The 57,037-nt window shown below is 67.6% G+C and carries 55 protein-coding genes and 1 pseudogene (2 of these 56 cut by a window edge); 29 read left to right on the top strand and 27 right to left on the bottom strand.

The genetic code is table 11. From position 1 onward, the window contains the following. The 3 genes in view from GO592_RS26165 to GO592_RS26175 are tightly spaced (at most 14 nt apart) and all read left to right on the top strand, a layout consistent with a single transcriptional unit that may run on beyond the window. Positions 1-93, top strand: the 3' portion of a protein-coding gene (locus GO592_RS26165) for a thiolase domain-containing protein (protein ID WP_007300924.1). Its footprint begins 1,083 nt before the window's first position; 93 of the gene's 1,176 nt are visible here — the last part of the coding sequence; its start codon lies beyond the left edge, outside the window; its stop codon occupies positions 91-93. Positions 94-107: 14 nt separating this feature from the next. Continuing rightward, positions 108-971, top strand: a complete 864-nt coding sequence (locus GO592_RS26170; RefSeq protein ID WP_005262910.1) for a TIGR03619 family F420-dependent LLM class oxidoreductase — start codon at positions 108-110, stop codon at positions 969-971. Between the two features lie 10 nt (positions 972-981). Further along, complete coding sequence (locus GO592_RS26175; protein ID WP_039952948.1) at positions 982-1,395, top strand: nuclear transport factor 2 family protein; 414 nt, start codon at positions 982-984, stop codon at positions 1,393-1,395. Positions 1,396-1,404: 9 nt separating this feature from the next. On the opposite strand, the gene GO592_RS26180 is transcribed toward GO592_RS26175, so the two are convergent. Both GO592_RS26180 and GO592_RS26185 read right to left on the bottom strand, forming a co-directional pair. Then, positions 1,405-2,661, bottom strand: coding sequence for an erythromycin esterase family protein (locus GO592_RS26180; protein ID WP_007300923.1), 1,257 nt, complete (start codon positions 2,659-2,661; stop codon positions 1,405-1,407). Positions 2,662-2,757: 96 nt separating this feature from the next. Next, positions 2,758-4,014 (bottom strand): cytochrome P450, encoded by a 1,257-nt coding sequence (locus tag GO592_RS26185; protein WP_007300922.1) that lies wholly within the window; start codon positions 4,012-4,014, stop codon positions 2,758-2,760. 160 nt (positions 4,015-4,174) lie between these two features. Between GO592_RS26185 and GO592_RS26190 the strand changes: the two genes are divergently transcribed. The 3 genes from GO592_RS26190 (at position 4,175) to GO592_RS26200 (ending at position 6,601) form a co-directional block, all read left to right on the top strand. After that, on the top strand, positions 4,175-5,338 hold the full coding sequence (locus GO592_RS26190; protein WP_007300921.1) for a steroid 3-ketoacyl-CoA thiolase: 1,164 nt from the start codon (positions 4,175-4,177) through the stop codon (positions 5,336-5,338). Positions 5,339-5,347: 9 nt separating this feature from the next. Next, complete coding sequence (locus GO592_RS26195) at positions 5,348-5,833, top strand: nitroreductase family deazaflavin-dependent oxidoreductase (protein ID WP_005262917.1); 486 nt, start codon at positions 5,348-5,350, stop codon at positions 5,831-5,833. Positions 5,834-5,935: 102 nt separating this feature from the next. Then, positions 5,936-6,601 carry a GNAT family N-acetyltransferase gene (locus GO592_RS26200; protein ID WP_005563770.1) on the top strand — a complete coding sequence of 222 codons (666 nt, stop codon included), beginning with the start codon at positions 5,936-5,938 and terminating at the stop codon, positions 6,599-6,601. A 43-nt stretch (positions 6,602-6,644) separates the two neighbouring features. Here the strand turns inward: GO592_RS26200 and GO592_RS26205 are convergent, their stop codons facing one another. From GO592_RS26205 to GO592_RS26245, 9 genes are all read right to left on the bottom strand, one after another. After that, positions 6,645-8,255 (bottom strand): acyl-CoA synthetase, encoded by a 1,611-nt coding sequence (locus tag GO592_RS26205; protein WP_007300920.1) that lies wholly within the window; start codon positions 8,253-8,255, stop codon positions 6,645-6,647. A 14-nt stretch (positions 8,256-8,269) separates the two neighbouring features. Further along, positions 8,270-9,526 carry a hypothetical protein gene (locus tag GO592_RS26210; RefSeq protein WP_039952898.1) on the bottom strand — a complete coding sequence of 419 codons (1,257 nt, stop codon included), beginning with the start codon at positions 9,524-9,526 and terminating at the stop codon, positions 8,270-8,272. After that, on the bottom strand, positions 9,520-10,098 hold the full coding sequence (locus tag GO592_RS26215; RefSeq protein ID WP_007300918.1) for a nuclear transport factor 2 family protein: 579 nt from the start codon (positions 10,096-10,098) through the stop codon (positions 9,520-9,522). Before GO592_RS26215 ends, GO592_RS26210 begins: the two co-directional genes overlap by 7 nt. Then, entirely contained in the window at positions 10,095-10,313 is a 219-nt protein-coding gene (locus tag GO592_RS26220; RefSeq protein ID WP_005262923.1) for a ferredoxin, read from the bottom strand. Before GO592_RS26220 ends, GO592_RS26215 begins: the two co-directional genes overlap by 4 nt. After that, the gene (locus GO592_RS26225) at positions 10,310-11,665 is read right to left on the bottom strand and encodes a cytochrome P450 (protein ID WP_007300917.1); all 1,356 of its coding nucleotides are present in this window, start codon (positions 11,663-11,665) and stop codon (positions 10,310-10,312) included. The genes GO592_RS26220 and GO592_RS26225 overlap by 4 nt, the downstream gene beginning before the upstream one ends. Then, positions 11,662-12,447 carry an SDR family oxidoreductase gene (locus tag GO592_RS26230; RefSeq protein WP_007300916.1) on the bottom strand — a complete coding sequence of 262 codons (786 nt, stop codon included), beginning with the start codon at positions 12,445-12,447 and terminating at the stop codon, positions 11,662-11,664. Before GO592_RS26230 ends, GO592_RS26225 begins: the two co-directional genes overlap by 4 nt. After that, entirely contained in the window at positions 12,440-13,666 is a 1,227-nt protein-coding gene (locus GO592_RS26235; protein ID WP_007300915.1) for a cytochrome P450, read from the bottom strand. The genes GO592_RS26230 and GO592_RS26235 overlap by 8 nt, the downstream gene beginning before the upstream one ends. A gap of 5 nt (positions 13,667-13,671) precedes the next feature. Beyond that, complete coding sequence (locus GO592_RS26240; protein WP_007300914.1) at positions 13,672-14,232, bottom strand: TetR/AcrR family transcriptional regulator; 561 nt, start codon at positions 14,230-14,232, stop codon at positions 13,672-13,674. 63 nt (positions 14,233-14,295) lie between these two features. After that, on the bottom strand, positions 14,296-15,513 hold the full coding sequence (locus GO592_RS26245) for a cytochrome P450 (RefSeq protein WP_007300913.1): 1,218 nt from the start codon (positions 15,511-15,513) through the stop codon (positions 14,296-14,298). A gap of 84 nt (positions 15,514-15,597) precedes the next feature. Between GO592_RS26245 and GO592_RS26250 the strand changes: the two genes are divergently transcribed. Beyond that, entirely contained in the window at positions 15,598-16,200 is a 603-nt protein-coding gene (locus tag GO592_RS26250) for a TetR/AcrR family transcriptional regulator (RefSeq protein ID WP_005262931.1), read from the top strand. A gap of 28 nt (positions 16,201-16,228) precedes the next feature. Here the strand turns inward: GO592_RS26250 and GO592_RS26255 are convergent, their stop codons facing one another. From GO592_RS26255 to GO592_RS26265, 3 genes are all read right to left on the bottom strand, one after another. Then, a complete protein-coding gene (locus GO592_RS26255) occupies positions 16,229-16,639 on the bottom strand; it encodes a DUF7144 family membrane protein (protein ID WP_005262932.1) in 411 nt (136 codons plus the stop codon). Positions 16,640-17,079: 440 nt separating this feature from the next. Beyond that, positions 17,080-17,544: a PAS domain-containing protein gene (locus GO592_RS26260; RefSeq protein WP_007300912.1), complete on the bottom strand. Its 465-nt coding sequence runs from the start codon at positions 17,542-17,544 to the stop codon at positions 17,080-17,082. 538 nt (positions 17,545-18,082) lie between these two features. Beyond that, positions 18,083-18,979: an SDR family NAD(P)-dependent oxidoreductase gene (locus tag GO592_RS26265; protein WP_007300911.1), complete on the bottom strand. Its 897-nt coding sequence runs from the start codon at positions 18,977-18,979 to the stop codon at positions 18,083-18,085. A gap of 114 nt (positions 18,980-19,093) precedes the next feature. On the opposite strand from GO592_RS26265, the gene GO592_RS26270 reads away from it, so the two are divergent. Genes GO592_RS26270 through GO592_RS26290 form a run of 5 tightly spaced genes read left to right on the top strand, consistent with a single transcriptional unit; the run spans position 19,094 to position 23,277 of the window. Next, the gene (locus GO592_RS26270; RefSeq protein WP_007300910.1) at positions 19,094-20,563 is read left to right on the top strand and encodes an aldehyde dehydrogenase; all 1,470 of its coding nucleotides are present in this window, start codon (positions 19,094-19,096) and stop codon (positions 20,561-20,563) included. 41 nt (positions 20,564-20,604) lie between these two features. Then, positions 20,605-21,357 carry an SDR family oxidoreductase gene (locus tag GO592_RS26275; protein WP_007300909.1) on the top strand — a complete coding sequence of 251 codons (753 nt, stop codon included), beginning with the start codon at positions 20,605-20,607 and terminating at the stop codon, positions 21,355-21,357. Further along, positions 21,354-22,229: an NAD(P)-dependent oxidoreductase gene (locus GO592_RS26280; RefSeq protein WP_007300908.1), complete on the top strand. Its 876-nt coding sequence runs from the start codon at positions 21,354-21,356 to the stop codon at positions 22,227-22,229. The genes GO592_RS26275 and GO592_RS26280 overlap by 4 nt, the downstream gene beginning before the upstream one ends. Then, on the top strand, positions 22,226-22,618 hold the full coding sequence (locus tag GO592_RS26285; protein WP_005244588.1) for a carboxymuconolactone decarboxylase family protein: 393 nt from the start codon (positions 22,226-22,228) through the stop codon (positions 22,616-22,618). Before GO592_RS26280 ends, GO592_RS26285 begins: the two co-directional genes overlap by 4 nt. Then, a complete protein-coding gene (locus GO592_RS26290; RefSeq protein ID WP_007300907.1) occupies positions 22,615-23,277 on the top strand; it encodes a class I SAM-dependent methyltransferase in 663 nt (220 codons plus the stop codon). The genes GO592_RS26285 and GO592_RS26290 overlap by 4 nt, the downstream gene beginning before the upstream one ends. Here the strand turns inward: GO592_RS26290 and GO592_RS26295 are convergent. From GO592_RS26295 to GO592_RS26320, 6 genes are all read right to left on the bottom strand, one after another. Beyond that, on the bottom strand, positions 23,253-24,341 hold the full coding sequence (locus tag GO592_RS26295) for a hypothetical protein (RefSeq protein WP_005563753.1): 1,089 nt from the start codon (positions 24,339-24,341) through the stop codon (positions 23,253-23,255). The two genes, GO592_RS26290 and GO592_RS26295, sit on opposite strands and share 25 nt — an antisense overlap. After that, positions 24,338-25,078, bottom strand: a complete 741-nt coding sequence (locus tag GO592_RS26300; protein ID WP_007300906.1) for a class I SAM-dependent methyltransferase — start codon at positions 25,076-25,078, stop codon at positions 24,338-24,340. The genes GO592_RS26295 and GO592_RS26300 overlap by 4 nt, the downstream gene beginning before the upstream one ends. Then, entirely contained in the window at positions 25,072-26,319 is a 1,248-nt protein-coding gene (locus GO592_RS26305) for a glycosyltransferase family 4 protein (protein WP_005262944.1), read from the bottom strand. The genes GO592_RS26300 and GO592_RS26305 overlap by 7 nt, the downstream gene beginning before the upstream one ends. 89 nt (positions 26,320-26,408) lie before the next feature. Further along, positions 26,409-27,272: an LLM class F420-dependent oxidoreductase gene (locus GO592_RS26310; protein ID WP_007300905.1), complete on the bottom strand. Its 864-nt coding sequence runs from the start codon at positions 27,270-27,272 to the stop codon at positions 26,409-26,411. Positions 27,273-27,473: 201 nt separating this feature from the next. Then, positions 27,474-28,388 (bottom strand): SDR family oxidoreductase, encoded by a 915-nt coding sequence (locus GO592_RS26315; protein ID WP_005244594.1) that lies wholly within the window; start codon positions 28,386-28,388, stop codon positions 27,474-27,476. After that, the gene (locus GO592_RS26320; protein ID WP_007300904.1) at positions 28,385-29,167 is read right to left on the bottom strand and encodes an SDR family oxidoreductase; all 783 of its coding nucleotides are present in this window, start codon (positions 29,165-29,167) and stop codon (positions 28,385-28,387) included. Before GO592_RS26320 ends, GO592_RS26315 begins: the two co-directional genes overlap by 4 nt. 114 nt (positions 29,168-29,281) lie before the next feature. Here GO592_RS26320 and echA20 point away from each other — a divergent pair, with 114 nt between their 5' ends. The 4 genes from echA20 to ipdC are packed head-to-tail and all read left to right on the top strand — an operon-like array spanning position 29,282 to position 32,770. Next, on the top strand, positions 29,282-30,058 hold the full coding sequence (gene echA20 / locus GO592_RS26325; protein ID WP_007300903.1) for a (7aS)-7a-methyl-1,5-dioxo-2,3,5,6,7,7a-hexahydro-1H-indene-carboxyl-CoA hydrolase: 777 nt from the start codon (positions 29,282-29,284) through the stop codon (positions 30,056-30,058). A gap of 5 nt (positions 30,059-30,063) precedes the next feature. Then, complete coding sequence (gene ipdA / locus GO592_RS26330; RefSeq protein WP_007300902.1) at positions 30,064-30,954, top strand: cholesterol ring-cleaving hydrolase subunit IpdA; 891 nt, start codon at positions 30,064-30,066, stop codon at positions 30,952-30,954. Then, the gene (gene ipdB / locus GO592_RS26335; RefSeq protein ID WP_007300901.1) at positions 30,951-31,712 is read left to right on the top strand and encodes a cholesterol ring-cleaving hydrolase subunit IpdB; all 762 of its coding nucleotides are present in this window, start codon (positions 30,951-30,953) and stop codon (positions 31,710-31,712) included. Before ipdA ends, ipdB begins: the two co-directional genes overlap by 4 nt. Then, the gene (gene ipdC / locus GO592_RS26340) at positions 31,709-32,770 is read left to right on the top strand and encodes a (3aS,4S,5R,7aS)-5-hydroxy-7a-methyl-1-oxo-octahydro-1H-indene-4-carboxyl-CoA dehydrogenase (protein WP_007300900.1); all 1,062 of its coding nucleotides are present in this window, start codon (positions 31,709-31,711) and stop codon (positions 32,768-32,770) included. Before ipdB ends, ipdC begins: the two co-directional genes overlap by 4 nt. Before the next feature lie 80 nt (positions 32,771-32,850). On the opposite strand, the gene GO592_RS26345 is transcribed toward ipdC, so the two are convergent. Continuing rightward, positions 32,851-33,132 (bottom strand): DUF2277 domain-containing protein, encoded by a 282-nt coding sequence (locus GO592_RS26345; protein WP_007300899.1) that lies wholly within the window; start codon positions 33,130-33,132, stop codon positions 32,851-32,853. A gap of 115 nt (positions 33,133-33,247) precedes the next feature. After that, on the bottom strand, positions 33,248-34,474 hold the full coding sequence (locus GO592_RS26350; RefSeq protein WP_007300898.1) for a glycosyltransferase family 87 protein: 1,227 nt from the start codon (positions 34,472-34,474) through the stop codon (positions 33,248-33,250). Positions 34,475-34,611: 137 nt separating this feature from the next. Here GO592_RS26350 and GO592_RS26355 point away from each other — a divergent pair, with 137 nt between their 5' ends. Then, complete coding sequence (locus tag GO592_RS26355) at positions 34,612-35,205, top strand: PadR family transcriptional regulator (protein ID WP_007300897.1); 594 nt, start codon at positions 34,612-34,614, stop codon at positions 35,203-35,205. Positions 35,206-35,230: 25 nt separating this feature from the next. On the opposite strand, the gene hutC is transcribed toward GO592_RS26355, so the two are convergent. After that, a complete protein-coding gene (gene hutC, locus GO592_RS26360; RefSeq protein WP_005258713.1) occupies positions 35,231-35,995 on the bottom strand; it encodes a histidine utilization repressor in 765 nt (254 codons plus the stop codon). A gap of 103 nt (positions 35,996-36,098) precedes the next feature. Continuing rightward, the gene (locus tag GO592_RS26365) at positions 36,099-40,823 is read right to left on the bottom strand and encodes an NAD-glutamate dehydrogenase (RefSeq protein ID WP_007300896.1); all 4,725 of its coding nucleotides are present in this window, start codon (positions 40,821-40,823) and stop codon (positions 36,099-36,101) included. Positions 40,824-41,053: 230 nt separating this feature from the next. On the opposite strand from GO592_RS26365, the gene GO592_RS26370 reads away from it, so the two are divergent. From GO592_RS26370 to hutG, 4 genes are read left to right on the top strand one after another with little or no spacing between them, the layout of a single operon-like run. After that, a complete protein-coding gene (locus GO592_RS26370) occupies positions 41,054-42,490 on the top strand; it encodes a purine-cytosine permease family protein (protein ID WP_005258709.1) in 1,437 nt (478 codons plus the stop codon). A 59-nt stretch (positions 42,491-42,549) separates the two neighbouring features. Continuing rightward, entirely contained in the window at positions 42,550-44,226 is a 1,677-nt protein-coding gene (hutU, locus tag GO592_RS26375) for a urocanate hydratase (RefSeq protein WP_007300895.1), read from the top strand. Between the two features lie 47 nt (positions 44,227-44,273). Continuing rightward, entirely contained in the window at positions 44,274-45,497 is a 1,224-nt protein-coding gene (hutI, locus tag GO592_RS26380; RefSeq protein WP_007300894.1) for an imidazolonepropionase, read from the top strand. Next, positions 45,494-46,456 (top strand): formimidoylglutamase, encoded by a 963-nt coding sequence (gene hutG / locus GO592_RS26385; protein ID WP_039952892.1) that lies wholly within the window; start codon positions 45,494-45,496, stop codon positions 46,454-46,456. The genes hutI and hutG overlap by 4 nt, the downstream gene beginning before the upstream one ends. 20 nt (positions 46,457-46,476) lie before the next feature. On the opposite strand, the gene GO592_RS26390 is transcribed toward hutG, so the two are convergent. Further along, on the bottom strand, positions 46,477-47,310 hold the full coding sequence (locus tag GO592_RS26390; RefSeq protein ID WP_007300892.1) for an alpha/beta fold hydrolase: 834 nt from the start codon (positions 47,308-47,310) through the stop codon (positions 46,477-46,479). 232 nt (positions 47,311-47,542) lie between these two features. Here GO592_RS26390 and cspE point away from each other — a divergent pair, with 232 nt between their 5' ends. Both cspE and GO592_RS26400 read left to right on the top strand, forming a co-directional pair. After that, positions 47,543-47,746, top strand: coding sequence for a transcription antiterminator/RNA stability regulator CspE (cspE, locus tag GO592_RS26395; RefSeq protein WP_005244612.1), 204 nt, complete (start codon positions 47,543-47,545; stop codon positions 47,744-47,746). Positions 47,747-48,615: 869 nt separating this feature from the next. Next, positions 48,616-49,960 (top strand): annotated as a pseudogene (locus tag GO592_RS26400) (zinc ribbon domain-containing protein). Positions 49,961-50,080: 120 nt separating this feature from the next. Here the strand turns inward: GO592_RS26400 and GO592_RS44690 are convergent. Beyond that, the gene (locus GO592_RS44690; protein WP_237720623.1) at positions 50,081-50,221 is read right to left on the bottom strand and encodes a hypothetical protein; all 141 of its coding nucleotides are present in this window, start codon (positions 50,219-50,221) and stop codon (positions 50,081-50,083) included. A gap of 183 nt (positions 50,222-50,404) precedes the next feature. On the opposite strand from GO592_RS44690, the gene GO592_RS26410 reads away from it, so the two are divergent. Genes GO592_RS26410 through GO592_RS26420 form a run of 3 tightly spaced genes read left to right on the top strand, consistent with a single transcriptional unit; the run spans position 50,405 to position 53,417 of the window. Next, positions 50,405-51,556, top strand: coding sequence for an acyl-CoA dehydrogenase family protein (locus GO592_RS26410; protein ID WP_007300891.1), 1,152 nt, complete (start codon positions 50,405-50,407; stop codon positions 51,554-51,556). Between the two features lie 12 nt (positions 51,557-51,568). After that, positions 51,569-52,717: a CaiB/BaiF CoA transferase family protein gene (locus tag GO592_RS26415; protein WP_007300890.1), complete on the top strand. Its 1,149-nt coding sequence runs from the start codon at positions 51,569-51,571 to the stop codon at positions 52,715-52,717. Positions 52,718-52,754: 37 nt separating this feature from the next. Next, on the top strand, positions 52,755-53,417 hold the full coding sequence (locus tag GO592_RS26420; RefSeq protein ID WP_007300889.1) for an IclR family transcriptional regulator: 663 nt from the start codon (positions 52,755-52,757) through the stop codon (positions 53,415-53,417). A 7-nt stretch (positions 53,418-53,424) separates the two neighbouring features. Here GO592_RS26420 and GO592_RS26425 read toward each other — a convergent pair whose 3' ends face one another. After that, complete coding sequence (locus GO592_RS26425; protein ID WP_005244617.1) at positions 53,425-54,315, bottom strand: LysR family transcriptional regulator; 891 nt, start codon at positions 54,313-54,315, stop codon at positions 53,425-53,427. Positions 54,316-54,520: 205 nt separating this feature from the next. On the opposite strand from GO592_RS26425, the gene GO592_RS26430 reads away from it, so the two are divergent. The 3 genes in view from GO592_RS26430 to GO592_RS26440 are tightly spaced (at most 48 nt apart) and all read left to right on the top strand, a layout consistent with a single transcriptional unit that may run on beyond the window. Beyond that, complete coding sequence (locus GO592_RS26430; RefSeq protein ID WP_007300888.1) at positions 54,521-55,996, top strand: sodium:solute symporter; 1,476 nt, start codon at positions 54,521-54,523, stop codon at positions 55,994-55,996. 48 nt (positions 55,997-56,044) lie between these two features. Continuing rightward, positions 56,045-56,674, top strand: coding sequence for a TetR/AcrR family transcriptional regulator (locus GO592_RS26435; protein ID WP_005258663.1), 630 nt, complete (start codon positions 56,045-56,047; stop codon positions 56,672-56,674). Next, positions 56,671-57,037, top strand: partial view of a C-terminal binding protein gene (locus GO592_RS26440; protein ID WP_007300887.1) — the 5' end (the start) only. Its footprint extends 593 nt past the window's final position; the window shows 367 of its 960 coding nt (coding positions 1-367); the start codon lies at positions 56,671-56,673; its stop codon lies off the right edge, out of view. Before GO592_RS26435 ends, GO592_RS26440 begins: the two co-directional genes overlap by 4 nt.

A 57,037-nucleotide genomic window follows, 5' to 3' on the forward strand; every position in this document is an offset into this window, starting at 1 on the left:
AAGGACGCACGCAAGGCACTCGGCCACGCCTACGGCGGCGGTTCGCAGTACTTCTCGATGTGGGTGGTCGGTTCCGACCGGCCGAACAACTAGGAGCGGACATCACCATGAAGTTCACCGTCGGCATCGCCATGAATCCCCTCGATCAACTGCCTGCCCTGGCGAAAACAGCCGAGGAGTGCGGGTTCTCGTCCATCGCACTTCCCGACTCACTGTTCTTCATGGAGAAGCAGAGCGCCGACTACCCGTACACACCGGACGGCTCGCGGATGTGGAACGAGGAAACCCCGTGGGTGGATCCGCTGATCGCGGCGGCCGCCATGGGCGCGGTGACATCGAAGATCGAGTTTTACACCCAGGTCCTCAAACTGGGTTCCCGCAACCCGGTCCTTCTCGCCCGCCAGGTGGGTTCGGTCGCCAACCTCATCGGCAACCGTTTCGGGTTCGGCGTCGGGATCGGCTGGGCACCGGAGGAATTCGAATGGTGCGGCGTGCCGTACAAGAAGCGCGGTGCGCGCGTCGACGAGATGATCGACGTCATCAAGCTGATCCTCGGCGGCGGCATGGTCGAGTACCACGGTGAGTTCTTCGACTTCGACCGCCTGCAGATGAGCCCGGCGCCGACCAAGCCGGTGCCGTTCTACGTCGGCGGACACACCGACGTCGCGCTACGACGCGCCGCCCGGGTGGGCGACGGCTGGACGTCCGCGATGATCAAGTTCGACGATCTCGTTCAGGTCATCGCGCGATTGCGGGAACTCCGGGAGGAATACGGCCGAGCCGATCTGCCCTACGAGATCCAGACCGTGTGCATCGACCGTTTCGGCAAGGACGGCTACGCCGAATTGGAAGATGCCGGAGTGACCGACACGATCGTCGTCCCGTGGGTTTTCGACGGCATCGGCTTCGACGGACCGCTCGACGCCAAGCAGGAATCGTTGCGCAAGTTCGCCGACCAGTACATCGGATAGGGGTGTGGACATGACGACGACGGATCATCCTGCCCGCCTCGCCGGGCAGGCTTCCCGCGAGGCGGCCAGCGGCAGGCGCAAGGACGAGTGGCTGGCCCTGTTCGCCGAGGACGCGTGCGTCGAAGACCCGGTCGGCCCTTCGGGTTTCGACCCCGAAGGCAAGGGTCACCACGGCCTCGACGCGATCTCGCGGTTCTACGACATGACGATCGCGACCACCGAATCGCTCGAGTTCCTCATCACCGATTCACTGGTGTGCGGGAACGAGAACGTGAACATCGGGACCATCCGGTCCACGGTGGCGGGATCTCGGATCGACGCCGAGGGCGTGTTCATCTACCGCGTGAACGAGGACGGCAAGATCACGTCCCTGCGGGCCTTCTGGGAGGTCGAGCGGGCGATGAAGACACTGCGCAAGGTCTGAGCGCCCGGCTCACGTGCCGGCGGCGTCGATGTGCCGGAGGAACAGGATCGCGTCGAGTTCGCCGAGGCCGGCGGGCTCCAGCGGGAAATACGTGGAGTTGTCCGACGGGTCGGCACGCTTCTCCACGTCTCCTGTCCTGCGCGCCACCGGCGCGGCCGGCACGAGACAGCTCTCTCCCACGGCGAAGAGACGGCCCTCGACGGTGTCGGGTGGCGGCTGTCCGATACCGTGGCCGGGCGCCTGCCCGACGGCGCCACCGATGACCGCGTAGGCGTCGCCGAGCCGCACACCCAGGTGGGCGCCGGCGCACCACCAGTGCAGATGCAGTCCGGCGAGATCCCAGTGGGTTTCACCTTTCAGCAGGTGGCCGTTGTGGGCGAAGACGAACGTCGGGCCTCGATCGGCCTCCCTCTGCACGAGCGCGGACAGGTTGTCCGCCATCAGAGTGTCGCGGATGCCCAGGAGCCGGGCGATGCGGCGTGGAGAGTTCTCCGCCATTCCTGCGTGATAGCTGAGCAGGCGGGTGGCGATGCGACCGTGCAGCTCGGCCTCCCACAATTCGTCCCGCGTGCCTTCGGCGAGGAGGTGAGGCGCCTGCGACGCGAGAAGCGTCATCAGGTCGTCGGCGATGAGACGCAACTCGACGGCCTCGGGGGTGGCACCGACGGCCTGGGTCGGGTCCATCGCGACGGCCGGGTTGCTCCAGCGGTCGTCGTCGCCGATCAGTGCGGAGATCCTGTCCGGAGTGCAGGGCAGGTCCTCCTCGCCGAGGCGGGTCCGCAGGTAGGTGTCGAGGAAGGTCAGGGCCTGCCTCGGGCTGTCCGCGGCCGTCATCTCGATGGGGCCGTCGAATCCGAAGAATCTCAGTTGCTCGCCCGGCTCGTGCAGACGGTTGTATTCGGCCATCCATCCGACCAGGTCGCGGTTCGCCCGGGACTCACCGAAACCGTGGCTGAAACCGTGCTGCATGACGTCGTCGAGTGGCAGGCGGTCCGCACCCCGCACGAACGAGTCGACGAGTATCCCTTTCAGGCAACTGCTTTCGATCGCGATGGAGCGATAGCCCTCGCGTTCGACGAGGAACCGGAACATCTGATTGCGGAGCTGCAGAAAACTCTCCTCCCCGTGCATGGGCTCGCCGAACCCGAGGAGGCGGGGCGCGGAGTCCAGGCGACGGAGGAATGCGCCGAGGGCAGCGGTGACGGTCGGGTCTCCCGGTGCCGAGAAGACGGCACCCGCGTCATCCACGATTGACTGCACAGTCATGGTGGCTCCCACATTCCCTCGGACACCACGTCGGCGAAAGAGAACAGCGGCGTCGGATAGGATGAGGGTGCCCTCCGACGCCGCTGAATCAGGGGGTCAGTGTCTGACCGGGCAACCGCCTGACGCAGTCTTGTAATCGACCTGAAACTCCTTGATACCGTTGAGCCAGCCCGAGCGCAACCGCCGCGGATCTCCCAGCCTGGTGATATCGGGCAGGTGGTCCGCAATCGCGTTGAAGATCAGGTCGATCTCGAGTCGCGCCAGGTTGGCGCCGAGGCAGAAGTGGGCGCCCGTTCCACCGAATCCGACGTGCGGGTTGTTCTCCCGCATGATGTCGAACTTCTCCGGGTTCTCGAACGCGTCCTCGTCGAAATTCGCCGAGCCGTAGAGCATTACGACTCGCTGCCCCTTCTTGATCTGCACTCCGCCGAGTTCGGTGTCTTCCAGTGCGGTGCGCTGGAACGAGTTGACCGGGGTCGCCCACCGGACGATCTCGTCCGCCGCCGTCTTGGGGCGCTCCTTCTTGTAGAGCTCCCACTGATCGGGATGGTCCAGGAACGCCATCATGCCGTGTGTGATGGCATTGCGCGTGGTCTCGTTGCCGGCAACCGCCAGCAGGATCACGAAGAAACCGAATTCCTCGGGAGACAGCTCATTTCCATCGATGTCCGCTTCGATCAGCGTCGTGACGATGTCGTCGGCGGGGCACTTCTTGCGCTCGTCCGCCATCTGGTACGCGTAGCCGAGGATCTCCATCGACGCGGCCTGCGGGTCGATGTCCAGTTCCGGGTCGTCGTAGCCCGTCATCTGATTCGACCAGTCGAAGACCTTCAGGCGATCCTCCTGCGGCACACCGAGCAGTTCGGCAATCGCCTGCAGCGGAAGCTCACACGCCACCTGGGTGACGAAGTCGCCGGCACCCGATTCGGCGGCCTCCTTCACGATCTTCTCGGCGCGCTCGGTGAGTTCTTCGCGCAGGCTGTTGATCGCGCGGGGTGTGAATCCCCGGGAGACGAGTTTGCGGAGCTTGGTGTGCTCGGGTGCGTCCTTGTTGATGAGGATGAAGCGCTGCATCTCGATGTTCTCGCGCGGAATGTCGTCGGCGAAGCGCACGATCGCGGTGTTCTCGTGTGTGGAGAAGACGTCGCTGCGCCGCGACACCTCCTTGACGTCCTCGAGCTTGCTGACGACCCAGTAGCCGTCGTCGTGGAAGCCACCGATCTCCGGCGGCTGCGGGTTCCACCAGATCGGGGCAGTCTTCCGCAGTTCGGCGAATTCCTGGTACGGGATGCGCTCTGCGTAGATGTCCGGGTCGGTGAAGTCGAAACCCGCTGGAAGATTGGGCTGCGCCACTGCTGTCTCCTGCCCTAAGCCATACACCACTCCGTGATGTGGAACACGTTCTACTAGCATTGAAGCACAAGCCGGGCGACTAGCAAAGGAAAGCTCATACAGACCTTGCCCGGATAGCAGAACCTGTTCTATTTTCTGAGGACAAGGAAAGGAGCCCACCGTGGGCACACCAGTAATCGTCGAGGCAGTACGCACCCCGATCGGAAAGCGCGGTGGCTGGCTGTCCGGAATGCACGCCGCCGAGATCCTCGGCGCCGCTCAGCGGGGCATCCTCGACCGCTCCGGCATCGACCCCGAACTGGTGGAGCAGGTGATCGGTGGTTGCGTCACCCAGGCCGGTGCGCAGTCGAACAACATCACCCGGACCGCGTGGCTGCACGCCGGACTGCCCTGGCAGGTCGGCGCCACCACGATCGACTGCCAGTGCGGCTCCGCCCAGCAGGCCAACCACCTCGTCGCCGGTCTGATCACCACGGACGCGATCGATGTCGGAATCGCCTGCGGCATCGAAGCGATGAGCCAGGTGCCGCTCGGCGCGAACGTCGGCGAGAACGCCGGCCCGCGCAGACCCGCCGACTGGGACATCGACATGCCCAACCAGTTCGAGGCCGCCGAGCGCATCGCCCGTCGCCGCGGAATCACCCGCGCCGACGTCGAGGCACTCGGAGTGCGTTCGCAGGCACGCGCCAAGCAGGCGTGGGACGAAGGGCGTTTCGCCCGGGAAGTGCTGCAGGTGACCGCGCCCGTGGTGGACAAGGAAGGCAACCTCACCCGGGAGACCCGGGTGGTGACCCGCGATCAGGGTCTGCGCGATACCACCGCCGAGTCGCTCGCCAAGCTGAAGCCCGTTCTCGAGGGCGGCATCCACACGGCGGGCACGTCCTCGCAGATCTCCGACGGCGCCGCCGCCGTCATGCTGATGGACGAATCCAGGGCGCGCGCCCTCGGTCTGAAGCCCCGGGCCCGCATCATCTCCCAGGCACTCGTCGGCTCCGAACCCGAGTTCCACCTCGACGGACCCGTCCAGGCCACGGCGCGCGTCCTCGAACGCAGCGGCATGAAGATGGGCGACCTCGACCTGTTCGAGGTAAACGAGGCGTTCGCGTCGGTCCTGCTGTCGTGGGCGTCGGTGCACGAGCCCGACATGGACAGGGTCAACGTCAACGGCGGTGCGCTCGCACTCGGACATCCCGTGGGCAGCACCGGGTCTCGACTCATCACCACCGCGCTGCACGAACTCGAGCGCACCGACGGGTCGACGGCACTGATCACGATGTGTGCCGGCGGCGCGCTCGCCACCGGCACCATCATCGAGCGGATCTAGGATCTGCCGATGAACGCACCCGCCGCCGCCCGACCGCCCGGCCTCGACTCGAAGTGGACGGTCTCCTTCATCAAGTGGATGTCGAAGATCAACGTCGTGCTGTACCGGCGGACGGGCGGGCGACTGGGCAGCAAGTGGCGGGTGGGTAGTGCCTTCCCCCGCGGGTTGCCCGTCTGCCTGCTCACCACCACCGGACGGAAGAGCGGCGAGCCGAGGATCAGCCCACTGCTCTTCCTCGAGGACGGCGACCGCATCATCCTCGTCGCCTCGCAGGGCGGCCTCCCGAAGCACCCGATGTGGTACCTCAACCTGCGCGCGAATCCGGAGGTGACCGTCCAGGTGAAGTCGCGGGTGCGGCCGATGACCGCCCACGTGGCGGATCCCGAGGAACGTGCGCGCCTGTGGCCGCGGCTCGTCGACATGTATCCGGATTTCGACAATTACCAGGCCTGGACCGACCGCACGATCCCCGTCGTGGTCTGCGACCCCCGATAGCGCGTGTATGTACCGCCGGGTAACGGGTGCCATGTCGGAGGACTTCTTGCAGTATTGACGCGTACGGACTTGTACGACGGCCGAGGGCGAGGAATTGCAGACATGAGTACACAGGTTCAAGATCGGATCCACGACCGTCGAGAGCTCACCGCGGTCCTGCTGCGTGCACTCGAGCAGCGCCACGAGGTTCTCGACGCCATCGTCGACAGTGAGGACCACGCCGAGGCCCTCACCACCGTCGCCGGACTCCTCGACACGTCCGAGGCGTACGCGGAAGCCGTCCTCAACCTGACGTTCCGCCGTCTGACCAAGGTCGAACGGCTCCGCATCCAGACGGAACTGAAGGACCTCGACGCCACGCTCGAGTGGACGTCGACGGACCGGCCGGCGAGCACCGGGCGGAACTTCCGCCTCCGTCCGTTCACCGAGACCGAGGAAGACGCCGAACTGTTCCGGCGCCGCTGCGTCGAGCAGGTCGACGACGCGGGCACGCAGTGGTCCGAGGAGCGGGTCGAGAAGGAACGCACCGAAGGCCTGACCCGTGTCGACGACGAGTCCGCCGCGTGGTTCGTGTGTGAGGACACCGCGGAGAACACGGCCGTCGGCATGGTGTTCGGCGAGCTGTCGGGACGCGAGGTCGACGTCGCCATCTGGATCTCCCCCGACGCCCGGAAGAAGGGCTACGGCACCGCGGCCGTGAAGCACAGCCGTCAGGAACTCGCCGCGGAGTTCCCGGGAACTGTCCTGGTCGTCCGCGCTCCCGCCTGACCAACACGTGAGTGGCGAAGCGTGCGGGAGCGCGCTTCGCCACTCACGTGCGGTGGTCGGGGTCGCGCTGTGTGGTGACGCCCTGGGCCCAGCGGTAGTCGGGTTTGCCGCTCGGGGTGCGCTGGACGGTGTCTTCCACCCACACCAGGCGCGGAATCTTGTAGCCGGCCAGGCTCTGCCGCACGTGTTCCTCGAGTCCGGCGAAGTCGACGCCCCGCCCGTCGCGCGCCTGCACCACCGCGGAGACCCGGTGCCCCCACCGTTCGTCGGGGACGCCGACGACGATGGCGTCGTAGACGTCGTGGTATGCCTTCACCGCGCTCTCGACCTCTTCGGCGAACACCTTCTCGCCGCCGGTGTTGATCACCATGTTGCCGCGGCCGAGCAGAGTGATCGATCCGTCGGCCTCGATCCGCGCGCGGTCGCCGGTGACGACGACGGGTCGCCCGTCGACCTCCCGGAAGATCTCCCGGGTCTTCTCCGGGTCGTTGTAGTAGCCCACCGGGACGTACCCGCCCTTCGCGAACCAGCCGTCCTTCCCCGACCCCGGTTCGACGGGAACGTCGTTCTCGTCGATCACCAGGGCGTACCGTCCGGCAGGGACCCGGGGTCCACCCACCTGCTTCTCCCCCTTGGTCGCGAAACCGATTCCGCCGAAACCCGTCTCCGACGCGCCGATCGAATCGGACACCAGCAGTCCCGGGAATGCGTCGAGGAAGGCGTCCTTGATCACCGGTGAGAACAGCGCGGCCCCGGATGCCACCACACCCAGACTCGACGTGTCGGTGCGCGACGGCTGATGCGCCTCGATCAGCGGCCGTCCCATCGCGTCGCCGGTGATGATCAGGATCTGTACCTTGTGCCGTTCGACGAGCTCCCACGTCCGGTCGGCGTCGAACTTCGATTCCAGCAGCACGGTGTTCCCGCTGAACAGCGCGGTGAACGTCGGCATCATCGCGGCCGCGTGGATCAACGGCGGCAACGCGAACCACAAGGTCGGCTCCCCCTGCGACCCGACCCGTGACTGCTGGTACTCGTCGTCGATCGCCTCACCGGTGTAGAAGTCGAGACCGCCCGCGAGGACGCGCCAGATTGCCTCGTGCGTCCACACCACACCCTTGGGACGTCCGGTGGTGCCGCCGGTGTACATGATGAACAGGTCCTCGGAGCTGCGTTCGCCGAAGTCCCGGTCGCCACTGCCGGACAGCGCCTCCTCGTACGGCACCGAGTCGCTGGGCACACCGGCGCCGCCGAGATCGTCCTCGACGACGACGGTATGCCGGATCCGCGGCAGCGAGGGCAGGACTTCCGCGATGCGCGGCGAGTAGATCCGATGGTGGACCACGGCGTCGAGTTCCGCGTTGCCGTAGACGTAGGCGAGTTCGTCGCTGGTGTAGCGGTAGTTGATGTTGACCGGGACCGCACGAATCTTGTACGCCGCGAGCAATGTCTCCATGGTCTCGATGGAGTTGTGCAGGTGCACGCCGATGTGCGAATCGACGGTCAGCCCGACTTCCAGGAAGTGGTGGGCCAGCCTGTTGGCGCGGTCCTCCAGTTCGCGGTAGGTGACGCGACGGGCGCCGCAGATCAACGCCACCCGTTCCGGCATCGCGTCGACGGAATGCTCGAAGAGGTCCGCAAGGTTGTAGGCCACGGGGGCGTCCTCTCTCAGACGACTGTGAGTGGTAGGGGTATTCCTCGATCGGTGAACGCGAAGTCGGCTCCCGTGCTGAACCGGGTGAGCGCCACCTCGGGTGCCTCCTTCGCGGGCGGCTCACCGATCACGATTTCCACGGTCAGCGCCGCATCCGTCTCCTCGACCACCTGCACTGCGAAGCGCGGCGACACCCCGCGCACGAGCGCGTTCAACGGCCCGAGGTGCTCGGCGTCGATCATGGACGGCCACGCCCCGTCCTCCCCGGCTCCGCAGTCCCTGCCGAGGGTCAGCAGCATGCGGTCACCGACGGTGATGGTGACGTCCACGTACTGACGGGGATTGAACGCCGGATGCACGGCGAGGACGACGGCGAGGCCCTCGAGGTCCGCCGGCAGCCCGAGCGCGTTCCGGATCCGCTCCGACGTGAGGCCGGCGATGCCGGTGAGTTGCTTGCGGGCGATGTCGAGCGCGGATTCGGCATCGGTGCGGGCCCGCACCGCGAGCAGGAAACCGAGCGTCAGCAGGTGCTGCTGCACGCACACCTCCTCCGCCATCCGAGTCAGAGCCGAATGGGAGAAGTCCGGGAACCGCAGGTCGTCGAGGAGCGCGCCCGCGTAGTCGTGCTGCCCCGGCCCACCGGTGTCGATCGGCGACAACTCGACTGTCGCCGCCCGCGACTTCCCCACCGTCACCAGTCCTTCCGGAATCGGGGGTGGCACGTTGGTGTCGTCGATGGTGACCGTCCAGAGGCAGTGCGGTGTCCGGTCCGCAGGTCTGCGGGGCGGACGATGCACGGGACGCACCTGCGCATGCGGGTTGGTCGCCAATGCGGTGGCGTCGAACGTCGGGTCCTCGATGTCGTGGCACATCGCCGTGACGTACTCGTCGCCCATCGGTTCGACGTCCATCAACGCCCCACAGTGATCCAGCCAGAACTCGCCGTGGTCGTGATCGGTGACGCGGTACCGGAAGTCCATGAACTGGGGCGGCGCACCGATGTCGAGTTGCAGACCCTTGAAGATCGTCACGACGCCGTCGCCCTCGAATCCCAGCGCGCGTTGCATCCGCCGCGTGTAGAGGGGGCTCGACGCCATCCACTCCTCGATCGCGACCTGCGTCATGCCCTCACGACCGAACGCCCCGATCAGGTGCGGCATACCGGAGCGGTCGATGAGATGCCCGCACAGGAGCAGTTCCGGCACGAGAATCGCGAGATCCTCGCGGGACAGATCGGCGAACGACACCGGAACCTTCACCGTACTCACCACAGCGGAACCGGGGCCTTGCCGACCGGGTACCACCCCGGCAGCCGACCGGACGTCGCGCGCTGGATCCGCGCGTTCATGCCGTCGGACATCGCGTTGTTCGTGATCATCTCGAGGAACAGGCTCGAGACGTTGCCGAAGTCGAAGAAGTCACGCTGCCAAGACCATTGGAAGTTGCCGCCGTACCGGAACCAGCTGCCGCCGATTCCGGTGACCTGATAGTGCGTGCCGTCGTCGCGGGTGCGTTCGGACACCTGCTTCCAGAATCCGATGACGTCGCCGCTGCGATCGTCGATGACGAACTGCTGGTACGGGTACCGCCAGCCCTCGAGCCCGTCCATTTCCTGCCCGAGCGCCAGGTCGCGGATCTCGTCCCTGCCCACGGCCATGAAGTCGTCCTTCGGGCCGTAGTTCCATCCGTACGTGGCGTCCTCGGTGTACATCTCGGCGAGCGGCTTCCAGTCGCCGAGCGACTCGCAGCGCTTGTTCTCGTCCACCCAGCGCTGCACCATCTCGTCGAGCTCCGCACGATCGAACTGCACCACCGGGCCGATCCTTCGATCGAACTGTGTCATCGGGTATCTCCTTCGGAGTCGTTGTCCGCGAGGATCCGCAGGGCCTGGGTCGGGCAGAAGCGCACGGCGCTCTCGACTTCGGCGCGCAGGTTCTCGGGTGGGTCGGTGTCGAGGATCTCGACCTTGCCGTGCTTCGGGACGACGAAGACGTCGGGTGCCTCCATCTCGCACACGGCATGACCCTGACACAGGTCGAGATCGGCTTCGACTTTCATCGCGTGCTTCGCTTCCGGTACCTCACCGTGCACGGCTGCTGCAGCTGCACCACCATCTTGCTGTGATCGTTGCGGTACGTCTCGGAGGGTTGCGCCATCTCGAACTCCCAGTCCTGCAGGAGAATCGAGAAGATCGCCTTCAACTGCATCAGCGCGAACGCGGCCCCGACGCAGCGGTGCCTGCCGGCGCCGAACGGAATCCACGTCCAGCGGTTGACGATGTCTTCCTGGTTGGGGTCGATGTAGCGCTCGGGATCGAACGTGTCCGGGTTCGGGAAATCCTCCGCGATCCGGTTGGAGATCGCGGGCGTGGCCGCCACGAGGTCGTTCTCGGCGATCCGGTAGCCGCCGACCTCGAACTCGCCCCGCGCGACGCGCAGCAGGATGATCAGCGGCGGGTGCAACCGCAGCGTCTCCTTGAGCACCGCTTCGAGTTTCGGGATCTGCCTGAGCGCCCCGAAACTGATGTCGGAGCCGTCCGAATAGAGGTCGTCGAGTTCGGCGACCACCTGTTTGGCGTAGTCCGGGTGCCGCAGCAGCTCGATCAGGGTCCAGGCCGCGGTGCCGGACGTGGTGTGGTGCCCGGCGAACATCATCGAGATGAACATGCCGGTGATCTCGTCCGCCGTGAAGCGCTCGTTGCCGTCCTCGTCCTTGATCGAGACGAGCACGTCGAGCATGTCCCGATCCTCCTTGCCCTGAGGGGGGTTCTCGATGCGCCCGTTCATGATTTCCTGGACGAGGGCCACCAACTGCACCCTCGCCTCGTCCCGCCGGCGGAAGCTCTCGATCGGGGCGTAGGCGTCGACGTATGCGATGGGGTCGGTGCCCTGCTCGAGCTCGTGGTACAGGTACGCGAACCGGCCGTCGAGCTGCTCCCGGAACTTCGTACCGATCAGGCAGGCCGAGGACGTGTAGATGGTCAGCTCCGCGAAGAATTCGAGGAGGTCGATCTCCCCCTCGTCGCCCCACTGCGCCACCATGCGGTCGACCTCGTGGGCGATCGTCGCGGCATGGCCCTTCATCTGCTCGCCGCGCAGCGCCTGGTTGTGCAGCATCTCCTTGCGGCGCTCGGGGCTCGCGTCGAACACGACTCCCTCGCCGAAGATCGGCTTCATGAACGGGTAGGCGGCCTGCTGGTCGAGATCCTCGTCGGTGGAGCGGAAGAAGAATTCGTTGGCCTCGGCGCCGGACAGCAGCACCACCTTCTTGTCGGCGAGCTGGAAGACACCGACGTTGCCGCACTCCTCCCGGACGCGGCGCATCAGCGCGATCGGGTCGGTGCGCAATTCTTCGAGATGTCCGTGCTCGTGCTCACCGCCGGACACACGTTGCGGGGTAGCCAGGTTCATTCTCCATCCTTTCGCAGGGGCGCCTCGGGCTGCACTTCGATCAGCACCAGGTGTGCGCCGCGCGGCGCACTGACGGCGGCGACGACGGCGTCGGCGATCGCGGAGGCGCGCAGGAAGTACGAGTGCCGGGCGAATCCCCATTTCGCCCAGTCTTCGAGGACGGGTCCGATGACCTCCTCGGTGGTGTTCATCCCCATGGACGTCTGGGTGGGGCCTGGACGCACGACCGACGCCCGGACGCCGGTGCCTTCCAGTTCCATTCGCATCTGCCGGCCCATCATCTCGACGCCGGCCTTCGCGGCGTTGTAGGCGCCCATCCGGGGCCGGGGGGTGTCGGCGCAATCGGATCCGATCAGGACGAAATCTCCGCGCCGGCGTTCGATCATGCCGGGAAGGAGGCGGTGCGCGAGACGCTGCGCACCGACCAGGTGAACGTTGACCTGGCCCAGGAACTGGTCGGGGTCCATCTCGTGTGCGACGGAGAACTCCAGGTCGCCTGCCCCCGACAACGCGATCTCGGTGGGGCCGAGCGCTTTCTCCGCCGCGGTGACGAATTCGTCGACGGATGCGGTGTCGGTGACGTCGAGGTAGTGCGCGAACGCTTCTCCCCCGTTGCTGCGGATCTTCTCCGCGATCTCCTCGCATTCGGCCACCCGGCGGGCACCGAGCGCGACGGGGTGACCGGCCTCGGCCAGCGCGTAGGCCGTCGCCGTGCCGATTCCCGAAGAGGCCCCGGCGACGATCGACGGGCGTCGCTGCGGGTTGGGCTCGAACCTAGGCATCGCGGACCTGCACTTTCATGGGGAGGGTGGCGAAACCGCGCACGTTGGTCGAGTGGACGCGCACACTGTTCGCCTCGTCGATGTCGTAGTCGTCGATGCGGGAGACGAGTTCGGTGAGCGCGATTCGCGCTTCGAGCCTGGCCATGTGGGCGCCGAGGCAGAAGTGGGTGCCGCCGCCGAAGCTCGCGAGCTTGTTGGAGGTGTCCCTGCCGATCCGGTATTCGTCGGCGTCCTCGAACACCGCCGAGTCGCGGTTCGCGGAGCCGATGAGGATCAGCACCTTGTCGCCGGCGGGAATCGTCCGGTCGTGGAAGTCCAGGTCGACGGACGCCGTCCGGGCGACCATCTGGCTGGACGTGTCGAAACGCAGGGTCTCCTCCACCCACTCCGGCACTCGACTCGCATCCTCGAAGACCTGCCTGGCCTCGCCCGGATAGCGGAAACCCCAGTACAGCGCGTTGCCGAGGAGTTTGGTGGTGGTCTCGTTGCCTGCCACCACCATCAGGAACATGAACGCGATGATCTCGTCGTCGGTGAGCCGGTCGCCGTCGATCTCAGCCTCGAGCAGTGCGGACGTGAGGTCCTCGGTCGGCTTTCTGCGGCGCTCCGCCAGCATGTCGGCGTAGTAGCCGACGAGGTAGAGCGACGCCTCCATCGCGGCGTGGGGCACGTCGAGAACGCCTTCCTCGCGGTGCACCACGAGGTCGGCGAGCCGGCGGAGTTCCACGCGGTCGGCCTCCGGCACCCCCATCAGTTCCGAGATCACGTCCATCGGGAGCTTGCCGGCGAACTCGGCGATCCAGTCGAACTCGCCCGCCGCGAGCGCCGGGTCGAGGTACTGCCGGGTCAGATCCAGGATCCGCCCCTCGAGTTCGTTCACCCGCCTCGGCGTGAAGCCGCGGGACACCAACTGCCGCATCCGCATGTGCCGCGGATCGTCCAGCGCGAGAAAGGACATCGTCTTGTGGGCGTGCGGTCCGTACGCCGCCGGGTCGAGCGACACCCCGTTCGCGCTCGACAGGCGCTGGTTGTCGCGGAACGCCGCGACGACGTCCTCGTGCCGGGACAACGCCCAGAAGTCGAGTTCCTCGTTGTAGTAGAGGGGTGCTTCTTCCCGCAGTCTTCGATACGTGACGTACGGATCTTCGTGGAAGCCATAGTCGTACGGATTGAACGTCACCGGATTGTGTGACACCCCGGGCATCGAGGCTGCGGTCATGGCATCTACTCCAGAATCAGCTTGGCGGAAGTTTCGAGTCGATCGGCGAATTGGGCATAGGACCCGTATCCCATTCCCGCGCGAACCAGGCCGCCGGCGTACAGCAGCTCCAGTGCCTCGAGGACGTCGGGATCGTGGCCGTCGCCCAGTGCTGTGGCGAGCCGGTCGCGGATCTCCAGCCCGATGCGGGCGCGGAGGTGCTCCACGTCGGGGTCGCGGCCGAGCAGCGCGTTGGTGACGGCTCCGGCGAGTTCGGGTTCGTCCGCCACCAGGAGAGCGATGTGACGGAGCACGGCGACCACGCGTCCAGTGCGATCGAGTCCCTCGTCCACCGGCTGCGGCGAGGCGGCGAGACGCCGCCAGAAGACCTCGGCGACGAGGTGCTCCTTGGACGAGAAGTACGTGTAGGCCGTCGCGGGCGCGACCCCGGCGATGCCGGCCACCGAGCGAACGGTGAGTCCCGCGAATCCCTCTTCACGCAGTACTTCGACTGCCGCTTTGGTGAGGCGGTCGACGGTATCGGCCTGCTTCTCGGTCAGACGGCGGCGGGTGGACTCGAAATTCATACTACTGGACACGTGTCTGGACGCTACTACAGTTACCAGCGACTGGCAACGAAAATCGGACTCTCACACCGGACTGCGCGGGTGAATTCGCACGGGCATCGTCTTGATGCCGCTAATGAAATTCGACCGCAGCCGGGCGACCGGGCCAGTGGGTTCCACCCGGTCGATCCGCGCGGCGAGAGTCTCGAACAGGATCTTCAATTCGAGCCGCGCCAGGTGGGCGCCGAGGCAGAAGTGCACCCCGCTACCGCCGAACGCGATCTGCGGGTTGGGGCTCCGGCCGATGTCGAACCGGTACGGCTCGTCGAAGACGTCCTCGTCCCGGTTGGCGCTCGGGTAGTAGATCACCACCTTGTCGCCGGCCCTGACCAACTGATCGCCGATGTAGGCGTCCCGGGTGGCGGTTCGCCGGAAGTCCATCACCGGGGTCACCCACCGCAGGATCTCCTCCACCGCACTCGCAGCCAGTTCCGGCTCGGACTGCAGTCGTCGCCACTGATCGGGATGATCGATGAAGGCCTGCATCCCACCGGCGGTCGCGTTGCGCGTCGTTTCGTTCCCCGCCACCACGAGCAGGACGAAGAACATGTTGAATTCCATCTCGGTGAGCGTGTCGCCGTTCCCGTCCGCCTGCACGAGCTTGGTGACGATGTCGTCGCGTGGCTCGATGCGGCGCTGTGCTGCAAGCTCGTTGGCGTACAGGAAGATCTCCGCCGCGGCCATCTCACCGTCGGCCTGGGTGGTGCCGTACTCGGGGTCGTCGAAGCCGATCATCCGGTTGGACCAGTCGTAGAGCCTGTCGACGTCCCCGGCAGGCGCACCCAGCAGCGCCGCGATGACCTCGAGCGGCAACGGCGCTGCCGCCTCGGGAACGAAGTCGACGTCGCGTGCGTCGAGAAGCCGATCGACGATCCGCGCACAGATGTCGCGGATGTGCCCCTCGAGCACTTTGACCGTGCGCGGGGTGAATCCGCGGCTGACGAGCTGCCGGAGCCGGGTGTGGTCGGGAGGGTCGAGGTTGACGAGCATGGCGGCCTGCTTCGCGCGGGTCTGCTCGTCGAAATCGTCGATCTGGGTGGTGCCCACCGCCGACGAGAACGTCGCGCTGTCGCGGGACACGGCGACGACGTCGGCATGCTTGGTCACCGCCCAGAACCCGGTGCCGTTCTCCTCGGGCTGCCAATAGACGGGTTCGCTCGCCCGCAGATGGTCGAAGAACGCGTAGGGGACCCCTTCCGCGTAGACGTCGGGGGATTTGAGATCAATCCGAGACGCGGTCATACACTGCTCCTCGATCGATAAACGAATGGGATGCGTCTTAAACTACACACTTTCATTTATAATGGAAGCCCTTATGCTGGACCCATGGTGAAAGGGCAGAACGGACCGATCCGACGTCGCACACTCACGCGAGACAAGGTCGTGGATGCCGCGATCGAGATCATCGACGAACTCGGCTGGGAGCCACTGTCGATGACGAGTCTCTCCGCCCGGCTGAACGTCGTCACCGCGTCGCTCTACAACCACGTCCGCAACCTCGACGACATCCGCGGTGCCGTCCAGGTGCGCACCATGGCGGAACTCGGTGCCCACCTGCGCGAGATCGCCATGGGCCGAAGCGGTCCGGACGGCCTTCGTGCGCTCGTCGACGCGCACCGCGTCTGGGCGACCGAGCATCCGCATCGGTATCAGACGCTGACCACCAGCCCGGTGGACCGGGACGCCTTCATCACCGCGGCACTGGACGCGAACACAGCGCTGCGCACGATGCTGGCGTCGTGCGGACTGCCGCCCGAGGACACCCTCGACGCGGCAGTGAGCATCTTCGCCGCGATGCACGGCTTCGTGATGCTGGTGAACACCGACTTCCTCGGCGACGAACTGGACCTGGACTCGATCTACGAATCGGTGCTGCGCGGAGCACTGTCCAGCGTCGGGTGGCCGGAGCGAACGCACACCCCGTCCTGAAAGGCCACCACCCCTACTGTCGCCGTTCTCAGGCCCAGGCGTCAGAAGGGTTCGGTCGCCACGTCGAGATCGCCCAGATCACCACCACGTCGAGCGCGATGATAAGCACCGACCACCACGGGTAGTGCGGCAGCCACAGGAAATTGGCCACGATCGAGATCGCGGCGATCACGATCGCCGACACCCGGGCCCACGCGGCGCCGGTGAACAACGCGAGGCCGGTCACCGCGACCAACGCACCCAGCACGAGATGGATCCAGCCCCACACCGTGAAGTCGAACTTGTAGAGGTACTCCACCCCCACCACGAACTCCTCGTTCTCATAGACCGCGGCGAGCCCTTGGAAGAACTGCAGGAGTCCGACGGTGACCATGATGACCGCTGCACCCATCGCGGTCCCCGCCGCGACGCCCTGTTTGACCGACGAACTTTCGGACATGACGCCCCTTCCTCGCCGCAACCCACTGCCGGGTGAATTCATTGTCCGCCGATTCGGTGTGCGTTCGCGTCGGAACCGCGGGGTTTCCCACCCACCTGGAATCGGATTGCTCCGGCCGAGGAGGCCACCCGACGCAGCCTGCGAGACCGTTCGGTTGCCGCGAATCCCTCGCGCGCCCTGGTGCTCGGCACGTCGGAGGAGATGACCTTGTCCCCTAGACCGCCGTCGCATGGACAGGCGACACTGGCGGTGACCGGGAGGGGGCCCCCGGCCGCTTCGCTCGGTCCACAACTGCGCACCGAAAGTAAACGAACCGAATCGAGGCGATGTTCGCCGGTCCCGACAACCCCGGCTCGGACGGCACCGACTCGGAGTCGTCGCCCACCTGAACTCGCCACGCATGCTCATCCTCGGTGCTGCGAGGAAACCGGGCGAGCTCATCACTCGAATTCGGGGGCCCGCCCACCGCCCCACAACTGCTCTGTGAGGTCCTGGAAGCACACGAACGTGACGGGGTCATCCTTCCTGCGCAACACCGACCTGCTCACCGCTGCACGCACAACGAAACCTTCGCGATGGGCGAGTTCGATTACCTTTCCCGCAAAGTCCCGCAGCAACGCCACCGATGCGGGGCCGCCCGGCGACGACGCCGGAACGACCACGTCCGCGACCGAACACCCGGCAAACCAGTGCTCGGGATACCCCAGCATCCGCTCGAGAGCCGAGTTTGCGTGCACGATCACCCCCTCTTCATCGACAGCAAGGGCGGGAACCGGAAGGCGCTCGAGCAACCTCAGTGCCGGAAGCTGCTCCAAATAGCCCAGCGCGGTGTTCGGGTCCGACCGTCGCCTGTCCCTACCCGGCCCTGCCGACGCCCACCTCCGTCTCCCCCAGCGGACCAACACATCGAACCGTGCCAGGCCGAACAGTGGAGGCAACGTCGATCGTCGGCCAGATCGTCGAATTATCGTTGCCCGCGATCGTCCGTCACCAGCACATTCACCAGGAGGACACTGTCGAACCATTTTGGTGCAAAACAACATACATTCTCTCCGTGCGTAATTCCGATACAATGCGCTCGGCTATCCGCGGGCCTCTGCGTCAGCTTCATTGGGCCGCTTTCGCCCAGGCACAAGTCGATTCCACGAGCCGCTATCCGCCGCCAGAGCGACGTGATTACCGAGAGTCGTTGCGCTCGTCTTATTTTCGACCTTGATTCGTACGCGGCGTCGCCCGCCGTGTGCGGCGGGACGATTTCACTCGCCCGTGTGGGACGCGGGTTCTGCCGATGTAGGCGTCGAGTTCCCGCGGCGTGATGCATTCCATAGTAGCGGCACGGAATCCGAAAGACTTATCCCTACGGGACGTAGGGCTGATCTTTCCGGGACACGCCGCCGGCCGCCTACGACGAAGTCTCGGCCCCTGTGATGCCGGACAATTCAATCACCGCTCACCGTGAGCGGAACCCACCAACTTCGCGAGCTCGTCGAGCGACCACGGCGGCTCGGTCTCGTGGTCGCGGTAGGCCAGCACAGCCGGAGCCGGCCGGTCGAATCTGCCGACGAAGCACCCTGATCCGGCGAAGATCCCACCGGTGATGCCGGCGGCGAGGTCGCTGGCCAGGAACGCGTACAGCTGGGCGACGTAGTCGGCGGGTGCCGGATGCAGCGAGCCGTAGCGCGTTGCGTCGTCGAGCATCCCCCGCCTGTGCAGTTCCTCGATGTGCTGCTCGTACTCCGCTCCCACGGACAGGCGGGTCTTGGCACCGGGGCACACGACGTTGGCGCGGACGCCGGATCCGGCCAGTTCGGCCGCGATGGCGAGGGTCAGACTGTTGACCGCTCCCTTGCCGGCGGGATATCCGGTTCCGCCGTAGTCACCGAGGAACGCGAACGAACTCGTGTTCACGATCGCTCCGCGCCCCCGTTCCGCCATCAGGGGCGCCGCGGCCCGGCATGTGCGGAACGTCGCCGTCAGGTGCGCATCGACGAGTTCGCGCCACTGCTCGTCGGTGACGGTGAGGATGGACGACCCGGCGGGCTCCGCGACGCCGGCGCAGTTGATCAGCACGTCCACCTGGCCGAACGCGCGTTCCGCGGCATCGACCAGCGCCTCCGCGACGCCGTGGGCGGCGGCTGATCCAGCCACCGCGATCGCCCGGCCACCGCCGAGCACGATCTCGTCGGCCACCTTCTCCGCCGCGTCCGGATCACGGCCGTTGACCACCACGCCGGCTCCCTCCGCCGCGAGCGCGTGCGCGACGGCCCGGCCGATCCCCCGGCTCGAGCCGGTGACGACGGCGCCTCGCCCGTCCAGCCGTCTCACGTCGCGTGAATTCATCGCACCTCCGTCGAACTCGTCATTGCGGCATCCAGTTGTTCAAACTATAGTCCAGACACATGTCCAGTTTTCGGAGATCGCTGTGACACTCACCCGATTCGGAAGCGAAAATCCATGACTCTGCGCCCCACCGACAGCTCTGCTCTCCTGATCGACGGCAAACTGATTCCCGGTTCCGGCGGCACGTTCGAGGTGATCAACCCGGCCACCGAGGAGGTGCTCGGGAGAGCCGCCGACGCCACCGCGTCCGACATGGACGCCGCGATCGCCGCGGCCCGGCGGGCCTTCGACGACACCACGTGGTCCCGCGACCACGCCTTCCGCACCCGCTGCCTGCGGCAGCTGCGCGACGTGCTGCAGTCCCACATCGAGGAACTGCGCGACATCACCATCGCCGAAGTCGGCGCCCCCGCCTTCCTCACCAGTGGACCGCAACTCGAAGGCCCGGTCACCGACCTCGGGTATTTCGCGGACCTCGCCGAAAGCTATTCCTGGGAACAGGATCTGGGCATCGCCGAGCCGATGGGCATCAAGACCCGCCGACGCGTTCTCAAGGAGGCCGTCGGCGTCGTCGGGGCAATTACGCCGTGGAACTTCCCGCACCAGATCAACTTCGCCAAGATCGGCCCCGCACTCGCGGCCGGCAACACGGTGGTCCTCAAGCCCGCGCCCGACACTCCCTGGTGCGCCGCCCTCGTCGGGCACCTGATCGCCGAGGAGACCGACCTCCCGGCCGGCGTGGTCAACATCGTCACGTCGAGCGACCACTCCCTCGGCGCTCAGCTCTCCACCGACCCCCGCGTCGACCTCGTGTCGTTCACCGGTTCGACCGCCACGGGCAAGGCCGTCATGGCGGCGGCGTCCGAGTCGCTGAAGAAGGTGTTCCTCGAACTCGGCGGCAAATCGGCGTTCATCGTGCTCGACGACGCCGACCTCGCGGGTGCGTGCGGGGTCGCCGCGTTCACGGTGTCCACTCACGCGGGGCAGGGCTGCGCCATCACCACCCGGCTGCTCGTTCCCCGCGACAAGTACGACGAGGCGGTCGAGGCCACGGCCCGGACCCTCGGCGGATTGCACGCGGGCGATCCCGCGAAACCCGGCACCATCTGCGGTCCCCTCATCTCCGCACGGCAACGCGCCCGCGTCGAGGACTACCTGCGGCTTGCGCGGGAGGAAGGCGGCACGATCGTGGTCGGTGGTGGCCGACCGGCCGATCGGGACCGTGGATTCTTCGTCGAACCCACCCTGATCACCGGCCTCGACAACACCGCCCGGGTGGCTCGGGAAGAGATCTTCGGACCCGTGCTGGTGATCATTCCCCACGACGGCGACGAGGACGCGATCAGCATCGCCAACGACTCGCCGTACGGGCTGTCCGGGTCGGTGTGGGGCACAGACCCCGCACGCGTGAAGCGAGTGGTCGACGGCGTGCGCACCGGAACGCTCAGCGTCAACGGTGGCGTCTGGTATTCCGCCGACGCCCCGTTCGGCGGTTACAAGCAGTCCGGAATCGGCCGCGAGATGGGCGTGGCCGGATTCGAGGAATACCTGGAAACCAAGCTGGTCGCGGAACCGGCCCAATAGTGCGCCGGCGAGCCGGCCCGACAACACAGGAGTCAATCGATATGGGACGTTTCGACGGGAAGACGGCCATCGTCACCGGCGCCGCGCAGGGCATCGGCGAGGGCTACGCGCGTGCCCTCGCCCGCGAGGGCGCGAACGTGGTGGTGGCCGATCTCAATGCGGAGCTCGGTGAGACCGTGGCCAAGCAGATCAGCGCGGACGGCGGGACTGCAGTGTTCAAGGACGTCGACGTCGCCGACGAGGATTCGGCGAAGCAACTCGCCGAGTTCACGGTCGAGAAGTTCGGCGGCATCGACCATCTCGTGAACAACGCCGCGATCTACGGCGGTATGAAGCTCGATCTCCTCATCACCGTGCCGTGGGACTACTACAAGAAGTTCATGGCCGTGAACTTCGACGGCGCCCTCAACGTGACCCGGGCCGTGTGGCCGCACATGAACAGCGGCGGTGGCGGCTCCATCGTCAACCAGTCGTCCACGGCCGCCTGGCTGTACTCCGGCTTCTACGGCCTCGCGAAGGTCGGGATCAACGGCCTCACCCAGCAACTCGCCCACGAGGTGGGCGGCATGAACATCCGGGTCAACGCCATCGCGCCCGGACCGATCGACACCGAAGCCACCCGCACCGTCACGCCGGGAAATATGGTGGCAGACATGGTCAAGACGTTGCCGCTGAAGCGGATGGGCACCCCCGACGACCTCGTCGGCGCCTGCCTGTTCCTGCTCTCCGACGAGGCGAGCTGGATCACCGGGCAGATCTTCAACGTCGACGGCGGACAGATCTTCCGGTCATGACCACGACCGAGCAGGTATCCGTCGGCTATATCGGCCTCGGGAACATGGGTGCGCCCATGGCCAAGCGGCTGCTGGACCGGCCGGGAGGACTCATCGTGTGCGACACCCGGCCGGAGGCGCTGGAGCCGTTCGGCAAGGCGGGCGCGAGGGTGACGTCGAGTCCGCGGGAGGTGGCGGAGAACGCCGATGTCATCTCTGTGACCGTGCTGAACGACGAGCAGGTCCGCGCGGTTGTCACACAGCTCCTCGACACCGCGCGGCCGGGCACCGTCGTGGCGGTGCACTCCACCATCAGCGACGTCACCGCCGTCGAACTCGCCGACCGCTGCCGTGCGCACGGCGTCGACCTGATCGACGCGCCCGTCAGCGGTGGCGCACCCGGCGCCCACAAGGGAAAGTTGGCGGTGATGGTCGGGGCGAGCGACGACGCGTTCGAGAAAGTGCGGGAGCCGTTCGGGCACTGGGCCGAACTCGTCGTACACGCCGGAGACGTGGGCGCGGGAACGCGGATGAAGCTGGCCCGCAACCTGCTGCACTTCGTCTCGTTCACGGCCGCCGCCGAGGCGCAGCGGCTCGCCGAGGCCGCCGGTCTCGACATCACCGAACTCGGAAAGGTCGTCCGGCACACCGACGCGATCACCGGTGGCGCCGGAGCGATCATGCTCCGCGACACCACCGACGCTCTCGACGAGACCGACAGCTGGTACCCGATCATGACCCACGTCCGGGACCTCGGGGAGAAGGACCTGTCGCTGGCGATCGGGCTCGGCGAACGACTCGACGTCGCGCTGCCGCTCGCCCGACTCGCGCTCACGGGCCTGGGTCCTGGACTCGGCGTCGACAGCACCGTGGACAAGAAGGAGCAACCATGACCGACGACACCCGCACCCGTGGCCTGGCCATGATGGAGAAGGTCTACGGATTCGAGATGCAGGACGGGCCCGGCGCGCATTTCGCCGTCACCGCCGACCACCTGTTCGCCGACATCTGGTCGCGGCCCGGGCTGAGCATCCGCGACCGCCGGCTTCTCCTCCTCGGTGCGCTCACCGCGCAGGGGCTCGTCGACGTGGCCGAGATCCAGGTGGGGGCGGCCCTGCACAACGAGGAACTGGACGAGGACCAACTCCGGGAGATCGCGCTGTTCCTGTGCCACTACGTGGGCTGGCCATTGGGGACGAAACTCGACTCGATGATCGGCGGGGTGCTACACAAGCGGAAGAAAGCGGCCAGAGCGGCCGCCCCGGACGCAGAGGCCACATGAGCACCGAACACCTGACACCAGAGCTTCTCCGACTCGCCGACTCCACCCCCGGCTTCATGCCGGAGGACGAGGGGACGGCCCTGCACGACGCCGCGATGCAGTACCTGTCCCCCGGCGGGGTGGGCGTCGAGATCGGCACGTACTGCGGTCGTTCGACGATCTATCTCGGGGCGGCGGCGAGGGCGCAGGGTGCCCGCATCGTCACCATCGATCACCATCACGGTTCCGAGGAGCATCAGCCCGGCTGGGAGTACCACGAACCGGCGTTCGTCGACCCGCACACCGGTCTGCTCGACACAGTCGGCCGGTTCCGGCACACGATGGCCGATTCCGGGCTCGAGGAGTACGTCGTGGGTGTGCTGGGCCGGTCGTCGACGGTGGCGACGTTCTGGCGTACTCCCGTGAACTTCGTCTTCATCGACGGCGGCCACACGTCGGAGGCGGCGTCGGCGGATCTCGAGGGGTGGGCGCCGTGGGTGAACGTCGGCGGCGCCCTGGTGATCCACGACGTGTTCCCGGACCCGGCGGACGGCGGGCGACCACCATTCGAGATCTACGAACGGGCTTTGGGGACAGGACAATTCAAGGAGACGTCCGTCACCGGGTCGCTGCGTGTTCTCGAGCGGGTGGGCGGTCAGACGGGCGAACCGCTGGCATGACAGTAGTCGCCGCAGCGGTCGAGGCCGATCGGTAGTCCCACGGGCAGCGCCGCGTCCCGGAAGATTCCGTGTCCGGGCGTGGTGCGGGACAGCGCGTCCGCGGCGAGGATCATCGCCCCGCCCGTCCACGTGGTCTGCTCGACCGGCCACCGCTTGCCGTCGCTGTAGACGAGCCCCGTCCAGTACGAGCCGTCCGGATCCCGCAGGTGCTGCATGGCGGCGAACTGTGCGAGCGCACGAGTGTGTTCCCCCATCGCGTCGAGAGCCAGCACCAGTTCGCACGTCTCGGCGCCGGTCACCCACGGCCGGTGGTCCACGCAGCGGATACCGAGTCCCTCGACCACGAAGTCGTCCCACCGCGACGCGATGCGGTCCGACGCGACCTCACCGCGGACGGCGCCCCCGAGGATCGGGTAGTACCAGTCCATGGAGTACTCGTCCTTGATCGCGAACGCCTCCGGGTGCTGCCTGATCGCGTGGCCCAGCGTGTATTTCGCGAACTCCCATTCCGGCTGCGGGTCGTCGACCAGCCGGGCGAGGAGCAGCCCGCAGTGCAGGCTGTGATGGATGCTGGAGTTCCCGGTCAGCAGCGCCTCGGGGCAGTCCTGACCGTTCTCGCCGCGGGCCCACCAGATTTCTCCGCTCGACGACTGCATGTCGACGACGAAATCGAGACCACCCTGCACGGACGGCCACAGGGTGTCGACGAAATCCCGGTCACCGGTGATCAGGTAGTGGTGCCACACCCCCACCGCGAGGTAGGCGCAGAAGTTGCTGTCGGAATCGTGATTCTCCACGGCCCCGTCGCGGAACTTCATCGGCCACGAACCGTCCGGGCGTTGCGTCCGCCGCGACCACTCGTACGCTCCCACCGCCTCGTCGATCAGGCCGGCGGCGGTGAGGGCCATGGCGGATTCGACGTGATCCCACGGGTCGGTGTGCCCACCGGGAAACCACGGCAGCGCCCCCGACGACTCCTGCGCTGCCGCGATCGACCGTGCTGTCTGCCTGACCTGGCTCTCCGACAACACGTTCGGTACCGACGGGACGCCGGCGGCTCTCACCGCGGCGCCTTCACCACGCTCGGTTCCCTCGGCTTCTCGAGGTAGAACACGACGCTCTTGCCGACCACGGGGTTGAGGACCTTCTCGGCGGTGCGCGTGAGCCAGGGGGCTTTCATCATGTCCCACACCAGAACCTGGTGGTAGGCCTTCGCGAGGGGGTTGTCGTTGTTCTCCACCCCGACCGCGCACTTGAGCCACCAGTACGGCGAATGCAGGGCGTGGGCGTGATCCCGGCCCCGGACCTGCAGGCCGGCGGCCGTCAGCTTCTCCGCCAGCTCGTCGGCGCGGTAGATGCGGACGTGGCCACCCTCCACCTGGTGGTACGCGTCGGACAGCGCCCAGCAGATCCTCTCCGGAAGCCACCGCGGAACCGTCACCGCCGCAACACCACCCGGCTTGAGGATGCGGGTCAGCTCGGCGATGGCACGGCCGTCGCGGGGCACGTGTTCGAGGACCTCGGAGATGAGGACGACGTCGAACGTCGCATCCTCGTACGGCAGGTTCAGCGCGTCGCCGACCTCCACGCGGGCGGAGGCACCCGCCGGGACCTCACCGACCTCGGCCATCGCCACGAACATCTTCTCGACGTCCGCGAGTTCGTCGGCGTTCTGGTCGAAGGCGATGACGTCGGCGCCGCGTCGATACAGCTCGAACGAGTGCCGTCCGGCGCCCGCCCCGATGTCGATCACCTTGTCGCCGGGCTTCACACCCAGCCGGTCGAAGTCCACGGTCAGCACGGTCGGCCTCCTTCACGGGTCTGCGCTATCGCTTCGGCATACGTCTGCGCGGTTCTCGCTGCCACGGCGGCCCAGCTGTAGCGCTCGAGCACACGTCGGCGGCCACCGTCGCCGAGCCGGGCCCGGCGCTGTGGATCGTCGAGCAACGCGCCCAGCACGTCCGCGAGTTCCTGTGGGTCGCCGGGCGTCACGAGCACACACGCCTCCTCGTCCGTTCCCACCACCTCAGGAATGGCGCCGGCGCGGCTCGCCACCAGCGGGGTGCCACACGCCATCGCCTCGACGGCGGGCAATGAGAAGCCCTCGTACAGCGACGGGACGCACGCGACGTCGGCCGATGCCAGCAGCGACGCCAGTTCGGCGTCGTCGATACCCGACACCGTCCGGACGACGTCGCCGATGGCCAGCTCCTCGATGAGCTTCTCCGTCACTCCCCCGGGTGCGAGTTTGGTGACCAGCACCAGTTCGACGGCCCGCTCCGTGTGCACCTTCGCGACCGCCTCGAGGAGCGTCGACACCCCCTTGAGGGGCATGTCGGCGCTGGCGACGCACACGACGCGGCCCGGAACCCGGGCGGCGGCCGGGGGCCGGAAAACCTCCGTGTCCACGCCCAGCGGGATGGTCTGCAGGTTGTCGGCGGGAACGTCGAAGGCCGCGCTGATGTCGTCGGCGGAGGACTGCGACACCGTCAGCAGTGCGGGGATGGCACGCGCCACCCGCTTCTGCATACGCAGGAAGCCGTACCAGCGCCGGACCGTCACCTGGCGCCACCACTTCGCCGACGCCAGGTCCAGTTCGCGGTCGCGGGTGATCGGGTGGTGGATGGTCGCGACGACCGGAAGTCCGGCCTTCTGGAGCTGCAGCAGCCCGTAGCCGAGGCACTGGTTGTCGTGCACCACGTCGAACTCGTCGGCGCGCTCCTTAAGCAGTCGCGCCGCGCGCAGGCTGAACGTGAGCGGCTCCGGGAAACCAGCCGTCCACATCGTCGCGACCTCGAGCACGTCGACGGCGTCGCGGAACTCGCGTGGGTGCGGCGTTCTGAACGGATCCGGCTCGCGATACAGGTCGAGGCTGGGCACCTTCGTCAACGTCACCCGCGGGTCGACGTCCGGGTACGGCTGCCCCGAGAACACCTCGACCTGATGGCCGAGTTCGACCAGCTCACGGCTGAGATGGCGTACGTACACACCCTGCCCACCACAGTGAGGCTTGCTTCGATACGACAAGAGTGCAATGCGCACGGACTTCGGCCTCTCCTCGAGCAGTTGGCAAGCAATACTAGAACACGTTCTTACTCGAGTGTGCCCTCATCCCATCCAACCGCACTCACTCACCTCACCGCGGTCGACTCGCGCAATCCCTCGAGTTTTCCGGACAGACGCCCCAGGTACGCCAGGACGTCCTCCTCGCTCCGGTCGGGCAGTCCGTACACGACCTCGGTGACACCGAGGCCCTTCCACCGCCGCAACTTGTCCACGTCCGGCTTGCCGTCGAGCACGACGATCCGCGGTTCGCCGTCCCGGCCGGCCTCACGCCACATCCGTCGAAGCGTTACGACGCGGTCGTCGATGTCCTGCTCGATCGGAGTAGTCATCCACCCGTCGGCCGATTTCACGATCCACCGGAAATTCTTGTCGTTACCGGCGGCGCCGACGATCACCGGAGGCACCCGGGCCGGCTTGGGCCACGCCCAGCTCGGACCGAAGTTCACGAACTCGCCGTCGTAGGACGCCTCGTCCTGCGTCCACAGCGCACGCATGGCCTCGAGGTACTCGCGCAGCATCGTCCGGCGCCGTGCCGGCGGAACGTTGTGATCGGTGAGTTCGTCGAGATTCCAGCCGTACCCCACGCCGAGGGTGACCCGTCCGCCGCTGAGGTGGTCGAGGGAGGCGATCGTCTTGGCCAGCGTGATCGGGTCGTGCTCCACCGGTAGCGCGACCGACGTCCCGAGTTCGATCCGCTCCGTGACCGCCGACGCCGAGGCCAGCGCCACCCACGGGTCGAGGGTGCGCATGTAGCGGTCGTCGGGCAGCGACGCGTCACCCGTCTGAGGATGCGCCGCATCGCGTTTCACCGGAATGTGCGTGTGCTCGGGCACGTAGAACGAGTCGAATCCGTTGGCCTCTGCACCCCTCGCGGCCGAGGCCGGCCCGATCCCGCGGTCACTCGTAAACAACGTAATGCCGAATTTCACGAATTCTCCTTGGCCGAGAGCCTTTTCCTTCTTGCACACTAACTTCTGGACACCTGTTTATCAATGTGTCCAAACAACTCTCCAGTTCCCCGAGCAGCCGGACGAACGGCACGCTCGTTCGATCTGAGGCAACGGGCGTCCCGTTCGTCCGGTGCAGGTGAGTGGCAATGCGTGCCCCAGCACACTTCGCCACTCACCTGCTCAGGCACCGTAGACCGGGACCGGGGTTTCGGCCTTGGCGAGAAGGTCGGCGACGACGGGTCCGATCTCCTTCGGTTCCCAGCGCGCGCCCTTGTCCTGGGTGGGACCGTGCCGCCAGCCCTCGGCGACGGTGATCTTGCCTCCCTCCACCTCGAACACGCGTCCGGTGACGTCCTTCGACTCCGTGCTGCCCAGCCACACGACGAGCGGGGAGATGTTCTCCGGCGCCATCGCGTCGAACCCCTCCTCGGGCGCGGCCATCGCCTCCGCCATCGCGCCACCCGCGCCGACCGTCATCCGGGTGCGTGCGGCCGGGGCGATCGCGTTGACGGTGACGCCGTAGTTCTTCAATTCCGCTGCCGCCTGGATGGTCATCTCCGCGATCCCCGCCTTCGCGGCGGCGTAATTGCCCTGCCCGATCGAACCCTGCAATCCGGCACCGGAACTGGTGTTGACGATCCGGGCGTCGACCGGGTTGCCCGCCTTCGCCTCGGCGCGCCAGTACGCGGCGGCGTGGCGCAGCGTCGCGAAATGCCCCTTCAGATGCACGCGCACGACGGCGTCCCACTCCTGCTCGCTCATCCCGACGAGCATGCGGTCGCGCAGGAACCCGGCATTGTTCACCAGCACGTCCAGGCGTCCGTACGTGTCGATGGCGGTGTTGATCAGGTTCTCGGCGCCTGCCCAGTCCGCGACGTCGTCGCCGTTGACGACGGCCTCGCCGCCCGCGGCGACGATCTCCGCGACCACCTGTTCGGCGGGACTCTCCCCGGTGGCGGAACCGTCGATGCCGGCTCCGATGTCGTTGACCACGACCTTCGCGCCCTCGGCGGCGAACGCCAGCGCGTGGGCGCGTCCGATTCCGCGTCCGGCGCCCGTCACGATGACGACGCGACCGTCGACCACTCCACTCATGCCTTCTCCTCTGTAGATGCTGTAGCTGCCGCCAGGAAGGCGGGACGTTCTCCGCCGCCGTGGACGGTCAGTGTCGAACCGCTGACGTACGCCGCCAGCGGTGAAGCCAGGAACACCGCGCAGTTGCCGATGTCCTCCGGGCAGGCCATCCGGCCCAGCGGGACCGTGTCCCCGACCGCCGCGATCCCCGCCTCGTCGCCGTAGTGCAGATGCGCGAGTTCGGTGCGGACCAGGCCGACGACCACCGAGTTGACCCGCACCTTCGGCGCCCACTCGACCGCGAGACTGCTGGTGAGACTGTCGACCCCCGCCTTCGCCGCACCGTACGCCGCGGTCCCGGGCGACGGTCTCGAGCCGCTGACGCTGGAGATGTTCACGATCGCGCCACCCGAAACCTGTCTCTGCATCACCGCATTCGCGACCTGCGACACCAGCAGCGGGGCGAGCAGATTCAGCTCGACGATCTTGGAGTGGAACTTCGGACTCGCATCCGCGGCGAGCGCGAACGGGGCGCCGCCGGCATTGTTGACCAGGACGTCCAGCCGCCCGTGCCGTTCCACGATCCGATCGACGAGACCCTGCACCTGCTCCGGATCGCGGATGTCGCACGGCAGGAACTCGACGGCCCGGCCGTCCACCTCCACCGGCGCCTCCCCCGGTCGGCGGGCGCAGGCCACCACCGTCGCGCCCGCCCGCAGGAAGGTGCGGCTGATGCCCGCGCCCACCCCGCGAACACCGCCGGTCACCAGCACGATTGCCCCGTCCAGACCTGAATCCACGAATACCTCCGCTGTCACATGTTCTCGCAGGCCCAGCTCAGAGCTCTCCGGCCCGCACATGTGCTAACTTACCAAGCAATCGCTTGGTTCGGTACAAGACGTTAGGAACATGCCATGGGCATCACCTCCACCACCGACGGAGACGGCATCACCACGGTCACCGTCGACTACCCGCCCGTGAACGCCATCCCGTCCCGGGGCTGGTTCGAGTTGGCCGACGCCGTACTCGACGCGGGGCGGAATCCGGACACCCACGTGGTGATCCTGAGAGCGGAGGGACGCGGGTTCAACGCCGGCGTCGACATCAAGGAAATGCAGGCCACCGACGGCTACGGCGCACTGGTCGACGCCAACCGGGGCTGCGCGGCCGCGTTCGCCGCCGTCTACGACTGCGCCGTGCCCGTGGTGGTCGCGGTCAACGGATTCTGCGTCGGCGGCGGCATCGGCCTGGTCGGGAACGCCGACGTGATCGTCGCCTCCGACGACGCCGTCTTCGGACTGCCCGAGGTCGACCGCGGCGCACTCGGCGCCGCCACCCACCTCGCCCGGCTCGTCCCCCAGCACATGATGCGCACGCTGTACTACACGGCGCAGAACGTCACCGCCCAGCAACTCCAGCACTTCGGATCGGTGTACGAGGTGGTGCCGCGCGAGAAACTCGACGACACCGCCCGCGACATCGCCGCCAAGATCGCAGCCAAGGACACCCGGGTCATCCGCTGCGCCAAGGAAGCCATCAACGGCATCGACCCCGTCGACGTGAAGACCAGTTACCGCCTCGAGCAGGGCTACACCTTCGAACTCAACCTGGCCGGCGTCTCGGACGAGCACCGCGACGAGTTCGTCGAAACCGGTAAGCCCCGCTCCCACTCGAACAACAGGAAAGGCTGACATCCATGGCGAGCAAGCGCGACAAGAGGATGTCGCTCGACGACGCGGTCGGGGAACTGCGCAGCGGAATGACCATCGGCATCGGCGGCTGGGGTTCGCGCCGCAAGCCGATGGCGCTGGTCCGGGCGCTGCTGCGCTCGGATGTCACCGACCTCACCGTCGTCACCTACGGCGGCCCCGACCTGGGGTTGCTGTGCTCGGCGGGCAAGGTCACGAAGGCGTACTACGGTTTCGTGTCCCTCGATTCGGCCCCGTTCTACGACCCGTGGTTCGCGAAGGCGCGGACCGCGGGTGAGATCGAGGTCCGCGAAATGGACGAGGGCATGGTCAAGTGCGGCCTCGAGGCCGCCGCCGCCCGGCTGCCGTTCCTGCCGATCCGCGCCGGGCTCGGCTCCGACGTCCGGGGATTCTGGGGCGACGAACTGCGCACCGTCACCTCCCCCTACCCGGACACGTCCGGCAAGTCGGAGACGCTGATCGCGATGCCGGCCCTCAATCTCGATGCGGCACTGGTTCACCTGAACCTCGGCGACAAGCACGGCAACGCCGCCTACACCGGAGTCGACCCCTACTTCGACGACCTGTACTGCGCGGCCGCGGAGAAGCGGTTCGTCTCCGTCGAGCGGGTGGTGGAAACCGAGGAACTGGTGAAAACCGTTCCGCTGCAGAACCTCATCCTCAACCGCATGATGGTCGACGGCGTGGTGGAGGCGCCGAACGGGGCCCACTTCACCCTCGCCGGCGACAGCTACGGCCGCGACGAGAAGTTCCAGCGCCACTACGCGGAATCGGCGAAGACCCCCGAGGCGTGGCAGCAGTTCGTCGACACCTACCTGTCCGGCAGCGAGGACGACTACCAGGGCGCCGTGAAGACATTTGCAGAGGAGCAGGCATGAGCGAGACGATCACCGAAGTCACCCGCGCGGAGTACTGCGCGATCGCGTGCGCCGACATCTTCTCCGGGGCAGGCGAGATCATGGCCAGCCCGATGGCGACCCTGCCCCTGATCGGCGCCCGGCTCGCGCGACTGACCACCGAACCCGACCTGCTGATCACCGACGGCGAGGCCCTGATCTTCGCGGACACCCCCGCCGTCGGCGCGAAGGCCCCGATCGAGGGCTGGATGCCGTTCCGGAAGGTGTTCGACGTCGTCGCCTCCGGCCGCCGGCACGTCGTGATGGGCGCCAACCAGATCGACCGGCACGGCAACCAGAACCTGTCGGCGTTCGGTCCGCTGCAGCAACCGACGCGTCAGATGTTCGGCGTCCGCGGCGCGCCCGGCAACACCATCAACCACCCCACCAGCTACTGGGTGGGCAAGCACTCGTCGCGGGTGTTCTGCGACAAGGTCGACATCGTCTCGGGCGTCGGCTACGACCAGATCGACCCGGAAAACCCCGCATACCGCTTCCACCACCTGCACCGGGTGGTGAGCAACCTCGGGGTGTTCGACTTCGGCGGACCCGACCACACGTTCCGGGCGCTGTCGCTGCACCCCGGCGTCACCGCCGACCAGGTCGCCGAGAACACCTCGTTCGAGGTGGCAGGGCTCGCCGACGCCGGCGTCACCCGCGCACCCACCGACGAGGAACTGCGGCTGATCCGCGAGGTCCTCGACCCCCGCAGCCTGCGCGACCGGGAGGTGTCGGTATGAGCACGCTCCGCACCACGCTGACCGAGTTGGTCGGGGTCGAGCACCCGGTGGTCCAGACCGGGATGGGCTGGGTGGCCGGGCCGCGGCTCGTCGCCGGCACCGCCAACGCCGGCGGTCTCGGCATCCTGGCATCGGCGACGATGACCTACACCGAACTCGAATCGGCGATCGCGAAGACGAAGACCCTCACCGACAAACCATTCGGGGTCAACATCCGCGCCGACGCCTCCGACGCCCCGCAACGCATCGACCTGCTCATCCGGGAGAACGTGCGCGTCGCGTCGTTCGCGCTGGCACCGAAGCAGGAACTGATCGCGAAGCTGAAAGCCGCCGGCGTGGTGGTCATCCCGTCGATCGGCGCCGCCAAACACGCAAAGAAGGTCGCCTCGTGGGGCGCCGACGCGGTGATCGTGCAGGGCGGCGAGGGCGGCGGGCACACCGGGCCGGTGGCCACCACACTGCTGCTGCCGTCGGTGCTCGACGCCGTCGACATCCCCGTCGTCGCGGCGGGCGGCTTCTACGACGGACGCGGACTCGCCGCCGCCCTCGCCTACGGCGCCGCCGGCGTCGCGATGGGCACCCGCTTCCTGCTCACCCAGGAATCGACGGTCCCCGACTCCGTCAAACAGCAATACCTCGCCCGGGGACTGCAGGACACCACCGTCTCCCGCAAGGTCGACGGCATGCCCCACCGGGTCCTCAACACCGACCTCGTCAACAGCCTCGAACACTCCGGCAACATCCGCGGCCTCGTCGCGGCCGCCCGCAACGCGTCCAAGTTCAAGGCCATGACCGGCATGACATGGTCGACGCTCGTCAAAGACGGCCTCGCCATGAAAAAGTCCAGCGACCGCACCTGGCAGCAGATCATCATGGCCGCCAACACCCCGATGCTGCTCAAGGCCGGGCTCGTCGAAGGCAACACCCACGCCGGCGTCCTCGCCTCCGGACAGGTCGTGGGGCTGCTCGACGACCTGCCCACATGCAAGGACCTCATCGACGGCATCGTCGCCGACGCGATCAAACGCATCGACGCACTCGGCGCCCTGCGCGCCTGAACCAACGGGACGCTCGTTCGATCTGACGCAACGAGCGTCCCGTTCGTCCGGCTAGGGGGTGGCGGCGGCCTTCGCCGCGCTCAGCTGGATGACGCGACCTTCGCCGCGATGCGCGCCCGGACCTCCGGCCGTCGCAGCGGGGGCACCGTCTGCGGCGGCTGCTTCCGCGGCGGCAGTGCCGCGAGCAGCTTCGTGGTGGCCTCGGTGACGACGGCTACCGCCTCCTCGAAGGGCTCACGGTTGGCGTCCGACAGCTTCTGGATTCCGCTGACCTTCCGGACGTACTGACGCGCCGCCGCCTCGATCTCCTCCGCGGTGGCAGCCGGTTCGAGTCCGCGCAGCTCGGTGATGTTTCGGCACATGACTCGACGATAGCGCCGCACCGCCCTCTCCGCGGCTCCTCGGCGCTGGGCGAATGTACCTTTCGGCGCACCTGAGGCGCCGGAAGGTACATTCGCCCGTCGGGGTAGCGCGGCCTCAGCTGCGGGCGGGCTCCAGCGCGTCTTCGTCCGCGGGCACGACGTCCGTCTCGACGTCCGGGAGCGGGGTGCGGGACCGCGCGGCCACGACTGCCGCGCCGAGCAGGACCAGCGCGATGAGGCACTGCGAGCTTCCGATCACCTCACGCACGGCCGCCTCCACCCAGCCGGACGACGAGGACTGCAGGACGAAGTTCGGGCCGATCAGGAAGATCAGGGTCGCGGCGCCGATCAGCGGACGCCAGCTGCGGTACTGCGGTGCGATCAGAATCGGAATCAACAGGATGCTGTATGCCCAGTGGTGGGTGACGGCGAACGGCGCGGCGAGCAGGGATGCCAGGGCCACGATCGACAGCGCGATCAGGTGCTCACCGGACCGGGTGAAGCGGTACGCCGACCACGCCGCGGCGGACACGATGACGGCTGCGCTGAGCACCCAGAGAATGCTGGCCAGTCGGCCCTCCGCCCCGAGCCGGGCGATGACGCCGGTGACGGCCTGGTTGCGGAAGAAGTCGGGTGCCCCCGCACGGCCGGTGGCGAAGAATTCGGTGGTCCAGAACCACACCGACGACTGCGGCAGCAGCCAGAAGCCGAGGCCGACGGTGACCAGGATCGTGGCGAGCGATCGTCCGATCGAGCGGAAGTCGCGGCGGACGAGCAGGACCAGCAGAAAGGCCGCCGGGGTGATCTTGACGGCCGCGGCGAGACCGATCGCGACTCCGCGGAACCGCTTCGGGATCGCACCGGTGCAGTCGGCGACCACGAGCGCCATCAGAATGATGTTGATCTGACCGAAGTCGAAGTTCGAGCGCATCGGCTCGAGGAGAAGGACCGGGCCCATCGACAGCAGAGCGAGAAGTTCGGGGCGTGCGACGTCGAGCTTCGACAGCGCCACCTTGACCATCCACCACACGAGTCCGAGGTTGAGGGCGCACCACAGCGCCTGCAGGACCGCGGGGTCGATCTCCGCCATCGGCGCGAAGAGGATCGCCGCGAAGGGTGCGTAGATGAACCTGAACCCGGAACTGCTCGGGAAGTCCGCGGAGTAGAGCGGCAGGCCGCTGACGAAGGCGTAGCCGGCGTCGCGGAACACGGAGAGGTCCATCAGGTAGCCCGTCGCCGCATCGAACTCTCGGTAGGCCACCGCCCCCAAGGAGAGGACGCCCACGAGGAGCGCGACGGCGTGGAGACGATAAGCCCTGAACTTCGATTCACTCTGTAACAAGAATTTGTTCTTTCATGATCGGCGTCGTGGTCAACGATCCACCGTAGCGGGCCGTGACCCAATCGTGACAAAGGCGAGGTCGCGGCGTCCGAACCGCACACTTCGTCATAGTTTATTTAGACTGATATATTTCGATCATGCCTGCGCGCACTCTCGACAATCCCCTCGTCCTGCCGGTGCTCGGCCTGCTCCTCGAATCGCCGATGCACCCGTACCAGGTGGAAGTCACGCTGCGCGAGCGCAGCGAGGAGGGCCAGTGGCCGCTCAATCGCGGCTCGCTGAACAATGTGGTCGCGGCCCTCGCCTCGGCGGGCTGGATCGAGGAACACGAACGTGCGCAACGGGAAGGTCGGCCCGCCCGCACCGTCTACGCCCTCACCGAGGCCGGGCACGCGGAACTCGTGAGCCGACTCGACCTCCAGATCCGCAGTGCCGCACGAGAGTTCTCCCCGTTCTTCGCGGCGATCAGCTACCTCGGCGCGCTGGGACGCGATGGCGCCGTGGACGCGCTCACCGAACGCGCCGAACGACTTACCGCGAGAATCGAATCCGACCAGGCACGGCACACCCGAGCGCTCGAAGACGGAGTGCCTGCGCTGTTCGTCGTCGAAGCGGACTACGCACTCCACGCGGCGCGGGGCGAACTCGCCTGGATCGCGTCGACGATCTCCGACATCCACTCGGGCCGCCTCACCTGGCCCGCACCGCAGACGAAGGACGTGCGGGCGTGAGCCTCCGGTTCGGTATCTACCCCGGTCAGCCGGTCCCGAACGTCCCTTCGAGCCGATTCCGGGACCCGGGGTGGACGAGACGCGCGGCACTGACGAGGCCTCGCGAGGACCACGTGCGGCGCCGGATCATCAGGCACGGTTCGGCGCGCTCGATGTGGAGGAGCCGGCATTCCTCGGGTGACGCGAGGATCGCTTCGACCACGTGCTCGCCCCTCGTCAGGGGAGCCTCCACGCTCAGATAGTGATTGGGCGTCTGCTGGGTGAAGTCCTGATCGAGATACCCGGGCGCCTCGGCGGGATTGACGAACCGGTCTTCGAGCTGGATCGGTGTGTCGTCCTCGTAGTGGATCATCAGGGAGTGGAACACCTTGCCGCGGATCGAATCCCGGATGAAGGCGTTCGCCGGGTCGGCGTCTTCCTCACGCACGTACACCACTTCGGTTCGATGGCGGTGTCCGCGTTGCTGGATCTCGTCCGCGATGTTCTTGACCTCGAACAGAGACGACGCCGTCTTCGTGGCCGCCACGAACGTCCCCACACCCATCAGGCGCACCACGAGACCCTCGGCGCTGAGTTCGCGCAGCGCGCGGTTGATGGTCATTCGGGAGAGGCCGAGAGCGCCGACGAGCTGATTCTCCGAGGGCAGCTGATCGCCCTCCTGCCAGCGGCCGGCGTTGATCTGCGACACGATCAACTGCTTGACGCGTTCGTACGCCGGGGCCGACTCCGTCCCCGGTCCGTTGTACAACGCAGCAAGCTCCGCGTCGACTACTGCGATCTCCACCACCACTGACACCCATCCCTCTGCAACACCGATGAACTTCCCGTGCAGTCGGCCGTTGCAGTCTATCGGCCGACTGCACGGGTAATCCCTCATCGCGGTGCGCCCGGTGTCACCTCACCATGCTGCGGAGTTGCCTGGTCGCGACGGAGAGGGCCGCCAGGTCGTGCTCCCCCGACTCCGTGACGGCGTCGAGCGTGTGCCGGGCGCGCGCCAGCCGGGCCGCGTTGCGGTCCTCCCACTCCCCGATCTTCTGCTCCGCCGTGTCCACCACTTCACTGCCCGAGATCACGTCGAGGCACAGTGCCCGGACCGTGTCGTACAACTCGTCGCGCAACGACAACCGGGCCAGCGCGTTCCACCGGGTTCCCCGTCCCAGCTGCGAGACCCCCACCAGGAGGTGCACCAACCCGAGGCACTCCCCGAGCCGGTAGTACACCTCGGCCACTTCGCGGGGATCGCGTTGGGTGATGTCGGCGATCTCGACGATGTCCAGCAACGCGAACCGGTCCAGGAGCAGTTGCACCCGCCCGGCCAGGTCCGCGGGCACACCACGGGCCACCAGCGCGGCCGTGCGACTCCGGAGGTTCTCCGCGTCCTCACCGCAGAGCCAGCCCGCGACGCGCGGTGTCAGGTCCGCGACGCGGTCACGGAATCGGGCGATCTCCGCCCCGACCGCGAGCGGCTGGGGCCTGCGGGTCAGCATCCATCGCGACGCCCGGTCGAGCAGCCGCCGGGTGAACAGCGTGAGGTCGTCCGAGAGCGCGGCGTCGAGGTCGGCGTCCCGGATGTCGCGCCGGAGCGACGGCAGGTCGAACACGGCCGACACCACCGCGAACGCCCGCACGGCGTCGGCGCTGCTCGCTCCGGCCTCCTCGCCCAGCCGGAACGCGTAGGTGATGCCGCCGTTGTCGACGACGTCGTTGGTGAGGACCGTCGCGACGATCTCCCGGCGCAGCGGATGGTCGCCGATGGCGTCGCCGAAGGACTCCCGGAGCCTGCGCGGGAAGTACCCGGCGAGGGCGTCCGCGAAAGCCGGGCTGTCGGGCAGGTCGCCGGCCAGCAGGTCCGACTTCAGCACCAGCTTCACGTGTGCCATGAGGGTCGCGAGTTCGGGCGAGGTGAGTCCCGTCTCCGCGCGCTCCCGGGCGGCGATCTCCTTCCTGGACGGCAGCACCTCGATGGCGCGGTCCAGACCGTAGCGGCCTTCCAGATGGCCGATGAGCCGTCCGTGCACCGTGAGGGATGCGGTTGCGTCGGCCCGGCACGTGCCCAGCACGTCGTTCTGGGCGACGTTGTCGGAGAGCACGAGACGCGACACCTCCCCGGACATCTCGGCGAGCAGACCCGTACGGTCGTCGGCTGCGAGACGGCCGCCGCTGACCAGGGCGTCGAGCAGAACCTTGATGTTGACCTCGTGGTCGGAGCAGTCCACGCCCGCCGAGTTGTCGAGAGCGTCCGTGTTGATTCGCCCTCCGGTGCGGGAGAATTCGATGCGTCCCAGCTGGGTGAAGCCGAGGTTGCCGCCCTCACCGACCACCCGGGCCCGGACGTCGGCACCGTCGACGCGGACGCCGTCGTTCCCCTTGTCCCCCACGTCGAGATGGGTTTCGGTGGCCGCCTTCACGTATGTTCCGATGCCGCCGTTCCACAGCAGATCCACCGGTGCCTGCAGGATCGCGCGGACGAGGTCCGGTGGGGACAGTTCGGTGGTCCCGGGGCTCAGTCCGAGTGCGCGCCGCGCCTCCTCGCTGATCGGAACAGTCTTCCTCGACCGTTCCCACACACCGCCGCCTGCGCTGATCAAGCCGGGCGCATAGTCCGCCCACGACGACCGCGGCAGCGCGAAGAGCCGTTCCCGTTCCGCGAACGATGTGGCTGCGTCGGGGTTCGGGTCGAGGAACACGTGCCGGTGATCGAATGCGGCGACGAGCCGGATGTGCGGGCTCGCCAGCATTCCGTTGCCGAACACGTCGCCGCTCATGTCGCCGATCCCGACGGCCGTGAATTCCTGCGACTGGGTGTCGACACCCATTTCGCGGAAGTGCCGCTTCACGCTCTCCCACGCGCCCCGGGCGGTGATGCCGAGCGCCTTGTGGTCGTAGCCGACGGATCCACCCGACGCGAATGCGTCACCCAGCCAGAACCCGTACTGTGCGGCAACGTCGTTGGCGATGTCGGAGAACGTCGCGGTGCCCTTGTCCGCGGCGACGACGAGGTACGTGTCGTCGCCGTCGTGCCGCACCACTCGCGGCGCCGGGATCACGGCACCGGTCGCGAGGTCCACGTTGTCGGTGACGTCCAGCAGTCCGCTGATGAAACTGCGGTAGCAGCGAACACCTTCGGCGCGTTGGGCGTCGCGATCGCGGAGCGGGTCGCCGGTGGGAGCGGGCGGGCGCGCGACGACGAACCCGCCCTTCGCGCCGACCGGCACGATCACCGAGTTCTTGACCGCCTGCGCCTTCACCAGGCCGAGCACCTCGGTGCGGAAGTCCTCCTTGCGGTCGGACCACCGCAGGCCTCCGCGCGCCACGGCGCCGAACCGCATGTGCACGCCCTCGACCCACGGCGAGTAGACGTAGATCTCGAAGCGGGGCCGCGGCTGCGGCAGTTCCGGGATCCGCTGCGGATCGAATTTGAACGACAGGACCTGACGTTCCCGGCCCGGGCGGGCGTAGCGGTTGGTGCGCAGCGTCGCCAGGACCACGTTCAGGTAGGCGCGCAGGATGCGGTCGGCGTCCAGGCCGAGCACGTCGCCGATCGCCGCTTCCAGCGAGGCGATCAGTTCGCCGCACTCCTCAGCGCCGCCCGGATCAGTGCCGTCCGGAACAGTGCCGTCCGGAACAGTGCCGTCCGGATCGAACCTCGCGGCGAACAGCCGGATCAGCGCCTGGGAGATCTCCGGATGATCACCGAGGACCGTCGCGATGTGGTTCTGGCTGTACGGGAATCCACCCTGCCGGAGGTACCGCGCGTATGCCCGCAGCACCTCCACCTCACGCCAGTCCAGGCCCGCGCGGAGTACGAGTTCGTTGAAGCTGTCCGTCTCGGCGCGAGATGCCCAGGCGGCGGCGAAGGTCTCCGTGAAGCGGCGCGGCAGCGCGTCGTCCACCGGCCCCGGCGACGCGTAGCGGATCCTGAACTCGTACATCCAGCACACCGTTCCGCGACTGTTCGCGACCGTGTAGGGCCGCTCGTCGAGGACCGCGACGCCCAAGCTCTGGAGGATCGGGAGAACATCGCTGAGCGAGGCGGATGCACCGCCGACGAAGAAGGTGAAGCGCCAGTCCGGCGCGTTCGCGTCGAGCCGCGTGTCGATCGCGCCGTCCGTCAGCCTCTCGAACACCACCAGATCGGCGTGGGCGCGCCGGGCGTCGAAGTCGTGCTTGTACACCTCCGGGAAGTGCTCCGAATAGTGCGCGAGGAGTTCGCGTTCGGCGGTGGCGAGTTCGTCGTGGAACCGGTCGTCCCAGGTCCGGCAGGCCCGGGAGATCCGACGCTGGATCTCCAGTCGCCGGGTGTCCGTCACCTCGGTGTCCGCCGGGACCCGCATCGTGAAGTGCACCATCGCCAGCGGGTACTCGGACACGTTCGTGGTGTATTCGACTGCGGTGCCGTCCAGTTCGTCCAGCAGGACGCGCTGGGTCGCCAGACGCGTCCGCGTGTTGTACCGATCGCGGGGAATGAACACCAGCGCCGACATGCTGTCGCCCGGGACGTCCGTGCGCAGGAAGAGGTGAATGTGCTCGCGCGCGGTGATGCCGGCGACCTCGGTGAGGGCCGAATGCAGCGAATCCGGGCTCGCCGCGAACAACTCGGTCAGCGGCAGCGCCTGCACGACCTGCAGCACGGCCTGCCCGGAGAACGAGTCGATGTCGAAACCGGCACGGTCGAGCAGGGCCCGCACCCGGCGTCCCGCACCCGGGATGTCCAGGACGTTCTCGTGCCTGCCCGCGGGGGTGAACGCGCCGACGAAGCGGTGCTCCACTCCTCCGGCCCGAACCCCGACCACCGACGGGTACGACGACCGGTGCACGGACACCGGAAGCGCCGCCTGCCCGATCGCCAGGACGGGACCGGGCTCCGTGGCCGGCGCCCGATCGCCCTCGCGGTCGTGGAGCACGCCGAGACTCTCCTCGGGTGCGCCGTCGGCGCCGTACCGCGCGTACCCGAGGACGGTGAAGTTGCCCGCCTCGCACCACCGCAGGAAGTCGGCGGCCTCGCGGACTTCTTCGGACAGCGAGTCCTGCCCGGTCTGCGAGTCGAGGTGTTCGGAGACCTGGATCTGCAGTTCGCGCATGCGCGCCAGATCCCGGTCGACCCGGCGCACGTCGGCGAGGACGGTGTGCAACGCCCCGACCAGTGCCGCGACGACGGAGTCCGCGGTGTCGGAGCGCAGACCCACGTGAATCCACGACTCCGCCGTCCCCGGGTCGGGCACAGGCGAGAGGTCGGTGAGGATGCCCGACTCCGCGCGGTGGGCGACGAGGACAGGATGCAGCGCCTCCTCGATCGGGGCGCCGACCCTGGCCGCGGTCAGCAGTACCGATTCGACGAGCAGTGCCATGTCGTCGGTGACGATCTGCACCGCGGGCCCGATCCCGCTGGGGTCTGCGGCGTCGATTCCGCGCACCACCGCGGTCCCGGGGTTCCGGTGTCGCCCGGTCTCGAGATGCGTGTTCGCGATGCGATCACGCGCCTGCGGATCTGCGCCGTCGACGGTGGGATGACCGGCGGTGCGGAGGTAGAGGTCGCGGAAACGCTGGGGCGCTTCCGGAGCGGAAAACTGCTGTTCATCGCGCTCGAGCGAGTGTGAGGACGTCGAAATTACTCTCATGTCAGTACCTTCCGTCGGAAGCATCGACACTCCCGACTGGTGCAATGGCGGGCCGGCACGCCTCTCGGCTGGGTCCTTGGAGAACGCTTGACAGGGGGTTGTCTATACAGGACTATACATCTAAGGCGATAAAAAACGTGAGTCAGAGCACACTGGATTCAGGACATGGGACAGAGCACCCGGGACCGACCCAGCAGCGCCGGACTCGTCACAGAGAGACAAACAGGCCTATGACACACGAGGGACCTCCCGAGATCAGCCTCGCGCCGGAGCGTCGCACCATCGACGTCGTTCCGGACGACGAGCGCCACGGATCTCCGCGCAGCCAGTTCACGCTCTGGTTCGGCGCCAACATGCAGATCACCGCGATCGTCGACGGCGCCCTCGCGGTCGTCTTCGGCGCCGACGCGCTGTGGGCCATCGTCGGCCTGCTGATCGGCAATCTCTTCGGTGGTGCCGTCATGGCGCTGCACTCCGCCCAGGGCCCGCGCCTCGGCCTGCCCCAGATGATCTCGAGCCGGGCCCAGTTCGGCGTTCTGGGCGCCGTGCTGCCGCTGGTCCTCGTCGTCCTGATGTACCTCGGTTTCGCCGCCACCGGCAGCGTGCTCGCAGGTCAGGCCGTGAACGAGATCCTCCACATCGACAACCCGACGGTCGGCATCCTCATCTTCGGCGCGATGACCGCGTTCGTGGCGGTGACCGGATACAAACTCATCCATGTGGTCGGCAAGATCGCGACCGTCGTGGGCATCATCGGATTCACCTATCTCGCGATTCGCCTGTTCGCCGAGTACGACGTGGCCGCGTTCGTCGGGAACAAGGGCTTCGACATCGTCACGTTCCTCCTCGCGATCTCGCTCGGCGCAGGCTGGCAGCTGACGTTCGGACCGTACGTCGCGGACTACTCCCGCTACCTGCCGCGCTCGACGAGCGAGCGAAAGACGTTCTGGTCGACGTTCGCGGGCAGCGTGATCGGCTCGCAGTGGTCGATGACGCTGGGCGCACTCGTCGCCGCCGTGGCCGGGGATGCGTTCCTCAGCGACCAGGTCGGCTTCATCGGCGAACTCGCCGGACCCGCCGCGATCGCCCTGATGATCTACCTGGTGATCCTGGTCGGGAAGCTCACCGTCAACTGCCTCAACGCCTACGGCGGGTTCATGTCGATCCTCACCACGGTGACCGCCTTCAACGGACAGTCGCGCATCTCGTCCCGGGCCCGCACCCTGTACATCATCGGGTTCGTCGCGATCTCGATGCTCATCGCGATCGGCGCCAGCGCCGACTTCCTCAACAACTTCAAGAACTTCGTCCTCGTGCTGCTGATGGTCTTCACCCCCTGGAGCGCCATCAACCTGATCGACTACTACCTCATCTCCAAGGAGCGCGTGGACATTCCGGCGCTGTACGACCCGGCGGGCCGCTACGGCCGCTGGAACAAGACGGCGATGATCTGTTACACCGTCGGCGTTCTCGCGCAGATCCCGTTCCTCGCCCAGAAGCTCTACACCGGACCCGTCACGGAAATGCTGGGCGGCGCGGACATCTCGTGGATCGTCGGCATTGTCTTCACCGGCGCCATCTACTACCCGCTCGCGCGGCGCAGCAGCAACCCACCCCCGTCGATGATCTATCCGGCCAGCACCGCCATGGCGGATTCGCGACTGTGAATCACGCTGACACCCAGACTTTTCCCTCTTCCTCGTTCGACCATCAAGGAGTACACGACATGACCACCACGACGCCTCCGGTTTCCGGACCCCGCCACGTGTCGGCGCCCCGCGGCACCGAACTGACGACACTCGGCTGGCAGCAAGAAGGCGCCCTGCGCATGCTGATGAACAACCTCGACCCCGAGGTCGCCGAGCATCCCGACTCCCTCGTCGTCTACGGCGGCACCGGCAAGGCCGCGCGCAGCTGGGAGGCGTTCGACGCGATGGTCCGGACGTTGAAGACCCTGAAGTCCGACGAGACGATGCTGGTGCAGTCCGGAAAGCCGGTGGGCGTGTTCCGCACCAGCGAGTGGGCGCCCCGCGTCCTCCTCGCGAACTCGAACCTGGTGGGCGACTGGGCCAACTGGGAGGAGTTCCGCAAGCTCGACGCCCTCGGCCTGATCATGTACGGGCAGATGACGGCCGGGTCGTGGATCTACATCGGCACGCAGGGCATCCTGCAGGGCACGTACGAGACGTTCGGCGCGGTGGGCCGGAAGCGCTTCGGCGGTTCGCTCGCGGGCACCATCACGCTGACGGCCGGGCTCGGCGGCATGGGCGGCGCCCAGCCCCTCGCCGTGACGATGAACGACGGCGTCGCGATCTGCGTCGACTGCGACGTCACCCGCATCGACCGCCGGATCGCGCACAAGTACCTCGACACCAAGGCCACCGACATCCGCGACGCCCTGCGTCTCGCGATCGAGGCCCGCGACGCGAAGCGCCCGCTGTCGATCGGACTCGAAGGCAACGCCGCGGAGATCTTCCCCGAACTGCTCGCCATGAACGCCCCCATCGACATCGTCACCGACCAGACGTCGGCACACGACCCGCTGTCGTACCTGCCGCTCGGGGTCGATTTCGCCGACATGAAGGCGATGGCCGACAAGGACCCGGTGAAGTTCACCGAGGACTCCCGCGCGTCGATGGCACGGCACGTCGCCGCGATGGTCGGCTTCCTCGACAAGGGTGCCGAGGTGTTCGACTACGGCAACTCCATCCGTGACGAGGCCCGCAAGGCCGGCTACTACCGCGCGTTCGACTTCCCCGGATTCGTGCCCGCCTACATCCGTCCGCTGTTCGAGGAGGGCCTCGGCCCGTTCCGCTGGGCCGCGCTGTCGGGTGACCCGAAGGACATCGCCGCCACCGACAAGGCGATCCTCGAACTGTTCCCCGAGAACGAGCACCTCAAGCGCTGGATCACGATGGCGGGCGAGAAGGTGGCGTTCGAGGGCCTGCCGGCCCGGATCTGCTGGCTCGGTTACGGCGAACGGCACAAGGCCGGCCTGAAGTTCAACGAGATGGTGGCGTCCGGCGAGCTGTCCGCGCCCGTCGCCATCGGCCGCGACCACCTCGACTCCGGATCCGTCGCGTCCCCGTACCGCGAGACCGAGTCGATGCTCGACGGCTCCGACGCGATCGCCGACTGGCCGCTGCTCAACGCACTCGTCAACACCGCGTCGGGGGCGTCGTGGGTGTCCATCCACCAGGGCGGCGGCGTCGGCATGGGACGGTCCATCCACGCCGGTCAGGTGTGCATCGCGGACGGCACCGATCTGGCCGCCGAGAAGCTGGAGCGGGTCCTGACCAACGATCCCGGCATGGGCGTCATCCGGCACGCCGACGCCGGATACGACCACGCGATCGACGTCGCCAAGGAGCGCGGCGTGCGCGTGCCGATGTCCGAAGGATGACCGCAGGCCCGAGCGACCGTATTTTCGAACCACTGGAAGGAACAGCAGTGACAGCGAACACTTCCCGCGCCACAGTGCTGACCGGCATCGGCACCCTGGTGACCAACGACCCGACAGTGGGGGAAGGTCCGCTTGGGCTGATCCGCGACGCCGCCGTCGTCTTCGACGGCGGCGTGGTGGCCTGGGTCGGCCGCGCCGACTCGGCGCCGGCCGGGGACGTCGGGCACGATCTCGACGGCCGGGCGGTGCTGCCGGGCTTCGTGGAGAGCCACTCGCACCTCGTGTTCGGCGGGGAACGCGCGGAGGAATTCGCGGCGCGCATGGCGGGACAGCCGTACGCGGCGGGAGGTATCCGCAACACGATCGAGGCGACGCGGAACGCGACCGACGAACAGCTCGAGGCGAACACGCGGCGGTTGCTGGACGAGTCCCTGCGGTCGGGCAGCACCACCGTGGAGTGCAAGACCGGGTACGGGCAGACGGTCGCGCACGAACTGCGCAGCACGACGATCGCGGCGTCCCTCACCGACGAAGTGACGCTGCTCGCCGCTCACGTTCCGCCGCCGGAATACGCGGGGCGCGCCGACGACTACGTCGCCATGGTGTGCGCGGAGATGATCGACGCCTGTGCACCGCAGGCGAAATGGATCGACGTGTTCTGCGAGACCGGCGCGTTCGACCGCGATCAGGCACACGCGGTTCTCACCGCCGGAATGGCGAAGGGGCTCATCCCCCGCGTCCACGGCAACCAGCTCCGCGAGGGCCCGGGAGTCCAGCTCGCCGTCGAACTGGGGGCCGCGTCCGTCGACCACGTCTGCTACACCACGCAGGCCGACATCGATGCGCTGGCACAGAGTTCGACGGTGGCCACTCTCCTGCCCGGTGCGGATTTCTCGACCCGGAACAAGTACCCGGACGCCCGGGCCCTGCTCGACGCGGGGGTCACGGTGGCTCTCGGTGCGGATTGCAACCCCGGCACCAGCTACACCACCAGCCTGCCGTTCTGCATCGCGATCGCGGTGCGGGACATGCACATGACCCCGGACGAAGCCATCTGGGCGGCGACCGCGGGCGGTGCCCGGGCACTGCAACGTGCCGACGTCGGGGTCCTGCGACCCGGAGCGCGGGCCGATGCCCTCGCCCTCGACGCACCGTCGTACCTACACTTGGCCTACCGGCCCGGCGTCCCCCTGGTCCGCGATGTGTGGCGGGGCGGCGAACTCGCCTGGTCCGCGCACACCGGTCACGAGAAAGCGAGGGCCCTGCGATGATGGAGAACCTGCTGATTCCCCCACCCCCCTGGATCGGCAGGGTGGACGGCACGTCGAGTCACCACCTCCGCTGGCACCAGGCGGTCACGCCACTTCACGACGACTCCGAACCCGGCGCCTGCGTGTTCGTCGGCTTCTCGAGCGACGAGGGCGTGGAGCGGAACAAGGGTCGCCGCGGGGCGGCCCGCGGGCCGGACGCGCTGCGGGCCGCGCTGGCGTCGATGGCGCTCGCCGAGCCGCTCCGCGCGTACGACGCCGGCACCGTCGCGGTCACCGACAACCGCCTTGAAGCCGGGCAGATGGCTCTCGGCGCCGTCGTGGCCGCGACCCTCGACGCCGGCCAGTTCCCGGTGGTCCTCGGCGGCGGCCACGAGGTTGCCTACGGCACATACCTCGGTCTGGCGCAGGCAGCCGTCCGCACACCCAAGCGGCGGATCGGGATCCTGAACCTGGACGCCCACTTCGACCTGCGGTCCGATCCGGTCCCCAGTTCGGGCACACCGTTCCGGCAGATCCTCGAACAGGAGCATGCGGCGGGCACCGCCCTGCAGTACTCCGTGCTCGGCATCAGCCAGCCGAGCAACACCACCGCGCTGTTCGACACCGCACGCGGATACGACGTCCGGTACCTCCTGGACGACGACTGCTCGGTCTCCGACCGGCACCGGGTGGCCGTCTTCGTCAGCGAGTTCCTGTCGGACGTCGATCTCGTCTACCTCACCATCGACCTCGACGTGCTTCCCGCCGCCGTCGCGCCGGGAGTGAGCGCTCCCGCCGCGTACGGCGTGCCTGCGGAGACGATCCAATTCGTGTGCGACGCCGTCGCCGCCAGTGGCAAGCTCGCCGTGTGCGATGTGGCCGAACTCAATCCGTCGTTCGACATCGACAACCGCACCGCCCGCATCGCGGCCCGGTTGATCCATCGGATCGTCACGAAGCGGGTTCCCATCGTCCGCTGAGGTCGCCCGGAACCGTCCGCTCAGCGCTCCCGCAGCACGGCGCGCAGACGGGTGACGAACGAGGCCGGGTCCTCGGCGAAGCCGATGTGGCCGCCGGGGAACATTGTGGGATCGACGCCCAGTTCGGTGGCGAGCGCCCGCGACGTACGGTCGCAGAGCTGACCACCGGACTCCTCGCCGATCCCGACTACGACGCGGGTGGGGGCCGAGCGCAGGGCGGTGATGTCCGGGCACCAGCGGGTGGTCGGGCGCAGCATGTGCGCGTGCTGGAAGTAGTCGTCGGCCTCGGTCTGCGGATCCCGTTCGCCCGCGAACATCTGCTGGAACACCTCCTCGGGCAGGTGGATGTTCGCCAGGGCCAGGAACTTCCTCCACGCCCCCACGACGTCCCCGGCGAGGTGCGCGTCAATGATGTCGTCGGTCTTCACCCGCAATTGCTCGCGGTCGGCGAGGAGCTCGTCCAGTGGCGGCTCGTGGGCGATCACGGTGTGGACCAGCTCGGGGTGCGCCTGCACGAGCGCGAGCGCGCTGACGGCGCCGCCGCTGGAGCCGAACACCACGGCAGGGCCTGCGTCGAGGTGCATCAGGAGCCGGGCGAGGTCGTCGGCGCGCATCTCGGGGGTCGAATCGCGGTCGCGGTCGTCGACCGGGCTGCGGTGGATGCCCCGCGGGTCCGTCGTGAGCACGGTGTAGTCGGACGAGAGCAGATCGGCCGCGGGCGCGAAGGAGTCGGCATCCATCGGGGCGCCGACGAGCACCACGACTGGGCCCGTGCCCCGTACCTCGTAGTACAGCCTGGCACCGGGGACATCGAGGGTCCGGGCATCGGCGGTGGCGCTCGATGTGGGATTCATCGAGTTCTCCTCGTTCGGGGTGGTGATTCTCGGTCGCAGGTAGGACCGTCGCCGACGGGCAGAATCATCGGTTGTCGAGGAAAATTTCTTCCGCAGACCTGGTACAGCGACCAGGATCCGAAGGAATCGTGGGCGTACCACTGGAAGCACGCGCGCCTTGATGACAGGATATATCCACGCGAACGGGATCTCGATGTGAGTTCCCGGGCGGCAACTGCAGGGAGTGAACGGTATGGCGCAGGGTGTTGTGAAGTGGTTCAACAGCGAGAAGGGCTTCGGATTCATAGCGCCGGACGACGGCAGCGCGGACGTGTTCGTTCACTACTCCGAGATCTCAGGCAGCGGCTACAAGTCGCTGGAGGAGAATCAGCGGGTGGAATTCGAGGTCGGACAGGGCCAGAAGGGCCCGCAGGCCCAGAATGTCCGGGCCGTCTGACCGACGCCCCGATGACACTGCGACGAGGTCGCAGATGACACTGTGACGAGGTCGCACCCGAGCGGTGCGGCCTCGTTGTCGTGACAGGCCCCGGGACAGCTATCTCGCGAGGCCGAAGCTTCCCACCTGGTTGCCGCCCACGTACACGGCCCCGGTGTAGGTCCCGTCGGCGTTGGGGGACATTCTGTCGCTCAGGAATCCCAGACCTGATGGGCTTTCATCTGTTGCTGATGTATCGAATACTCGCTATCAGTTTCTGGCACTATCTGCCACCGCGAATTGGTGACTGCGGAATTCGTGGGCTGCCGGTCGTCGGGTGCGCAAGGGCGCCGACGGAGGGTCGGTTGCCTTCTCAGCGCGCGGGTTCGGGTCCCAACTCTGTGACCTCGCGGACCGCGGCTTCTATCTGGACAGGACTGCATCACGGGTGTGCGGGAGCGACTCCGGAGGAGGAGAGGGCGGAGGCTTCTATTTCCCGGGTGTCGGGTTCGGCAGAGCAAGAGGTGAAGCCGGCCGAACAGGAAACAATGGTACGGAAGCAACGCTATCGGTGCGGTATATCGGATCTGCCGGGATCGCGGTTCGTATCCCAGGGGAGCAGCGGGCGGGGCGCGGCCGGATGCTCGACGACGCGACCCGGAGAGCCGGCACCCGGTGGTGTGGTGTGGCGGGATCGATTGCCCAGGTTCGCCGGTGGGCTCGAGCGGTACTTGTCGGCGGTCGGCGTTACAGTCGAGGCCCTACGAGGTGGCGTGGTAGAGGGCGGGGAAAGGGGGTAATCGATGAGCTTGTCGGGCGATGGCGGAGCTTCTCGGAAAAGCGACAGGCCAAGTTGCATTCGGGTTGTTCCTGGCGCCGGGTCGGCCGGCATGATCGGGCTGGGGTCGACGGCGCCGCGGCAGTTCGCGTTCACCACCCGCGCCCACGCGGCGGTCGACGACGCGACCGGTGAGCCGATCGGACTCGACGATGTCGACACCCGGGTGGGGTGGCTGCTCGACCTGATCGCCGCGGCCGGCGGCGAGTTGGTGTCGCGGCTGTGGCAGCCGGTCACCTTCGAGGTCCTCGCCGCCGGACGGGACGGTGCGGGCCGCAGGCTGCCCGCACAGGGTCACGTCGCCGCGGCCCGTCTCGGCTGGAACCCGCACTACCCGACCGGGGTCTACGTGCCCTCGCGCGTCACGCGTGTGGTGACGGCGCAGGTGATGACGTCCCTGCGGACCCTCGCCTACCGGGACACCGCGATCACGGCACTGTCTGAGCGGTTCGACCCGCCCCGTCCACGCTCGGTGCCGCCGCAACCGCAGCATCGGGCCCAGACGGACTGTCCTCGGATTATCGGGGCGTCACCTACGATGACCGCGGCCTCGGGACGAAACTGGCGCGCCTGCAGGCCGAGGGGCAGATGCTGCACCGCAAGGCCGCCCGGTTGACGCGGCTGGCCGCCACCGCCCCTCCCGAGGTCCGCGCCCAACTGGAGGGGAAGATCGCCGTCCTCAACGAGCACCGGACTGCGGTGGGCATCAAGCGCGGGAAGATCAACCGGGAGCTGGGATTCCACTTCGCCCGCCAGGTCACCGACTACGCCGAGGCGGCGGGTGCGCAGGTGATCGCGGTCGAGGACCTCACGACCCTCGAGACCCGCGGGCACGGACGGGTCAACAACAACCGGGCCGCGCAATCGGCCCGCCGTAAAGCGACCGCCGCGCTCGCGCACACCGCCGCGGGTGTGGGTATCGCGGTGGTGTCGGTGCCGGCCCGCGGATCCTCCGCGCAATGTCCGGGGTGCGACGAACCGCTTGCCCGTCCCGGCGGCTATCACCCCGCGTGGTGTTCGGGGTGCCGGGTCGGCGGCAACCGCGACCACATCGCCGGGGTGAACCTGGCCAAACGGGCACTGCTCGGCAAGAACAAGATCACCCGGCGGCGGGGGCAGATGCCCACGGTCCGGGTCGCCGAGCACGCGCCGGTGCGCAAATGCCGCGACAAGAACGGTCCCACGCCGAGCAGGCCACGGCATCGCCGGGTCCGCCGCAGCCTGCCCACCGTGACACCGCGGTTGGGGTGACTCCGAACAGGCATGTTCCTGCACCTCGAGCGTCGGTGTGGGACACGGTCAAACACGAACCACCACAAGGTGATGCGGGTAGCCGTGACACACGTACATCTCCAACACCCGCCACACCGGTGGCAAACAGTATGAGATCTACGTAGACGCTGTAATCGATGACGGTGTTTCCGTTCCGTCCTGCGAAGTCGTGCCCGCGAGTCCGGTCAGGCCGAACGCGAAGTTGTTGACGACCGTGCCGCCCTGGAACGTCTTGCCCTTCCAGATCAACTCACCCGCCGGCGCGGTGGTCGTTCCCTGAACGTGCCGGACGGCACGGCGGGTTCCGCCACGCCCGTCCCCGCGCCGGCGAAAACCGCGCCGATCATCGATCCCGCGGTGACGATCCCTCGTGTGATCGTGCGCATGAAGCCTCCCTCTGCCGTGCCGCACGGAGTGTGCGCTGTGCGTCCGTGGTCGAGTACCCGCTTCCGTGCCGTGGACACCGGCACCCCTGGACAAATTCGCCGGTCTCCTTCATAGTCGATATGCCACCAAGTGGCATTGCCATTTCACTAGGTGGCAATCTCGATCTTCCGACAGGAGTTTCCGTGACCGATCAGCTGCTCGACGCCGCCGAGTTCCGCGGCGCAGTGCGTGCATTCGCCAACCGTGAGATCCACCCCGGCGCGGCGTTCCGTGACGAGACGCGGGAGTTCCCGGCGGAGTTGGTGAAGCGACTGGGCGAACAGGACCTGATGGGCATCTCGGTGCCCGAGGAGTTCGGCGGACTGGGCCTGTCCACCAAGACACAGCTGATCGCGATCGAGGAGGTGGCCCGCACCGACGCCGCCCTCGCCTCGATCTACACCGCGCACTACCTGGGGCTCGAGCCGATCCTCGTCGGCGGAACCGAGGAGCAGAAGCACCGGTGGCTGCCCCGGCTCGCGTCCGGTGAGCTGCTCGCCGGGTTCGCCCTCACCGAACCGGACGCCGGCTCCGACATCGCCTCGATGCGCACGACGGCGCGGCGCGAGGACGACGGGTGGCACCTGTCCGGTTCGAAGACGTACATCTCCAACGCCAAGGAGGCCGATCTGGTCGTCCTCTTCGCCAAGACCGATCCATCTGCAGGCTTCCGCGGCATCACCGCGTTCGTCCTCCCCCAGGGCACCCCCGGCGTGAGTTACTCGGAGCCCCAGGACAAGCTGGGCATCCGGTCCGCCCCCACCTACACCGTCTACCTCGACGACGTGGTGCTTCCCCACGACGCCGTGGTGGGAACGGAGGGCCGCGGCGGCAACATCGCGCTCACCGCCCTCAACCGCGCCCGCGTCGACGTGGCGGCGATGGCCAACGGAATCGCCCTGCGCGCTTGGGAACTGGGCCGCTCCTACGCCGCCGAGCGCAAGCAGTTCGGACACCCCATCGCCGAATTCCAGGCGATTCAGCTGTTACTGGGTGCATGCGACGCGCAACTCGTCGCCTCCCGCGTCACCGCGGACTGGGCGGCGGACGTGAAGGATGCCGGGGCCGACCTGCGCCGCGCCGCGTCCGTGTCGAAGTACGTGGCCACGGAGGCCTGCTTCTCGATCGTCGACCAGACCGTGCAGATTCACGGCGGTGCCGGTTTCATGCGCGAATCCGAAATCGAACGCCTCTACCGCGACTGCCGGATCCTCCGGATCTTCGAGGGCACCTCGCAGATCCAGCTGCTCACCATCGCCTCCAACGCACCGTCCCCGCGCTCGACCGACTTCTGAGAAGGGCCCGTCATGCCTACGCTGCCTCCCCTCGACGGCATCCGCGTCGTCGATCTCTCCCGCGTCCTGGCCGGACCGTACTGCACGGCGCTGCTCGCGGACGCCGGCGCCGACGTCGTCAAGATCGAACCCGCCGCCGGCGAGGACTCGCGGCACCTGGGCCCGTTCCGCGACGGCGAGAGCATCTATTTCAACGTGCTGAATCGCGGAAAACGCTCGCTGGCACTGAATCTCAAGGACGACGCGGATCGGACGGTGCTGTTCGATCTCCTCGACACGGCGGACGTTCTCGTCGAGAACTTCCGGCCCGGGGTGACCGCCCGCCTCGGCATCGACTACGACACCGTCCACACCCGCAACCCCCGGCTCGTCTACGCGTCCATCTCCGGTTTCGGGCAGGACGGGCCGCTCGCGGGTTCGGCCGCCTACGACCTCGTCGTGCAGGCGATGTCGGGGATTATGAGCATCACCGGTTCCCCCGAATCCGGGCCGACCCGGCTCGGCGAATCGTTCGGCGACCTCGTCGCGGGACTGTTCGCGGCGTGGGGCATCAGCTCCGCCCTGGTCGGCACGCGGGAATCGGGTGTGGGGCAACACCTCGACGTCGCCATGTTCGACAGCATGCTGGCCATGCTCCCCACCGCGCACAGCCAGTTGCAGGCGTCGGGGGTCGCACCTGTCGGAGTGGGCAATCGCCATCCCGTCTCCACCCCGTTCGACACGTACCGGGCGTCGGACGGCCTGTTCGTCTTGGCCGTCGCCAGCCGGTCCGGATTCGAGAAGCTCGCCCGCACCATGGATCGCGCAGACCTTCTCGGCGACAACCGTTTCGCCGACGACACGTCCCGCACCGATCACGAACCGGCCCTGCGCGCGGAGATCGAGATCTGGGCGAAGGACAAGACGGTCGCCGAGGTGGTCGCGATCCTCGGCGCGGCCGGACTGGCGAGCTCCGAGATCTGGAACGTCGAACAAGCGTTGTCGTCCGAGCAGAGCAGGCACCGCGGACTCGTGGAGTCGTTCGATCATCCGGTCGCGGGAACGATCGACTACGTCCGGCAGCCGGTCGTGTTCGGCGACAGCGCGCGCCCCGGGGTCCGCCGCAGCCCACTGCTCGACGAACACCGGCAGCCCCTGCTGTGCGAGATCGCGTCGCGGTAGATTCACGCCGACACCCGCGACCGTCAGGAGAGAACCCATGGCCCCCGGAGATGTGACCCGCAGCGCGAGCCGCACCTTCGAACTGCTCGGCGCGATCACCGAGCAGGGCGGGTTGACGCTCGGCGACGCTGCGAAGGCGGCCGGTCTCGCCACCAGTACCGCGCTGCGCCTGATCCGCAGCATGGAGCAGAGCGAGTTCCTGGTCCGCGGCGACGACAACGTCTACCGGGCCGGGCCGCGACTTCTCCAGATCGGCGCCCGGGCGATCAGCGACAACCAGCTGCTGTCCCGGGCGCGGCCCGCGATGGTCGCGATCGCGGAGGGAACCCGCGAATCCACGTACCTGTCGACCCACGGCCCGAAGGGCACCGCCCTGTATCTCGCGCAGATCGAGGGCACCCACGCGATCCGGCACATGGGATGGGTGGGGCAGACGGTGCCGCTCGAGGGCACGGCCGTCGGCGCCGCGCTGCGGGGCGACCTGCAGAGTGAGGGATACGCGATCGCCCACGACACCATCGAGGACCAGTCGACGGGTGTGGCGGCCCCGATCTACGACGCGGTGGGGCGGATCGTGGGCGCGCTCAGCATCATCGGGCCGACGTTCCGCCTCGACGACGCACTCTGCGCCCAGCACGGTCTCGTTCTCGTCGAGCGTTGCCGTGCGCTGTCGGCCGAACTGGGCTCCCCTACCCGGTGAGCGGCGGTCAGCTGCCCATGCTGGTCCGGACGAACTCGCGGAACGTGAGGACCATCGGTTCGCGGGCCCGGCCCCGCCGGTAGATCAGCGAGAACGGCGCTTGATAGCCGAACGACGCCGGCAGGATCGGGCGCAGCCGGTTCCGGTCCACCCAGTACTCCGCGTAGTGCTCAGGCAGGTATCCGATGTATGCGCCGGACAGCACGAGGATGAGCTGCGCCTCCATGTTCTCCACCGTCGCCGAGGGTTGGGGGAACCCCTGGCGGGCGAGTTCCTGCTCGGACCAGTAGCCGCGGGTCACCATCCGCTGTTGCGTGATGACCTCCGGCGGCACCCGCTTCCTGCCGAACAGCGGGTGCTTGTCGCTGCAGTACAGCCAGTGCTGCTCCCGGTGCAGCGCCTGGGAGACGAGGCCGTTCATCGGTGAGGCGAACGCACCGACCGCGACGTCGATGCGGTCGTCGAGCACGCCGACCTGCAGTTCGTGCGGCGTCTGGATCTTCAGGTCGAGGTAGACGGCGGGGTGGTCCTTGCTGAACACGCCGATCACGTCGGCGAGCGGCAGGGTGGCGTCGGTGACGGTGGAATCGAGAACCCCGATGGTGAGGGTTCCCCTGAGCTCCCCCTGCAGCGCGGCGCCGTAGCGTTCGAAGCCTTCGAGTTCGCCGAGGATGCGCAGGCATTCCTTGTGGTAGAGCTCGCCCTTGCTGGTGAGGCCGAAGCCGCCGCGGCCGCGGTGGCACAGCACGATGCCGAGGTGGCGCTCGAGCTGGCTCATGTAGGTGCTGATCGCGGAGGCGGACAGTCCGAGTTCCTGCTGCGCGGGCGCGAACCCCTGGTGGCGGACGACGGCCGCGAAGATCTGGAGGAGCTTCAGATCGGGCAGCGAGCTGCGCATCGCACTCCTCCGGCGGGGTCGAAAACAGGGTGTGAGCTGGCTCGCACCATCACTTCACGATTTTCTGAAGTAATTATTTGTATCAAGTGATTTATTTCACGTCAATGTTCTCCTACCGTCTAGGGCAACGGTCTGACGAGACCGGCACCGACGGGACCACCGCGCCCGTCATCACCGATCCGCTAGGACACGTGAAGGACGCACCATGGACATCACCATCATCCTGATCTACCTGGGCGCAATGCTCGCGTTCGGCTGGTGGGGCAAACGCCGGGCGAGCAACTCCAGCGAATACCTCGTCGCCGGCCGCCGCCTCGGCGGATTCCTTTACACCAGCACGATGGCGGCGGTCGTCATCGGCGGCGCCTCCACCGTCGGTGGCGTCGGCCTCGGCTACAAGTACGGCATCTCCGGAATGTGGCTGGTCGTATCGATCGCCGCCGGTGTCCTCCTGCTCAGCCTGCTCTTCGCCGCGCGGATCCAGCGCCTGAAGGTCTACACCGTCTCCGGGATGCTCAAACTCCGGTACGGCATCGACGCCACCGGGGCGTCCGGTCTCGTGATGATGGCCTACACCCTCATGCTCACCGTCACCTCCACGATCGCCTACGCCACCATCTTCAACGTGCTGTTCGGCTTCGACCGGACCCTGTCGGTGGTCCTCGGCGGCCTCATCGTCGTGGCCTACTCCGCGATGGGCGGCATGTGGTCCATCACGCTCACCGACGTCGTCCAGTTCGTCATCAAGACCATCGGCGTCTTCTTCCTGCTCCTCCCGTTCACGTGGAGCAAGGCGGGCGGGTACGCCGGCATCAAGGAGCGCGTGGGCGAACAGGCACTCGGGCTCGGCACCATCGGCACCGGCACCATCATCACGTTCTTCGTCGTCTACACACTCGGCATCCTCATCGGACAGGACATCTGGCAGCGGGTGTTCACCGCGAAGTCGCCGGAGGTCGCACGGTGGGGCGGCGTCACCTCCGGCGTCTACTGCCTGCTGTACGGCGTCGCGGGCGCACTGATCGGTCTGGCCGCGTCGGCCCTCATGCCCGACATCGGTTCGTCCGACGACGTGTACGCCGACGTCGCCGTCCACGTCCTGCCCGTCGGTCTCAGCGGCATCGTCCTCGCCGCCGCGGTGGCCGCTATGATGTCGACCGCGTCCGGCGCGCTGATCGCCACCGCCACGGTCGCTCGGCAGGACGTCCTTCCGCTGGTCGCCCAGATCTTCGGCCGCACACGCCCCGAACTGGACACGTCCGATCCGGAAGCCGACGTGCGCGGCAACCGCCTCTACGTGATCGTGATCGGCCTCGTCAGCATCGTGATCGCCGCGCTCATCAACGACATCGTCTCCGCGCTCACGATCGCCTACGACATCCTGGTCGGCGGGCTCCTCGTCCCCATCCTCGGTGGACTGGTCTGGAAGCGCGCCACGGGAACCGCGGCGATGGCGGCCATGGCGGTGGGCACCGTGGCGACCATCGCGACGATGTTCGTCGTCGGCGACGTCATGGCGAACGAGCCGGTGTACGTCGGACTCGTCAGCGCGCTGGTGGTGTTCGTGGCCACCAGCCTGTTCACCGCACCTACCCCGGCGAACGTGATGTCCGTGTGGAACGCGCGAGTGTCGGGAAAGGCCGAGGAAGACCCGGTTCCGGTCCCGGCACCGATAGCCTGAGTGACACCGGCGCACGCGGGTGAGTGCGCACGAGCGGGAGGAAAGAACGTGCCGAAGATCGTCGACCACGACGAGCGGAGACTGGCGCTCGCCGACGCCGTCCTCGCGTTGATCGCCCGGGAGGGGATCTCCGCCGTCACCACGCGAGCGGTGGCGGAGGAGAGCGGGTGGTCGACCGGAGTGTTGAACCACTACTTCGGGTCCCGGCACGAACTGCTCCTCGCTGCGCTTCGCCGGGCCGGCGACATCCAGGGCGACCGGTACCGCACGATTCTCGACGAGGAGGGCGCCGGCCCGATCGAGAAGCTGCGGAACATCACCGCCAGCATCCTGCCGCTCGACGAACGCCGACTGGCGATGACCCGTGTGTTCCTGTTCTTCTACGCGGAGGGCGCGGCCGAGGAAACCGCGCGCGGTGAGATCGCGGCCTTCCTCGCCCGCTGGCGGGGCGTCGTGCGCGAGTCGGTCGTCGCCGCACAGCGGGAGGGCACCGTCTCCGCCGACCTCGACGCGGACGCCGTCACCGTCGCGCTGGTCGCGCTGACCGACGGTCTTGCATTACAGGCCATCCTGGATCCCGTTGTCATGGAAGCGATCAGCGCGGACGACGCGGCGGCCCGCTGCGTCGACGCCGCCGTGCGACGAACCACCGAAGAAGCGGGGGCAGTAGGCAGATGACCGACCGCGTCGTCGTCCTCGACGACTTCATTCCGGCCGACGCACTGTCCGATTCGATTGCTGCCGCAGGTATTTCCGCGGATGTCGTGCACCAGTCCGAGTTCCCGTCCGGCCCGGGCATCATCGCCCTGCTCGTGGGTCCGGAGACCACCGGACTCGAGCCGCGTCACCTGTCGGATCTCCCGGACCTGCGACTGTTGTCGGCCACGTCCGCCGGGTACGACCACCTGCCGGTGTCGGCGGCCCACCAACGCGGTCTCTGGGTCACGCGTGCAGTGGACTACTGCACCGAGGAGGTCGCGGATCATGCGCTCGCGCTCACCCTCGGACTGCTCCGATCCACTCACACCCTCGACCGCTCCG

The sequence above is a fragment of the Rhodococcus sp. 21391 genome, assembly GCF_016772255.1.
In the GTDB taxonomy this organism is placed as follows: Bacteria; Actinomycetota; Actinomycetes; order Mycobacteriales; family Mycobacteriaceae; genus Rhodococcus_F; species Rhodococcus_F opacus.

Coding starts and splice junctions, on each gene's coding strand:
- GO592_RS26170 (WP_005262910.1), top strand. CDS start 108: ATGAAGTTCACCGTCGGCATCGCCATGAATCCCCTCGATCAACTGCCT.
- cspE (WP_005244612.1), top strand. CDS start 47,543: ATGGCGCAGGGTGTTGTGAAGTGGTTCAACAGCGAGAAGGGCTTCGGA.
- GO592_RS26370 (WP_005258709.1), top strand. CDS start 41,054: ATGACACACGAGGGACCTCCCGAGATCAGCCTCGCGCCGGAGCGTCGC.
- GO592_RS26285 (WP_005244588.1), top strand. CDS start 22,226: ATGACCGACGACACCCGCACCCGTGGCCTGGCCATGATGGAGAAGGTC.
- GO592_RS26265 (WP_007300911.1), bottom strand. CDS start 18,979: ATGAATTCACGCGACGTGAGACGGCTGGACGGGCGAGGCGCCGTCGTC.
- GO592_RS26420 (WP_007300889.1), top strand. CDS start 52,755: ATGGCCCCCGGAGATGTGACCCGCAGCGCGAGCCGCACCTTCGAACTG.
- GO592_RS26425 (WP_005244617.1), bottom strand. CDS start 54,315: ATGCGCAGCTCGCTGCCCGATCTGAAGCTCCTCCAGATCTTCGCGGCC.
- echA20 (WP_007300903.1), top strand. CDS start 29,282: ATGGGCATCACCTCCACCACCGACGGAGACGGCATCACCACGGTCACC.
- GO592_RS26270 (WP_007300910.1), top strand. CDS start 19,094: ATGACTCTGCGCCCCACCGACAGCTCTGCTCTCCTGATCGACGGCAAA.
- GO592_RS26195 (WP_005262917.1), top strand. CDS start 5,348: ATGAACGCACCCGCCGCCGCCCGACCGCCCGGCCTCGACTCGAAGTGG.
- GO592_RS26290 (WP_007300907.1), top strand. CDS start 22,615: ATGAGCACCGAACACCTGACACCAGAGCTTCTCCGACTCGCCGACTCC.
- GO592_RS26280 (WP_007300908.1), top strand. CDS start 21,354: ATGACCACGACCGAGCAGGTATCCGTCGGCTATATCGGCCTCGGGAAC.
- GO592_RS26240 (WP_007300914.1), bottom strand. CDS start 14,232: ATGAATTTCGAGTCCACCCGCCGCCGTCTGACCGAGAAGCAGGCCGAT.
- GO592_RS26255 (WP_005262932.1), bottom strand. CDS start 16,639: ATGTCCGAAAGTTCGTCGGTCAAACAGGGCGTCGCGGCGGGGACCGCG.
- ipdC (WP_007300900.1), top strand. CDS start 31,709: ATGAGCACGCTCCGCACCACGCTGACCGAGTTGGTCGGGGTCGAGCAC.
- GO592_RS26365 (WP_007300896.1), bottom strand. CDS start 40,823: ATGAGAGTAATTTCGACGTCCTCACACTCGCTCGAGCGCGATGAACAG.
- hutG (WP_039952892.1), top strand. CDS start 45,494: ATGATGGAGAACCTGCTGATTCCCCCACCCCCCTGGATCGGCAGGGTG.
- GO592_RS26415 (WP_007300890.1), top strand. CDS start 51,569: ATGCCTACGCTGCCTCCCCTCGACGGCATCCGCGTCGTCGATCTCTCC.
- GO592_RS26235 (WP_007300915.1), bottom strand. CDS start 13,666: ATGACCGCAGCCTCGATGCCCGGGGTGTCACACAATCCGGTGACGTTC.
- GO592_RS26345 (WP_007300899.1), bottom strand. CDS start 33,132: ATGTGCCGAAACATCACCGAGCTGCGCGGACTCGAACCGGCTGCCACC.
- GO592_RS26200 (WP_005563770.1), top strand. CDS start 5,936: ATGAGTACACAGGTTCAAGATCGGATCCACGACCGTCGAGAGCTCACC.
- GO592_RS26275 (WP_007300909.1), top strand. CDS start 20,605: ATGGGACGTTTCGACGGGAAGACGGCCATCGTCACCGGCGCCGCGCAG.
- ipdA (WP_007300902.1), top strand. CDS start 30,064: ATGGCGAGCAAGCGCGACAAGAGGATGTCGCTCGACGACGCGGTCGGG.
- GO592_RS26390 (WP_007300892.1), bottom strand. CDS start 47,310: ATGAATCCCACATCGAGCGCCACCGCCGATGCCCGGACCCTCGATGTC.
- hutU (WP_007300895.1), top strand. CDS start 42,550: ATGACCACCACGACGCCTCCGGTTTCCGGACCCCGCCACGTGTCGGCG.
- GO592_RS26250 (WP_005262931.1), top strand. CDS start 15,598: ATGGTGAAAGGGCAGAACGGACCGATCCGACGTCGCACACTCACGCGA.
- GO592_RS44690 (WP_237720623.1), bottom strand. CDS start 50,221: ATGCGCACGATCACACGAGGGATCGTCACCGCGGGATCGATGATCGGC.
- GO592_RS26175 (WP_039952948.1), top strand. CDS start 982: ATGACGACGACGGATCATCCTGCCCGCCTCGCCGGGCAGGCTTCCCGC.
- GO592_RS26220 (WP_005262923.1), bottom strand. CDS start 10,313: ATGAAAGTCGAAGCCGATCTCGACCTGTGTCAGGGTCATGCCGTGTGC.
- GO592_RS26355 (WP_007300897.1), top strand. CDS start 34,612: ATGCCTGCGCGCACTCTCGACAATCCCCTCGTCCTGCCGGTGCTCGGC.
- GO592_RS26315 (WP_005244594.1), bottom strand. CDS start 28,388: ATGAGTGGAGTGGTCGACGGTCGCGTCGTCATCGTGACGGGCGCCGGA.
- ipdB (WP_007300901.1), top strand. CDS start 30,951: ATGAGCGAGACGATCACCGAAGTCACCCGCGCGGAGTACTGCGCGATC.
- GO592_RS26215 (WP_007300918.1), bottom strand. CDS start 10,098: ATGACACAGTTCGATCGAAGGATCGGCCCGGTGGTGCAGTTCGATCGT.
- GO592_RS26430 (WP_007300888.1), top strand. CDS start 54,521: ATGGACATCACCATCATCCTGATCTACCTGGGCGCAATGCTCGCGTTC.
- GO592_RS26180 (WP_007300923.1), bottom strand. CDS start 2,661: ATGACTGTGCAGTCAATCGTGGATGACGCGGGTGCCGTCTTCTCGGCA.
- GO592_RS26225 (WP_007300917.1), bottom strand. CDS start 11,665: ATGAACCTGGCTACCCCGCAACGTGTGTCCGGCGGTGAGCACGAGCAC.
- GO592_RS26245 (WP_007300913.1), bottom strand. CDS start 15,513: ATGACCGCGTCTCGGATTGATCTCAAATCCCCCGACGTCTACGCGGAA.
- GO592_RS26230 (WP_007300916.1), bottom strand. CDS start 12,447: ATGCCTAGGTTCGAGCCCAACCCGCAGCGACGCCCGTCGATCGTCGCC.